54 protein-coding genes and 1 other annotated feature (1 of these 55 running past the window's edge) are annotated in these 57,671 nt (G+C 37.5%); of the genes, 37 read left to right on the top strand and 17 right to left on the bottom strand.

What is annotated here, in order from left to right:
- The 6 genes from addB to BFM98_RS01005 all read left to right on the top strand — a co-directional run.
- Positions 1-3,015, top strand: partial view of a helicase-exonuclease AddAB subunit AddB gene (addB, locus tag BFM98_RS01030; protein WP_066036280.1) — the 3' portion only. 495 nt of this gene lie to the left of the window's left edge; only the last 3,015 of its 3,510 coding nucleotides appear in the window; the start codon falls outside the window, past its left edge; its stop codon occupies positions 3,013-3,015.
- Position 3,016: 1 nt separating this feature from the next.
- Positions 3,017-6,733 (top strand): helicase-exonuclease AddAB subunit AddA, encoded by a 3,717-nt coding sequence (gene addA, locus BFM98_RS01025; RefSeq protein ID WP_066036279.1) that lies wholly within the window; start codon positions 3,017-3,019, stop codon positions 6,731-6,733.
- Positions 6,734-6,815: 82 nt separating this feature from the next.
- Positions 6,816-7,982 carry a DUF418 domain-containing protein gene (locus tag BFM98_RS01020; protein WP_054549780.1) on the top strand — a complete coding sequence of 389 codons (1,167 nt, stop codon included), beginning with the start codon at positions 6,816-6,818 and terminating at the stop codon, positions 7,980-7,982.
- A gap of 124 nt (positions 7,983-8,106) precedes the next feature.
- Positions 8,107-9,009, top strand: a complete 903-nt coding sequence (locus BFM98_RS01015) for a fumarylacetoacetate hydrolase family protein (RefSeq protein ID WP_066036278.1) — start codon at positions 8,107-8,109, stop codon at positions 9,007-9,009.
- A gap of 200 nt (positions 9,010-9,209) precedes the next feature.
- Positions 9,210-9,578: a YisL family protein gene (locus BFM98_RS01010; RefSeq protein ID WP_004227486.1), complete on the top strand. Its 369-nt coding sequence runs from the start codon at positions 9,210-9,212 to the stop codon at positions 9,576-9,578.
- A 184-nt stretch (positions 9,579-9,762) separates the two neighbouring features.
- The gene (locus tag BFM98_RS01005; protein WP_066036277.1) at positions 9,763-11,229 is read left to right on the top strand and encodes an alpha-amylase family glycosyl hydrolase; all 1,467 of its coding nucleotides are present in this window, start codon (positions 9,763-9,765) and stop codon (positions 11,227-11,229) included.
- Positions 11,230-11,279: 50 nt separating this feature from the next.
- On the opposite strand, the gene BFM98_RS01000 is transcribed toward BFM98_RS01005, so the two are convergent.
- Both BFM98_RS01000 and BFM98_RS00995 read right to left on the bottom strand, forming a co-directional pair.
- Positions 11,280-12,137: a DegV family protein gene (locus BFM98_RS01000; RefSeq protein WP_036076685.1), complete on the bottom strand. Its 858-nt coding sequence runs from the start codon at positions 12,135-12,137 to the stop codon at positions 11,280-11,282.
- Between the two features lie 139 nt (positions 12,138-12,276).
- Positions 12,277-13,086 carry a Cof-type HAD-IIB family hydrolase gene (locus BFM98_RS00995; protein ID WP_066036276.1) on the bottom strand — a complete coding sequence of 270 codons (810 nt, stop codon included), beginning with the start codon at positions 13,084-13,086 and terminating at the stop codon, positions 12,277-12,279.
- Between the two features lie 121 nt (positions 13,087-13,207).
- On the opposite strand from BFM98_RS00995, the gene BFM98_RS00990 reads away from it, so the two are divergent.
- Positions 13,208-13,972, top strand: a complete 765-nt coding sequence (locus tag BFM98_RS00990) for a prolyl oligopeptidase family serine peptidase (protein WP_066036275.1) — start codon at positions 13,208-13,210, stop codon at positions 13,970-13,972.
- A 53-nt stretch (positions 13,973-14,025) separates the two neighbouring features.
- Positions 14,026-14,334, top strand: coding sequence for a metal-sulfur cluster assembly factor (locus BFM98_RS00985; protein WP_004227477.1), 309 nt, complete (start codon positions 14,026-14,028; stop codon positions 14,332-14,334).
- Between the two features lie 60 nt (positions 14,335-14,394).
- Here BFM98_RS00985 and BFM98_RS00980 read toward each other — a convergent pair whose 3' ends face one another.
- Positions 14,395-15,081: a Crp/Fnr family transcriptional regulator gene (locus tag BFM98_RS00980; RefSeq protein ID WP_066036274.1), complete on the bottom strand. Its 687-nt coding sequence runs from the start codon at positions 15,079-15,081 to the stop codon at positions 14,395-14,397.
- Between the two features lie 266 nt (positions 15,082-15,347).
- Between BFM98_RS00980 and BFM98_RS00975 the strand changes: the two genes are divergently transcribed.
- A complete protein-coding gene (locus BFM98_RS00975; RefSeq protein ID WP_083225187.1) occupies positions 15,348-17,474 on the top strand; it encodes an ATP-dependent Clp protease ATP-binding subunit in 2,127 nt (708 codons plus the stop codon).
- 49 nt (positions 17,475-17,523) lie between these two features.
- Here BFM98_RS00975 and BFM98_RS00970 read toward each other — a convergent pair whose 3' ends face one another.
- Positions 17,524-17,718, bottom strand: a complete 195-nt coding sequence (locus tag BFM98_RS00970) for a YjzD family protein (protein ID WP_004227469.1) — start codon at positions 17,716-17,718, stop codon at positions 17,524-17,526.
- A 465-nt stretch (positions 17,719-18,183) separates the two neighbouring features.
- Here BFM98_RS00970 and BFM98_RS00965 point away from each other — a divergent pair, with 465 nt between their 5' ends.
- The 3 genes from BFM98_RS00965 (at position 18,184) to BFM98_RS00955 (ending at position 20,722) form a co-directional block, all read left to right on the top strand.
- Entirely contained in the window at positions 18,184-19,122 is a 939-nt protein-coding gene (locus tag BFM98_RS00965) for a beta-ketoacyl-ACP synthase III (protein WP_048392032.1), read from the top strand.
- A gap of 30 nt (positions 19,123-19,152) precedes the next feature.
- Complete coding sequence (gene fabF, locus BFM98_RS00960; protein ID WP_048392031.1) at positions 19,153-20,394, top strand: beta-ketoacyl-ACP synthase II; 1,242 nt, start codon at positions 19,153-19,155, stop codon at positions 20,392-20,394.
- A gap of 106 nt (positions 20,395-20,500) precedes the next feature.
- Entirely contained in the window at positions 20,501-20,722 is a 222-nt protein-coding gene (locus BFM98_RS00955; protein WP_016994330.1) for a YuzI family membrane protein, read from the top strand.
- A 2-nt stretch (positions 20,723-20,724) separates the two neighbouring features.
- Here BFM98_RS00955 and trpS read toward each other — a convergent pair whose 3' ends face one another.
- Positions 20,725-21,714 carry a tryptophan--tRNA ligase gene (trpS, locus tag BFM98_RS00950; protein ID WP_066036273.1) on the bottom strand — a complete coding sequence of 330 codons (990 nt, stop codon included), beginning with the start codon at positions 21,712-21,714 and terminating at the stop codon, positions 20,725-20,727.
- 116 nt (positions 21,715-21,830) lie between these two features.
- Positions 21,831-22,053, bottom strand: a binding site (T-box leader).
- Between the two features lie 491 nt (positions 22,054-22,544).
- On the opposite strand from trpS, the gene spxA reads away from it, so the two are divergent.
- The 4 genes from spxA to pepF all read left to right on the top strand — a co-directional run bounded on the left by spxA (position 22,545) and on the right by pepF (position 27,223).
- Complete coding sequence (gene spxA, locus BFM98_RS00945; RefSeq protein ID WP_025116803.1) at positions 22,545-22,940, top strand: transcriptional regulator SpxA; 396 nt, start codon at positions 22,545-22,547, stop codon at positions 22,938-22,940.
- Between the two features lie 433 nt (positions 22,941-23,373).
- Positions 23,374-24,042 (top strand): adaptor protein MecA, encoded by a 669-nt coding sequence (gene mecA, locus BFM98_RS00940; protein WP_004227456.1) that lies wholly within the window; start codon positions 23,374-23,376, stop codon positions 24,040-24,042.
- Between the two features lie 193 nt (positions 24,043-24,235).
- Positions 24,236-25,354 (top strand): competence protein CoiA, encoded by a 1,119-nt coding sequence (locus BFM98_RS00935; protein WP_066036272.1) that lies wholly within the window; start codon positions 24,236-24,238, stop codon positions 25,352-25,354.
- 51 nt (positions 25,355-25,405) lie between these two features.
- Positions 25,406-27,223 carry an oligoendopeptidase F gene (pepF, locus tag BFM98_RS00930; RefSeq protein WP_066036271.1) on the top strand — a complete coding sequence of 606 codons (1,818 nt, stop codon included), beginning with the start codon at positions 25,406-25,408 and terminating at the stop codon, positions 27,221-27,223.
- 391 nt (positions 27,224-27,614) lie between these two features.
- Here the strand turns inward: pepF and BFM98_RS00925 are convergent, their stop codons facing one another.
- The 4 genes from BFM98_RS00925 to BFM98_RS00910 form a co-directional block, all read right to left on the bottom strand.
- Positions 27,615-28,424, bottom strand: a complete 810-nt coding sequence (locus BFM98_RS00925; protein WP_004227450.1) for a DsbA family protein — start codon at positions 28,422-28,424, stop codon at positions 27,615-27,617.
- Entirely contained in the window at positions 28,417-28,824 is a 408-nt protein-coding gene (locus BFM98_RS00920) for a globin domain-containing protein (protein ID WP_066036270.1), read from the bottom strand. Before BFM98_RS00920 ends, BFM98_RS00925 begins: the two co-directional genes overlap by 8 nt.
- Positions 28,825-29,044: 220 nt before the next feature.
- The gene (locus BFM98_RS24490) at positions 29,045-29,803 is read right to left on the bottom strand and encodes a lytic transglycosylase domain-containing protein (RefSeq protein ID WP_048392027.1); all 759 of its coding nucleotides are present in this window, start codon (positions 29,801-29,803) and stop codon (positions 29,045-29,047) included.
- A gap of 29 nt (positions 29,804-29,832) precedes the next feature.
- Entirely contained in the window at positions 29,833-30,420 is a 588-nt protein-coding gene (locus BFM98_RS00910; RefSeq protein WP_066036269.1) for a CYTH domain-containing protein, read from the bottom strand.
- Positions 30,421-30,546: 126 nt separating this feature from the next.
- On the opposite strand from BFM98_RS00910, the gene BFM98_RS00905 reads away from it, so the two are divergent.
- The 6 genes from BFM98_RS00905 to BFM98_RS00880 all read left to right on the top strand — a co-directional run bounded on the left by BFM98_RS00905 (position 30,547) and on the right by BFM98_RS00880 (position 35,603).
- Complete coding sequence (locus BFM98_RS00905) at positions 30,547-30,930, top strand: UPF0738 family protein (protein ID WP_004227440.1); 384 nt, start codon at positions 30,547-30,549, stop codon at positions 30,928-30,930.
- Between the two features lie 56 nt (positions 30,931-30,986).
- Positions 30,987-31,658: a GTP diphosphokinase gene (gene yjbM, locus BFM98_RS00900; protein WP_004227437.1), complete on the top strand. Its 672-nt coding sequence runs from the start codon at positions 30,987-30,989 to the stop codon at positions 31,656-31,658.
- Entirely contained in the window at positions 31,655-32,449 is a 795-nt protein-coding gene (locus BFM98_RS00895) for an NAD kinase (RefSeq protein ID WP_004227435.1), read from the top strand. Before yjbM ends, BFM98_RS00895 begins: the two co-directional genes overlap by 4 nt.
- Positions 32,442-33,359, top strand: coding sequence for an RluA family pseudouridine synthase (locus BFM98_RS00890; RefSeq protein ID WP_305193105.1), 918 nt, complete (start codon positions 32,442-32,444; stop codon positions 33,357-33,359). The genes BFM98_RS00895 and BFM98_RS00890 overlap by 8 nt, the downstream gene beginning before the upstream one ends.
- Before the next feature lie 412 nt (positions 33,360-33,771).
- Positions 33,772-35,148 (top strand): magnesium transporter, encoded by a 1,377-nt coding sequence (gene mgtE, locus BFM98_RS00885; protein WP_048392024.1) that lies wholly within the window; start codon positions 33,772-33,774, stop codon positions 35,146-35,148.
- 53 nt (positions 35,149-35,201) lie between these two features.
- Complete coding sequence (locus tag BFM98_RS00880; protein WP_231595610.1) at positions 35,202-35,603, top strand: hypothetical protein; 402 nt, start codon at positions 35,202-35,204, stop codon at positions 35,601-35,603.
- Between the two features lie 63 nt (positions 35,604-35,666).
- Here BFM98_RS00880 and BFM98_RS00875 read toward each other — a convergent pair whose 3' ends face one another.
- A complete protein-coding gene (locus BFM98_RS00875; RefSeq protein ID WP_004230953.1) occupies positions 35,667-36,191 on the bottom strand; it encodes a CotY/CotZ family spore coat protein in 525 nt (174 codons plus the stop codon).
- Between the two features lie 133 nt (positions 36,192-36,324).
- Here BFM98_RS00875 and BFM98_RS00870 point away from each other — a divergent pair, with 133 nt between their 5' ends.
- The 6 genes from BFM98_RS00870 (at position 36,325) to BFM98_RS00850 (ending at position 39,165) form a co-directional block, all read left to right on the top strand.
- A complete protein-coding gene (locus BFM98_RS00870; RefSeq protein WP_225340734.1) occupies positions 36,325-36,729 on the top strand; it encodes a YhcN/YlaJ family sporulation lipoprotein in 405 nt (134 codons plus the stop codon).
- Entirely contained in the window at positions 36,730-37,185 is a 456-nt protein-coding gene (gene spoVAC, locus BFM98_RS00865) for a stage V sporulation protein AC (protein ID WP_004230957.1), read from the top strand.
- Entirely contained in the window at positions 37,179-38,174 is a 996-nt protein-coding gene (locus BFM98_RS00860) for a stage V sporulation protein AD (protein ID WP_054549787.1), read from the top strand. Before spoVAC ends, BFM98_RS00860 begins: the two co-directional genes overlap by 7 nt.
- A gap of 16 nt (positions 38,175-38,190) precedes the next feature.
- Entirely contained in the window at positions 38,191-38,550 is a 360-nt protein-coding gene (gene spoVAE / locus BFM98_RS00855; RefSeq protein ID WP_483306192.1) for a stage V sporulation protein AE, read from the top strand.
- A gap of 65 nt (positions 38,551-38,615) precedes the next feature.
- Positions 38,616-38,786, top strand: a complete 171-nt coding sequence (locus BFM98_RS23225; RefSeq protein WP_009374137.1) for a YjcZ family sporulation protein — start codon at positions 38,616-38,618, stop codon at positions 38,784-38,786.
- 130 nt (positions 38,787-38,916) lie between these two features.
- On the top strand, positions 38,917-39,165 hold the full coding sequence (locus BFM98_RS00850) for a stage VI sporulation protein F (protein ID WP_004230969.1): 249 nt from the start codon (positions 38,917-38,919) through the stop codon (positions 39,163-39,165).
- Positions 39,166-39,285: 120 nt separating this feature from the next.
- Here the strand turns inward: BFM98_RS00850 and BFM98_RS00845 are convergent, their stop codons facing one another.
- From BFM98_RS00845 to BFM98_RS00835, 3 genes are all read right to left on the bottom strand, one after another.
- Positions 39,286-39,714 carry a GNAT family N-acetyltransferase gene (locus BFM98_RS00845; protein WP_026023480.1) on the bottom strand — a complete coding sequence of 143 codons (429 nt, stop codon included), beginning with the start codon at positions 39,712-39,714 and terminating at the stop codon, positions 39,286-39,288.
- Between the two features lie 3 nt (positions 39,715-39,717).
- Positions 39,718-40,233: a YjcG family protein gene (locus tag BFM98_RS00840; protein WP_048392020.1), complete on the bottom strand. Its 516-nt coding sequence runs from the start codon at positions 40,231-40,233 to the stop codon at positions 39,718-39,720.
- An 83-nt stretch (positions 40,234-40,316) separates the two neighbouring features.
- Positions 40,317-41,036: an alpha/beta hydrolase gene (locus BFM98_RS00835; RefSeq protein ID WP_054549789.1), complete on the bottom strand. Its 720-nt coding sequence runs from the start codon at positions 41,034-41,036 to the stop codon at positions 40,317-40,319.
- 113 nt (positions 41,037-41,149) lie between these two features.
- Between BFM98_RS00835 and BFM98_RS00830 the strand changes: the two genes are divergently transcribed.
- Positions 41,150-41,731: a phosphatidylglycerophosphatase A family protein gene (locus tag BFM98_RS00830; protein WP_054549790.1), complete on the top strand. Its 582-nt coding sequence runs from the start codon at positions 41,150-41,152 to the stop codon at positions 41,729-41,731.
- A gap of 60 nt (positions 41,732-41,791) precedes the next feature.
- Here the strand turns inward: BFM98_RS00830 and BFM98_RS00825 are convergent, their stop codons facing one another.
- From BFM98_RS00825 to BFM98_RS00815, 3 genes are read right to left on the bottom strand one after another with little or no spacing between them, the layout of a single operon-like run.
- The gene (locus BFM98_RS00825) at positions 41,792-43,603 is read right to left on the bottom strand and encodes an ABC transporter substrate-binding protein (RefSeq protein WP_054549791.1); all 1,812 of its coding nucleotides are present in this window, start codon (positions 43,601-43,603) and stop codon (positions 41,792-41,794) included.
- A gap of 12 nt (positions 43,604-43,615) precedes the next feature.
- On the bottom strand, positions 43,616-45,112 hold the full coding sequence (locus BFM98_RS00820) for an ABC transporter permease (protein ID WP_048392016.1): 1,497 nt from the start codon (positions 45,110-45,112) through the stop codon (positions 43,616-43,618).
- A gap of 13 nt (positions 45,113-45,125) precedes the next feature.
- Entirely contained in the window at positions 45,126-46,556 is a 1,431-nt protein-coding gene (locus tag BFM98_RS00815; protein ID WP_054549793.1) for an ABC transporter permease, read from the bottom strand.
- 121 nt (positions 46,557-46,677) lie between these two features.
- Between BFM98_RS00815 and BFM98_RS00810 the strand changes: the two genes are divergently transcribed.
- Both BFM98_RS00810 and BFM98_RS00805 read left to right on the top strand, forming a co-directional pair.
- Positions 46,678-48,417 carry an ABC transporter ATP-binding protein gene (locus tag BFM98_RS00810; protein WP_054549794.1) on the top strand — a complete coding sequence of 580 codons (1,740 nt, stop codon included), beginning with the start codon at positions 46,678-46,680 and terminating at the stop codon, positions 48,415-48,417.
- Between the two features lie 133 nt (positions 48,418-48,550).
- Positions 48,551-49,171, top strand: coding sequence for a thermonuclease family protein (locus tag BFM98_RS00805; RefSeq protein ID WP_066036266.1), 621 nt, complete (start codon positions 48,551-48,553; stop codon positions 49,169-49,171).
- A gap of 556 nt (positions 49,172-49,727) precedes the next feature.
- On the opposite strand, the gene BFM98_RS00800 is transcribed toward BFM98_RS00805, so the two are convergent.
- On the bottom strand, positions 49,728-50,603 hold the full coding sequence (locus tag BFM98_RS00800) for a glycine betaine ABC transporter substrate-binding protein (RefSeq protein ID WP_054549796.1): 876 nt from the start codon (positions 50,601-50,603) through the stop codon (positions 49,728-49,730).
- Between the two features lie 219 nt (positions 50,604-50,822).
- Here BFM98_RS00800 and BFM98_RS00795 point away from each other — a divergent pair, with 219 nt between their 5' ends.
- From BFM98_RS00795 to BFM98_RS00770, 6 genes are all read left to right on the top strand, one after another.
- Entirely contained in the window at positions 50,823-51,395 is a 573-nt protein-coding gene (locus BFM98_RS00795) for a manganese efflux pump (RefSeq protein ID WP_048392011.1), read from the top strand.
- 311 nt (positions 51,396-51,706) lie between these two features.
- Positions 51,707-52,234, top strand: coding sequence for a YceI family protein (locus tag BFM98_RS00790; RefSeq protein WP_004224534.1), 528 nt, complete (start codon positions 51,707-51,709; stop codon positions 52,232-52,234).
- 186 nt (positions 52,235-52,420) lie between these two features.
- Positions 52,421-53,362 (top strand): NAD-dependent epimerase/dehydratase family protein, encoded by a 942-nt coding sequence (locus tag BFM98_RS00785; RefSeq protein WP_048392010.1) that lies wholly within the window; start codon positions 52,421-52,423, stop codon positions 53,360-53,362.
- Between the two features lie 94 nt (positions 53,363-53,456).
- Complete coding sequence (locus tag BFM98_RS00780; RefSeq protein ID WP_066036265.1) at positions 53,457-54,734, top strand: AAA family ATPase; 1,278 nt, start codon at positions 53,457-53,459, stop codon at positions 54,732-54,734.
- Complete coding sequence (locus tag BFM98_RS00775; protein WP_048392008.1) at positions 54,731-55,306, top strand: RloB family protein; 576 nt, start codon at positions 54,731-54,733, stop codon at positions 55,304-55,306. The genes BFM98_RS00780 and BFM98_RS00775 overlap by 4 nt, the downstream gene beginning before the upstream one ends.
- Before the next feature lie 126 nt (positions 55,307-55,432).
- Positions 55,433-57,514, top strand: a complete 2,082-nt coding sequence (locus BFM98_RS00770; RefSeq protein WP_054549798.1) for a catalase — start codon at positions 55,433-55,435, stop codon at positions 57,512-57,514.
- The last annotated feature ends 157 nt before the right edge of the window (positions 57,515-57,671 follow it).

The raw sequence follows: 57,671 nt of genomic DNA, 5'->3' as shown, positions 1-57,671 counted from the left end.
GTTTTGCAGGCATTGGAGGAACGACTTGGTACGACCTATGTTGACAGCGAGGGCTATTATCCGATTTTAACGGAGCAACTGAAGTATGCAGAAACGATGAAGCAAGCGACCATCTATATTGATGGTTTCACCGCCTTCACTGTGCGAGAGTTAGAACTGGTTCGTGAATTGTTAAAGGTAACGAAGCAAGTAACTGTCGTCCTTCCCTTTGATCATATGGATGAAGCCTTTGATGAACAAGCTTTATTCCATGAAGCAGCGTTAACGAATCAACGTCTTCATGATATAGCAAAAGAAGAGGGCATTGATGTTGAATTACCATTACATTTTTATAAGACTCAAAGATTTCATTCTAAAGATTTACAGCATGTGGAGGCAAAGTTTGCTGATTTGGAGCCTCAAACGATAAAAACTTCAGGAGATGTAACCGTGCTTGAAGCATCAAATCGTCGAGCAGAGATACATGCGATTGCCCGGGAAATAACAAAACTGACAAGAGAAGACGGTTTTCGCTATCAGGATATCGTACTTTTGTATAGACAAGCAGATCTCTACGATCCACTTATTACAAGTATTTTCCAACAATATGAAATTCCTATTTTTACAAATACAAAAAAGACAATGCTACATCATCCATTAATAGAGCTAAGTCGTTCAGCCTTGGAGGTTATGACCTCGAATTGGAAATATGAGCCAGTTTTTCGTAGTGTCAAAACCGATTTGTTTTTCCCATTACAAGCTGAGCTAACAATTTGGCGTGAGCGAGCAGATCGATTAGAAAATTATTGCTTGGCACAAGGCATCTATGGTGAACGATGGTTTGAGGAGGCACGTTGGTTTTATAAAAAATATCGAGGTCTAGAATTCCATTCGCGTGTACAAACAGATGAAGAGCGTGCAATGCAGGCAGAAATCGAGGCCATTCGAGATGAAATACGCCAACCTCTAAAACTTTTACAAGACAAGCTTGATAGCGCCAAAAATGGCAGAGATATTGCGACTGCTTTATTTGAACTTATAGAGTCATTACAGGTATATGATAAACTGCAAGCCATGAAAGATCGTGAGCTAGAGCGAGGTGACGCATTAGCTGCAAGTGAACATGAACAAGCTTGGAATGAATGGATTGCTGTTCTTGACCAATTCGTTTATATGTTTGGAGAGCAGGAGATGTCTGTAGAGCAAGCAGCCAAAATTCTTGATGAAGGCTTTGATACATTAGAATTTTCAAGAATTCCGCCAACCCTTGATGAAGTAATGGTGGCTACTGTTGATTTAGCTCGTTTATCCAATATCAAAGTCGCTTTTGTAATAGGAATGAATGATGGTGTTTATCCAACTCGGATGGAGTATGAGGGCTTGTTGTCAGATATCGAACGTGAATGGTTTAGTCAAATTGGCTATGAGCTTGCTCCTACCTCTACTAATCGTTTATTACAGGAAAATTTCTTGTTCTATCGCGCTATTACAACGCCATCTAACAAATTGTATATGACCTATCCTACGGCGGATGAGGAAGGCAAGGCACTTCTAGCCTCACTTTATATTAAGAAAATAATAGGAAATGACAAAAAGGCTGGCTTATTAAGTGGTGTTTCGATAGAACGAGTGGTAGTCGATCCAATAGAATTACTAGATGGGGATGTTTTACCATATTTACGCCATCCAAGGACTGCATTGGCACATCTAATGGTACAGCTACGTCAAGCTGAACATAGCCGTGAACTAGCGCCAGAATGGCTAGCTTTACAAAGATTTTATACACAAGATCCGTATTGGGCACTCATTTTCGACCGCGTACTTTATCCAATTACCCATAAAAATGAGGCTGAGCCACTTGAAACCTATATTACACAGGAATTATATGGTCAGAAGCTAACATCCAGTGTGTCGCGAATTGAGAAATACTTCAGATGTCCTTTTTCTCATTTCACTACGTATGGTCTACGTCTTGAAGAACGAGCTGAGTATCGGCTAGAAACGTTTGCAATGGGTGATTTATTCCATGAGGCATTAAAGTGGATTACAGAGGAAACACATCGTCAGCAATTATCTTGGATTCGTTTAACAACAAAGCAAATTAAACAATTAGCACGTCAAGCAGTAGAACAAATTGTTCCAGTCTTTTCCCATCAAATCCTATTATCCAGTGCCCGCTATCGCTATATTCAGCGTAAGCTAATTCGAATTGTTGAGCGTACAATGACAGCACTGACACAGCATGCAAATGTATCACACTTCAAACCAATTGCAATTGAGGCATCGTTTGGTCCTGGACAACATGAACAGCTACCACCATTAGAGATTGATTTGACTGGTGGTAAGAAAATGTTTATGCGTGGACGTATTGATAGAGTGGATAGTGCAACGATAGATGACCGCTCTTATTTGCGGATTGTCGACTATAAATCCTCAGCTCGTGACCTTGATTTAAATGAGGTTTATTACGGATTATCCTTACAGGTCCTAACGTATTTAGATGTTGCAATGGAAAATAGTTCATACTGGCTATCAGGTGAAGCAGAGCCAGCAGGGGTACTGTATGTCCATGTCCATAATCCGATGCTGAAGCTGGATAAAGATTTGACGGACAGTGAAATAGAAGAGGATCGTTTAAAGCAGTATAAAATGAAAGGTTTGCTATCTGAAAATGCTGAAGCGATTTTATCAATGGACGAGCAATTAGAAGAAAGTAGTGGACATTCAAAAATCATTCCTGTCTATATGAAAAAAGATGGAACACCGTCAGAATCACAATCGCGTATAGTTCCTGTCAATGATATGAAAAAGTTGCAGCATTTTGTTCGTCGTAAACATCAGGAGGCAGGGAATGGTATCTTATCTGGTGATACGGCCATTAGCCCCTATAAATTAAAAGCTAAAACGGCATGTGATTATTGTCAATTTGCTGCGGTTTGCCAATTTGATCCATCAGATGGTAAACAAAGCTATCGTCAATTAATGCAAGCAAAGCCGAATGATATTGTCGATAAAATTCGGAAGGAGATAGAATAGCATGGTACAAACAATTCCTGTTAAGCCAGTAGATGTCACATGGACAGACGATCAGTGGAAGGCCATTTATGCTAGCGGTCAAGATACGCTTGTTTCGGCTGCAGCAGGGTCTGGGAAAACAGCGGTTCTGATCAATCGTATGATTGAAAAAGTCATTGCTACTGAAAACCCGATCAATGTAGATGAACTATTGGTAGTGACCTTTACAAATGCCTCAGCCGCTGAAATGCGCCATCGTATGTCTGAGGCATTAGAAAAGGCGATAGCAGAAAATCCAACATCTAATCATTTAAGACGGCAGCTAAGTCTTGTGAATAAAGCACAAATTTCTACGCTACATTCATTCTGTTTAGCAATTGTGAAGCAATATGCGTACTTACTTGATATAGACCCAGGCTTCCGTATTGCCAATGAAGCAGAAATAGCATTATTGCGAGATGATGTTTTAGCAGAAGTTTTAGAAGATGCCTACGATGCGGAGGATGAGGCTCACGTACAAGCCATCTATCGTCTTGTCGATAGCTTTACCTCAGATCGTGATGATCAAGCCATCGAAACGCTGATTAGTAAACTTTATGATACGTCTCGTGTCCATGCTGAGCCTCAAAAATGGCTTTGGAGCCTGCCGAAAGCTTATGAATTAGCTGAGGAAGTGACAATCGATGATTTAGAGCTATCTCAATACGTCAAATTAACCGTACGTCATAGCCTGGAAGAGGCGTTTATGTTAATTTCTGAAATGCGCACAATTACATTACAGCCAGATGGACCTGCACCCTATGCAGAAACGGCAGAGGTAGATTTTGCTATGATTCAGGAAGGGATACGCATTAGTCAAAGTGGGACATGGCAGGAGCTATTTGATTATTTTGCAACGGTTAAATGGTCTACCTTAAAGCGGGTATCGAAGGATGCACTAGTTAATGTAGAGCTACAGGAGCTCGCGAAGAAAAAACGAGAAGCAGCCAAAAAAATGATGAATAAAATCAAGGAGACATATTTTGTTCGTACGCCTGCACGGCTACTTGAGGAAATAAGGTTAATGGCACCGACCATTACTACGCTAGTTGAATTGACCACTACATTTAGTGAACAATTTCGACTAGCCAAGTTAGAACGGGGAATCATTGACTTTTCAGATTTAGAGCATTATGCACTTCAAATTTTAACGGTAGAGATAGATGGTGCACTTCATCCATCACCGGTTGCACTAGATATGAAAAAGCGATTTAAAGAAGTACTTGTGGATGAATATCAGGATACCAATATGCTACAGGAAACCATCTTACAGCTTGTCAAAACGGGTGAAGAACAAGACGGCAACCTTTTTATGGTTGGGGATGTTAAACAAAGTATATACCGTTTCCGATTAGCTGAGCCAAAGCTTTTTATGAAAAAATATAGTGAATATTTGGAGTCACCTGATGTAACGGGGATGCGAATTGATTTAAACGCTAACTTCCGAAGTCGAAAAGAAGTATTAAATGCTACAAACTATGTTTTTGCACAAATTATGAGTGAGCGTGTCGGTGAGATTTCGTATGATGACAATGCGTCACTAAAGCCTGCTGCGCCCTATGATGATAAAGAAATACCTGTTGAGCTGGTCGTATTGCATCCACCACAGGAAGAGGAAACACCAGAAGAACTGGAAGAACTAAGCAATGAGGCAACGGAGCTAGAGGAATTAAAAAAATCACAATACGAGGCACGATTTATTATCGATCGTATACGTCAAATGATGGAAGATGGAACAACCGTATACGATACGAAAACAAAAACAAAGCGACCATTAAAGTATAGTGATATTGTGATTTTAATGCGCTCGATGACATGGTCAACAGACTTAGTAGAGGAATTTAAGCTGGCAGGGATTCCACTCTATGCAGAATCATCTAAAGGCTATTTTGACGCACTCGAAGTAATGATTATGTTAAATGTCCTGAAGGTAGTCGATAATCCCTATCAGGATATCCCCTTAGCCTCTGTACTGCGCGCACCGTTTGTTGGTTTAACGGAAAATGAGCTGGCGAAAATTCGTTTAGCCGATCAAAAGGTACCTTTTTATGATGCTTTACGACAATTTATTCGTAGTGAAGGACATGGTGTGCAAACCACTACATTTGAGAAGTTGCAACGCTTTATGCTAGCCTTTGAAAATTGGCGTGATTTAGCACGTCGTGGATCATTATCAGATTTAATTTGGAAAATTTATTTAGATACACATTATTATGAAATGGTTGGGGCAATGCCGAATGGCAAACAGCGTCAAGCAAATCTACGCGTATTACATGATCGTGCATTAATGTATGAAAAAACAGCATTTCGTGGGCTATTCCGTTTTTTACGCTTTATTGATCGTATGCGTACGCGTGGCGATGATTTAGGTACGGCCAAATCAATTGGCGAAAAGGATGATGTAGTACGTCTGGTGACAATACACTCTTCCAAGGGGTTAGAATATCCAGTCGTCTTTGTTGCAGGAATGGGACGTCCGTTTAATAAAATGGATTTTCATCAACCCTATTTGTTTGATCAAGATTTTGGACTAGCTGTTAAGGCCATTGATCCCGAAAATCGTATCACCTATACATCGTTACCGTTTTTAGCATTGAAGGAGAAAAAAGAACTGGAGATGCGTGCAGAAGAAATGCGTGTCTTATATGTTGCGATGACTCGTGCGAAGGAGCGTTTGATTTTAGTAGGCTCAGTGAAGAACTGGGAGAAAACACGCGACAACTGGCAGGACGCACAAAGTTTACCAATGGATGCACCGCTTCAAGAATATTTACGTGCAAGAGCTAATAGCTATTTGGACTGGGTTGGCCCAGCAGTAGCAAGACATGCAGATTTTGCAGTAGTAGCAAGCACATCTTATAAAGAAGTGGAGGATCAATCACATTGGTGGGTTCAAGCCATCGATACAAAGCATTATTCATATGAGATAGAGGCGATGGGCGATGAAGTACAGCAAGTGCTTGCGATGCAAGAGGATGAGGACTTGCTGGCTGAAATCACTACCCGCTTTCAAGCGCAGTATGTCTATCAAAAATCTACAAGAAAGCGCTCCAAAACATCTGTTAGTGAAATAAAGCGATTAGAAAATTTACAGCGCCAGGAGGAACCTGAATTTTATTTTGCCTCTCCTATCACGCAAAAGGCTTCGTCCATTGCACCTCGACCCGCTTTTTTACAGGAGCAACAGCTAACTGGTGCTGAAATTGGTACAGCTGTGCACACAGTGATGCAGCATGTTCCTCAATATGGCTTTAGTCATATCGATGCTGTAAGGGACTTTGTGGAGGATTTAGTGGCAAGACAGCTTTTAACAGAGGCGGAGGGCAAAGTAGTTCCGCAAGCGAAAATTTATCGTTTTTTTGAGACAGAAATAGGGCAACGCTTTCAACGCGCAAGGCAGATACGTAGAGAAATGCCGTTTACAATTAGTAGAATCGATGAAGATGGTGATGCTCAAATTGTGCAAGGGATCATTGACTGCCTATTTGAGGATGAATACGGTAATTGGGTCTTGTTGGATTATAAAACGGATCGTATACAATCTCATTTTGCGCAGGAGCCAGCCTTGTCAAAGGAAATACTAGGTCGTTATGCCGTACAGCTTCGTGTTTATAGCGAAGCTATTGAATCCATCTTACACATCAAGGTGAACGATAAAGTATTATTTTTATTCGATAATGAACAGACCATACACGCATAAAGAACTTGTTACGGGCAAAGTGGGGCAAAGTTTTTTCTTGCCCTGCTTTCACCATAGCTGCTAGTAAAGAGGAGGCTATTTTGTGGAGTTAAAACCAACAATGTTGCAGGAACGAATAGCAACATTAGATATTTTACGAGGTATTAGTTTAGTAGGTATCTTACTTGTAAATATGTATACCTTTTATTTGCCAATGCCGCATATTGATTTGGCATCATGGTTTACAACCCCATCAGATATTGTTTGGCAGAAAAATATAGATATTTATGTGCAAGGCAGCTTTTACCCGCTTTTTGCCATGCTATTTGGTTATGGGCTAGCCATGCAGTGGCAAAAGGCTCAAAGTCGTCAACAAAACTTTTATACGCTGGGGCTTCGTAGACTGTCCATCCTGTTTGCTTTTGGTTTTATCCATGCTGTGCTAATTTGGTGGGGCGACATATTAATGATGTATGCATTTTGTGGCGTTTTCTTAGTGCTTTTACTACGATTGAGTCCCATCTGGCTATTAGCGAGTGCTTTGATTATTAATGGCTTGATGCAAGCTTTTATGCTCTTTGTAGTAGGGATTGTAAATTTTAATACAAAAGTAGATGATTACTTAGATATCGTTTCAGTAGAGAAGGCCATCACGGCTTATGGGACAGGAAACTGGGTAGATGCCTTTTTGCAACGCTTAACAGATTTATCGACGCAGGCAGGCATCGAGATGTGGTTTGTCGCACTGTTCACGATTTTACCGTATATGTTAATAGGTGCCGCTGCCTCTAAATGGCGTTTAGTAGAACGGGCTAAAGAATTGAAGTGGCTCTGGCTGACGTTTGCAATTGCTGGATTGGTCATCGGTATTGGTATAAAAAGCTTATCTATTATGTTTACAAGAACATATTTACTAGATTATTTAAAGGTATACATAGGGGGCCCAGTTCTATCGGTGGGCTATATTGGGGTTATTGTGTTACTTTGCTTAGTGCCAATAATGCCAAAACTACTTAGTCCTTTTGCTAAAATCGGACGCATGTCATTAACGATGTATATTCTTCAATCTATTATAGGTACTTGTTTATTCTACCAATTTGGCTTTGGCTGGTATGGTAAAGTAAGTGTAGAAACAGGGGTATTAATTGCTGTTGGCATTATTGTTGTGCAAATGATCATAGCAGAAATCTGGTTATCTAAGTGGAAACAAGGACCGTTAGAAACAATATGGCGTAAATTAACATATAAGCAAAAAGTAGAAGTGCGTTAATATATTCCTCTTCACATGCATATTTTATGAAGATATAACAACTTATAAAAATGTTGTCGCAAAAATGAGGTAATTTCTATCATATTGTTGTATTATGTAGAAAAAAGAAGGAGCTCTTTCAATCATGAAAATTTTATCATTCAAATTAGGTGGACATGTAAGCTTTGGACCAAAAGTAAAAAAAGAAGAAGCGGTATGGGATGTACTCGCTATTCAAAGTGAACTTCAAGTTCTCCCTTCTTTTTCAAGTTCAATCGTGGATGGCATTGCTTTAGGCTTTGATTTTGTGGAACAGATTCGTAAATTAGTAGAAGCAGCAGAAAAATCAGATAATGCTAATAGTTTTAAACGTGAATTTACTGAGATCGAATGGCTTTCACCAATTCCACGTACACCTAAAAATATTATGTGTATTGGTAAAAACTATGATGAACATGCAAAGGAAATGGGTGCAGAGGCAGCACCAACGGATTTAATGGTATTCACAAAATCACCAACTGCAATTGCTGCAGATGGACAAACAATTTCCATACATGCAGATCTTTCTTCAAAAATGGATTATGAAGGTGAGCTAGCTATCGTTATTGGTAAACGTGGCAAAAACATTCCTAAAAACTTAGCGTTTGATTATGTATTTGGTTATACTATTGCCAATGATGTAACAGCTCGTGATTTACAAGAGAAACATAAACAATTCTTCTTGGGTAAAAGCTTGGACGGTACTTGCCCTCTTGGACCATACCTTGTGACAAAGGATGAGATCCCAAATCCACAAGACTTAACAGTAGTCACAAAGGTCAATGATGAAGTACGTCAAAATGGCTCTACGAAAGATATGATGTTCTCTGTTGAAACGTTAGTATCCATCCTATCTCAGCATGTAACATTAGAGCCAGGAGATGTGATTTTAACAGGTACGCCAGCTGGTGTTGGCAAAGGGATGAAGCCGCCACAATTCTTAAAAGCTGGAGATACAGTAAAAGTGTCTATTCAAGGAATTGGTACTTTAGTCAACCATTTTGAATAATGATGATATCAATCCGCGTGAGTCTATACTCCGCGGATTTTTTACTGCTTTAAGGCATAGTAACAGATGTAAAAACTATGAAATGCAAGGATTCCAAGTTTTAAATGATGTAAATTATGTGAACACTATTGTAATATTTGAAACCCTTTCCATCGCATGGTAGGATAGAGTTTGATAGAAAAAGAATGAGGGGGAAAAACATGAGTTTTTTAACTAGCCAAACGCATTTGCATATTACTACGTGGGTAGTAGGTATTGTCATCTTTTTAATTGCGGCACTAATGGGCAAGCAATCAAAAGGCTTACATATGACATTACGTCTGTTTTATGTACTAATAATCATCACAGGTGGGGCATTATTTATCGAGGCAATGGACTATGGTAAAGGTATGCTTTACGGATTTAAGTTCTTAGGTGGCATACTTGTAATTGGCATGATGGAAATGGTATTAGTACGTCAAAAGAAAAATAAACCAACAGCTATGTTTTGGATTTTATTTGCAGTATTCCTATTAATCACTTTGTTCCTAGGATTTAAACTGCCAATGGGTCAAGATTTCTTAGCATAATGATTTAAAAGTCGTGAAGTAGTTGCTTCACGACTTTTATTTTGTAAACGAAAACGGAAGACGGAATTGACACCTTTTTGTCGTAATTCATTTCGCTTTTACGCAAAATCTTTGGAAAAGATAGCGACGTGACAGAGTTATTTGGTAAAATGACGTTGATTGGTTTGAAAGAGAGGGAATAACAGTGAAATTTAAGAAGTGGATATGTGCGACGGCTGCATCACTTTTATTAGCAACTTCATTAGTAAGTACTATACCAGTAGCACATGCGGATGAATCAGCGACTAGAACAATAGCAGAAGAAAGCATCTATGATTTACTCGTTGACCGTTTCTTTAATGGCTCGGGCACAAACGATTTTGATACAAATACGCAGGACCCTTCGAAATTTGCGGGGGGCGATTTTACAGGTTTACAGGATAAACTGAAATTTATCGGTGAGATGGGCTATACAATTGTTTCCATTGGGCCTATTTTTTCTACAGAGAAGTATGATGGATCAATGCCCACAAGCTATACTACAATAGAACGTCATTTTGGAACAACGGAAGAATTCCAAAGTACTGTAGAGGCCTACAAAGCTAAAAATATGTCCATTATGGTGGATTTTCCACTTACAAATGTGAGTCCAAATCATGAGTGGGCAAAGGATGCATCGAAAGCGGATTGGATTGCATCTACCAATAATGGACAAGTACAGTGGGATTTATCGAATAAGGATGTGCAAGAAGCACTTATTCAAGCAGTAACTGAATTTGTTTCTACATATGACATCGGTGGTATTCGTTTAACAAATATCGCAGGGGCTGATACAGCGTTTATCAATGCAGTAATAGCTGCATTAAAAGAGACAAAAACATCACTTTATGTGATAGCAAATGAAGAAAGCGATGCTGACTTTGATGCAACTTTCTCACCTGTAACGGCAGATATCTATCGTAATATATTTAAAAACGTGGATATGGATTCTTCTAAATTAATGGAACCCTTCGCAGGAGAAAAACCGACACAAATTATGGTGGATTCACTTGAAACTCATCGTTTTACATTTGACTCTGCTAATGAAAATATGTTCCCACCTACCCGCTTAAAAATGGCGATGGGTGCTTTATTTATGCTACCAGGAATTCCTGTCGTACAATACGGGACAGAAATTGCTATGAATGGGGAAGCAAAACCAGATACACACCAGCTTTATAACTTTAAAACAGACGAGGAACTGATAGATTATATTAAAAATGTTCAATCTTTACGTAATCAATCAGCTACTTTACGTAATGGTGATTTTGAAGTCATTACAAATGAAAATGGCCTTCTTGTCTTTACACGTTCTTCTGACGAAGAAAAGTGGGTAATCATGGTTAATAATACTGGTAAAACACAACGCGTCGACTTAACACCTGAACAACTTGGTGAAGGGAAAATGCTGAACGGTATTTTACATGAGGAAAAAGTTCGCATAAATGAAAAAGAAGTCTATCCTGTTATTTTAGACCGAGAAATGGTTGAAATTTATCAAGTTCGCAATGATGAGGGCTTAAACACTCCTTATATGGTGGCTCTTGGCTTAGTATGGTTGATCTTTATTGGCTTTGTTGTCATCATCATTAAACGAGGGAAAGTTCGTCGTCAGGAGCAAGACGTCCAATAATAATAACACGACAAAAAAGCATGCCAGGAGCCATCCTAGCATGCTTTTTATTAGCCTTCAAAGCTTTTGTTTGTGAAGAAAATTGCAATAGTCCCAGGTCCGACATGTGAGCCGATCGCGGAACCTATCATGGTAATTTGCACAGCTTGAGGTGAAAAACGCTCCTGGATAGAGGCTTTTGCTTCATTCGCAAAGGCAGCGTCGTCACTATGGCTAATACCTACGATTTTATTTGTAAAGCTGCCACCACGCTCCTGCATTAAATCTAACATACGATTAAGTGCTTTTTTTCGACCGCGTGACTTTTCAATCGGTACAAGTTTGCCATCTTCTACATTTAAAATAGGCTTAATACTAAGAAGGCCACCTAAAAATGCACTAGCTTTTGATACACGACCACCTTTTGCAAGGTAATCTAAGTCTTCTACAGTAAATAAATGCTCGACCTGAGGTGCAAGGGTGTTTATTTTAGAGGCCATGTCTTCTAAGGATACTCCTATATTTCGCAGTCGTACAGCTTCTTCAACGACAAGGCCATGTCCTAGTGATGCGCATTTAGAGTCGATAATGACTAGTTTTAAGGAAGGATACTGCTCAAGTACCTGATTGCGAATCATTTGAGCAGTGCTATATGTGCCTGATAATTCTGATGAAAACGCGATATAAATACCTTCTTCATCATTTTTAGCTAGCTCCTCAAAATGCTTCAAAAAGAGCTCAGGTGACACTTGTGATGTTTTTGGCTGAGCACCTTGGCGTATTGCATCATAGATCTCTTTGGAATCAATTGAAATCACATCTTCATATTCTTTGTTGTTCAATTGCACTCGTAAAGGGAGTAGCACGACATCATTTTCTTCATAGTAAGATTTTGGTAGATCACATCCACTATCCGTAAAAATCTTCATTCTCTTGTCCCCCTAATTTCAACTTACTTTTGCTTTTTAACTTTATTCAGTAGATACTCACTTTAGATAAATGGAAGGGGTACCACTGAATAAAGTTAAACTGGTAAAAATGGAATGTTAACTTGAACTTACTACTTAACTATGATAATTTCAAGCGTTCAATGAGTATTTTTGCAATTCCATCATCATTATTCGTTGTCGTAATTTCATTGGCAATGTTTTTAAGACTTGAAATACCGTTCCCCATCGCTACACCAAGTCCAGCATATTCGATCATTTCTAAATCATTGTCTTCATCACCAAATGCGATGATGCGCTCACGAGGAATACCTAAATCTTTTGCCACATGTGCAATACCCACAGCTTTATTTAAGCCGCGACGCACAATTTCAATAATATGAAGTGGCGCGCCCCATCGACGATGTTCAATGACTTCTGCGTGCACAGCCTGCAAATGATCACGTATAATAACTGAATTCGCTTCATTTGCCTGAATTAATAAACTTGTGGGATTATCCAGGAGGTGTGTGTATAAATCCCCAAGTGTAATTTTTGGATTACCCATATTAAAAATATTTAAAATACGATCGTCTTCTGTGTGGACATAAATATCATCTTTTACCTCAGCGATAATATTTTCGTATTCATAACTGTTAATAGAATCAACGACATCATGTACGACACTTAAATCAATTGGTGTGTGCATATGTTGCCAAGAGACATTTTTAGGATGATGCACATATGCGCCATTAAAATTAACAATGGGTGTAGTGAGCCCAAGTTCATGATAATAAAGATCGCTTGCACGGTATGGACGTCCCGTCGCAATCATCACTTGATGCCCTTGTTCCTTAGCCTGCAATAATGTTTTTTTCGTTTTTGCAGAAATTTGCTGTTGATCTGTTAATAAAGTTCCATCTAAGTCTAATACGATTAAATGCGGTTTCATAGCTCGTTGCCCCTTTCCTATAGTTTGAATAGTATCTCTTTGTCTTACATTCGTCAAAATTTTGTCACAGTGAAAAAAGTTTGCTAACATAAAGATGAGAGAATAGTTGGGAGTGACAATAATGTTTGTAGAAAAAGAAGTGTGGGGAAATATTCCTTTATTACATATACATACAGACAATATGAATGAAGAAACCCCGGTAGTCATTTTTTTGCATGGTTTTATGAGTGCAAAAGAACATAACTTACACTATGCATACCAATTGGTGCATAAAGGGGTGCGTGTCCTATTGCCAGATGCAAAATTTCATGGTGAGCGTAGCGAAGGCCTAACAGAAATGCAAATGAATTTAAATTTTTGGGACATTGTTTTAAATTCTATTCATGAAGTTCAACAATTATATGATGAATTAAAGAATAAAAATTTATTAGCTAGTCATAAAATTGGCATAGGAGGCACTTCAATGGGTGGCATCGTGACATCAGGCTGTCTGAAACTTTATGATTGGATACAAACAGCTGCAATATGCATGGGTGCACCTGGTTTTATAAAATTGGGTGAATACCAATTGCAACAATTTGCTAAAAGCGGAGTTAACTGGCCGATGTCAGAGGAAGACGTAGAAAAAATTAATGAAGCCCTTGCTAAATATGATGTCAGTTTAACACCAGAAAAATTCGCGGGTCGCCCTGTATTCTTTTGGCATGGAGAATTAGATAAAACAGTTCCTTTTCACGAAACGTATAAATTTTATGAAACATTACGGGAATACTATGAAGCAAACCCTGAATATTTAAAGTTCATGGTTAACAAAAGGGCTGGACATGCTGTACCACGTGACGGTATGCTAGCAGCTACTGCATGGCTTGCACAGCATTTGGCATAACAGGGTGCATCTGCTATGATAAGGTTAACACTATGATGGAAGGAGAAATACGAATGGATCAGGATATGAAAGATAGCATGTTAGGTGCTTTAGAAAACGTAATTGATCCTGAGCTTGGCATTGATATTGTCAACTTAGGTTTAGTATATGATGTGGAATTAGATGATGAAGGTGTTGCAACTGTTACGATGACACTAACATCTATGGGCTGTCCACTTGGTCCAGTCATTGTGGATCAAGTGAATACGGCGTTAGGTGAACTTCCAGAAGTGAAAAGTACAAATGTTAATATTGTATGGAATCCGCCTTGGTCGAAAGATAAAATGTCACGCTATGCCAAAATGGCATTGGGCGTACGTTAAAATGGATTATTTAAAACCCTGCTTATTTTTCAATAAGCAGGGTTTTTGCTTGTAACGAAACTAATCGATACGGCATATTTGTAATGGACAATTTTCACAGGCAATTTCATTTTTTAAAAATTGTAAATCATGAATGGTAATAAATCCTTTATCAAAAGTGATAATCTCATGTTTTTTTAAATCATTCAGCATACGATTAATCATTTCCCGACTTGTCGCACACAGATTTGCAATTTCTGTATTTGTTAGCTGAAAATCAATAAAAATCGAGTCATTTTCTACAGGTTTACCATACGTATTGGACAGCCGAATGAGCGTTGAAAATAGAGCACCTTTTTTACCGTTTAACACTAAATCGCGCAAACGACTCTGATGCTTTAAGTTTTCTGTTTGTAGCCACTTCATGTATTCCACCATAACTGTCGGCTGCTCTTCTAGTAAATGCTCCAAAGATTTACGACTCAAAACATACAACGTAGAGGGTTCTAAAACTTTGGCAGTCATTGAATTATAGACGAGATTACAAAATAACGAACCTTCTCCTATTATGCTGTCAGGGCCACAAATACGAATGGTTAATTCCTTACCCGTCTCGGATTCTTGGCTAATCGAAATAACACCTGATTGGATGTAATAAATTTCTTTTGCCCGTTCACCCTCTAGAAAAATTTTATTTCCTTTATTCACTTTGATAAAAACACCGTTGTTTTGAAAAAGATCTTTAATTTTTTCAAACATATTATCCATTAAAACCATATCTCCAACACATCGCTTTCTTTTTGTAATAAATGGCGATTATTACAAAAGGATAGTGGATTTCGATACTAAAACATAGAAACATACCATTATTATAACGTAAACTTCCATAATAAGTGAAAAAATTTTAGGGCGATTTCTTTGCTAAGCATTGTCTAGTGATGTAAAATAAAGTTAGTCAAAAAAGGTCAAACTTTTTTAATGAATAAGAATGGGTATATAAATAATGAGAAATATGAAAAAAAGGAGTGCTAGCTATGCAATTTCAACAAACAGACAATAAAAAACCATTAGAACAATTTGGGCGCAATTTAATTGAAGAAGTAAAAAACGGCAAGATGGATCCTGTTATCGGGCGTGATGAAGAAATTCGAAATGTAATTCGTATTCTAACACGTAAAACGAAAAATAATCCTGTATTAATCGGTGAACCAGGAGTTGGTAAAACGGCAATTGTGGAAGGTTTAGCACAGCGTATTGTTAAAGGTGATGTACCAGAAGGCTTGAAAGAATGTGTGCTATATGAACTGGATATGAGTGCGTTAATCGCTGGTGCAAGTTATCGTGGACAATTTGAAGAACGCTTAAAAGGTGTGCTAAAAGAAGTAAAAGAATCAGAAGGACAAATCATTCTATTTATTGATGAAATTCATACGATCGTAGGTGCAGGAAAAACAGATGGCGCTATGGATGCAGGAAATATGCTAAAACCTATGCTAGCACGTGGTGAATTACACTGTATTGGTGCTACTACCTTAGACGAATATCGTATGTACATTGAAAAGGATCCTGCCTTAGAACGTCGATTCCAGCAAGTACTAGTGCGTGAGCCATCTATAGAGGATACGGTATCCATTTTACGTGGTTTAAAGGAACGCTTTGAATTACATCACGCAGTACGTATTCATGACAGAGCAATTGTTGCGGCAGCAGAACTATCCAATCGCTATATTACAGAACGATTTTTACCTGATAAGGCCATTGATTTAATTGATGAGGCTTGTGCAATGATTCGTACAGAAATTGATTCAATGCCACAGGAATTAGACGCAGTCACACGTCGTATTATGCAGCTTGAAATTGAGGAACAGGCATTGCGTAAGGAAAAGGACGAGGCAAGTAAAAAACGTCTGGAGCAATTACGCGAAGAATTAACAAAGTTAAAAGAGTCATCTAAGGGCATGCGACAACAATGGGAAGCAGAAAAAGAAAAACTACACGATATTCAGAAAAAACGTGAAACATTGGATAAATATCGTCGTGATCTAGATGAGGCAGAAAGTAAATATGATTTAAATAAAGCTGCTGAATTACGTCATGGTAAAATTCCGACACTTGAAAAAGACATTCAGGTACTTGAAAAGGAATTAGAGAACGGTGCAGAATCTCGTATTTTACGTGAAGAGGTAACAGCAGATGAAATCGCAGCAATTGTTTCACGTTGGACAGGAATCCCTGTAACAAAATTAGTAGAGGGTGAGCGTGAAAAATTATTACGTTTAAAGGATACATTACATGAACGTGTGGTTGGACAAGATACAGCAGTTCAATTAGTGACAGAAGCGGTATGGCGTGCACGTGCAGGTATCAAAGATCCACACCGACCTATTGGTAGCTTTTTATTTTTAGGTCCAACTGGTGTAGGTAAAACAGAACTTGCCAAGGCACTTGCTGCACAGTTATTTGATTCAGAAGATCACTTTATTCGGATTGATATGAGTGAATACATGGAGAAACATAGTGTGTCTCGACTTGTTGGGGCTCCTCCAGGCTATGTGGGCTATGAGGAAGGTGGACAACTAACGGAAGCAGTTCGCCGAAATCCTTATTCTGTGGTGCTACTAGACGAGATTGAAAAAGCTCATCCTGATGTGGCGAACATTTTATTGCAAATTTTAGATGATGGGCGCATTACAGATAGTCAGGGACGAATGGTGAATTTTACAAATACAGTAGTCATTTTAACTTCGAATATCGGATCAAGTTATTTAATGGAGGCAAAGGAAAATGATGCGGCTGTGGAGGACTTAGTCATGTCAGCCCTACGACAACATTTTAAACCTGAGCTATTAAACAGAATGGATGATATCATCTTCTTCCATGCATTATCTACTAAACATTTAACTGCGATTGCCTGGAAGTATGTGGAGCAATTGATTAAACGTGTCGCAGAGCAAGAAATTACTTTATCTGTGGAGCAAGAAGTCATTGATTGGGTAGTAGAGCAAGGTGCAGATGCCCAATTTGGAGCAAGACCACTAAAACGCTTTGTACAGCGACATATCGAAACAGCCGTTGCTAAAGAACTATTACGCGGAGAAGTTTTACCGGGGGAGACGTTGCATGTGAAAATGCATGAGGGTCAATGTGTTGTGGAAAAATAACAGAAAAAACCTGTTCGGCATGAAGCTGAACAGGTTTTTTCTAGCTGAATTAATGATGGTCTGCAGCTTCTGGTGTAGGGTCGTTTGGAATGATTGCTCCAATAATAAAGATAAGGATGGAGAATACAACAGAAACGATTGCCCCAGTTTTGAAATCAAATGGTACACCAAGTACAGAGCTGACTACGTAGTTTAACATAGAAACTAGTAGGAATGACCATATGAACGTTACGATATATTGCATTAATTTCACCTCAACCGAACTTTTTTCATCATAAGGTTTTACTCATATTCATTATCATATCATAACATAAATCAAAAAAAAATGAACCATTTATGTGAAACATGGCGATTTTGTCACAACAAATATGAGATTTAGTATTTTATGTTTAGTAATGTAAAGTATTTAGGAACAGCTCTGAAATAGGGGAATGCGCTCCTAAGCGGGTGAAAAGTGCTCCAAAAGGGAAGAACACCGCTCATACATGATGCAAGGTGCTTTGAAAAATAATGAACAAGCTCAACAAAGTACGATAGATAAAGCTCTAAACAGAATAACCTCATTCCATAAAATTCTTCACTTCTATATTCAAAGAACACTACCCTCCGCCGCATAAATTTTAAATCATCTTGCGTCATTCCTTTTATATGCGTTATAATTATGACCAGTTACTAATAATTGATAGTAAGAAAGCTGAGGGGTTGCTATATGAACGCTGGTATTATAGGAATAGGCAAATATGTTCCTGAGAAGGTCGTTACAAATTTTGATTTGGAAAAAATCATGGATACTTCTGATGAATGGATTCGTACTCGAACAGGCATTGAAGAACGTCATTTTGCGGCAGATGATCAGGAAACTTCAGATTTGGCAGTAGCTGCTGCAAAAGAAGCTATTGCAAATGCGGGTATTACGCCTGAGGAAATTGGTTTAATTCTTGTAGCAACTGTCACACAGGATCAAACTTTTCCAAGTGTAGCTTGTATGATTCAGGAACAAATCGGAGCAGTAAATGCTGCAGCAATGGATCAAGCAGCAGCATGTGCAGGATTTATATATAGTTTAGTGACAGCAAAGCACTTTGTTGAGGCAAATGCTTATAAATATGTCTTAGTAGTAGGTGTTGAAAAGCTGTCTAAAGTCGTTGATTGGGAAGATCGCAATACAGCTGTATTATTTGGCGATGGTGCCAGTGCAGCTATCATTGGGCAAGTCTCTGAAGGTAGAGGTATTCTATCCTTTGAACTTGGTGCAGATGGTACAGGCGGAAAGAATCTTTATTTAACGAAGCAAGATACAATTGCGATGAATGGTCGTGAAGTGTTTAAATTTGCTGTTCGACAAATGGGTGAATCGGCTGTTAATGTATTAGAGAAAGCGGGATTAACAAAAGAAGACGTTGATTTCCTAGTGCCACATCAGGCAAATATACGTATTATGGAATCTGCACGTGAGCGTTTAGAGCTACCACCAGAAAAAATGTCAAAAACGATTCATAAATACGGAAATACTTCAGCAGCATCTATTGGTATTTCCTTGGTAGATGAGCTCGAAGCAGGTAAGATTAAAGAGGATGATTTATTAGTCCTTGTAGGTTTTGGTGGCGGCTTAACATGGGGTGCCGTAGCCATGAGATGGGGAAAATAAGTAGGAAAAATGCTTGAGGGGAGTAAGACAATGAGTAAAAGACGAGTAGTAATTACAGGAATTGGCGCAGTTACACCACTAGGAAATAGCATCGAAGAAACATGGGCAAACATTAAAGCTGGTAAATCTGGCATTGGTGAGCTGACACGTTTAAATAAAGATCTTTTTGCCGCAAAAATCGCCGCAGAAGTAAAGGACTTTGATATTGAAAAATACATTGATCGTAAGGAAGCACGTAAAATGGATCGCTTCACACAATACGCATTAGCGGCTTCTATTATGGCAATGGAAGATGCACAGCTAACAATTGATGAAGAGCTAGCTCCACGTGCAGGTGTATGGATTGGTTCTGGTATCGGTGGAATGGAAACATATGAACAACAATTTTTAACATTCCAAGAGCGTGGCGCAAGACGTGTTAGTCCTTTCTTTATCCCAATGATGATTCCTGATATGGCATCGGGCCAAGTCTCTATTCACTTTGGGGCAAAGGGGATTAATTCTTGTTCTGTAACGGCATGTGCTTCAGGCACAAACTCTATTGGTGATGCCTTTAAAGTAATTGAGCGTGGAGATGCTGATGTTATGATTTCTGGTGGTGCTGAATCACCAATCGTAACAATGGCGGTTGCAGGTTTTTGTGCCAATACAGCACTATCATTAAATCAAGATCCACAAGCAGCATGTCGCCCATTCGATAAAAACCGAGATGGCTTTATTATCGGAGAAGGAGCGGGTATTGTCATTTTAGAAGAATATGAACATGCAAAAGCTCGTGGTGCCAAAATCTATGCTGAAGTTTTAGGTTATGGTGCAACTGGGGATGCGCATCACATTACGGCTCCAGCTCCAGAGGGTGAAGGTGCAGCACGTGCGATGACGCAAGCATTAACAGATGGTGGCGTAGAGCCATCACAAGTTGATTATATTAATGCCCATGGTACAAGTACGCCATATAACGATTTATTCGAAACACAAGCTGTGAAAACTGCTTTTGGTGATCATGCGTATAACCTTGCAATGAGCTCAACAAAATCTATGACGGGTCACTTATTAGGAGCAGCAGGTGGTGTGGAAGCTATTTTCACAGCATTAGCCCTTAAAGAAGGGATTTTACCACCTACAATCAATTTAAAAGATCCTGATCCTGAATGTGATTTAGATTATGTTCCAAACGAAGCAAGAGAAGCAAATATTCAATATGCAATGAGTAATTCTCTTGGTTTTGGTGGTCATAATGCAAGTCTCCTATTCAAAAAATATGAAGCATAATAGATAAACATAAAAAAACGTCAGCCAAATTTAAATGGCTGACGTCTTTTTTTATAGTTTTGTGAATAAATGATAAGTAAGAAGAAATAGAAAGGATGCCCTTACTATGTTTCGTCTCTTTTTATTTTTAGTAAGTTATGGCTTAATGATCCTCTCTGTAGGGAATCTCATATTGTATTTAAATTACCGCACACTAGGTTATTCATGGAAGGTTGTTTTCAAATTTATTTTTCAAACAACAGAATTTTATATGGCGGTAGGAGCCTGTATCATCATCTGCGCAGTTGTGCTTGATTTGGGCTTTGATCGATCCTCAGACAAGCCGTAAGTTTAGCGACGTGCGCGACCAAGACCCATAGCATCTTCCATACGTTTTAATGTAGCACTAGCAATCGCATTCGCCTTTTCAGCACCTTCATCTAGAATGACATCTAATTCTGATGATTCTACTAGATGATAGAATTTCTCTTGAATAGGTGTTAGGTGTTCAATTACTGCTGTTGCTACACCCTGCTTGAATCCACCATAACCAATTCCCTCATATTTTTTGACTAAATCTTCAACGGCTACCCCTGAAATAGCTGATTCGATTGTCAATAAATTTGAAACACCTGGTTTATTTTCCACATCAAATGCAACGATGCCGTCAGAGTCAGTTACAGCTGATTTAATTTTTTTCTCAATGTCTTTCGCAGTATCTAATAAGCGAATTGTCGCTTTCGTATTTGGATCTGATTTACTCATTTTCTTTGTTGGCTCTTGTAAGGATTTAATGCGTGCGCCAGCTTTAGGTAATTGAATTTCTGGAATTGTTAAAACCTCGCCAAAGCGTTTGTTAAAGCGTTCTGCAAGGTCACGAGTTAGCTCAATATGCTGCTTCTGATCATCGCCGACAGGTACAATATTTGTGTTATAAAGTAGAATGTCTGCAGCCATTAGCGGTGGATATGTTAAAAGAGCAGCAGATACGCTTTCCTTACCATGTGATTTATCTTTGAATTGTGTCATACGTTCTAGCTCACCGATAGACGCAACACATTGTAACATCCATCCTGCCTGAGCATGCGCTGGCACCTCTGATTGAATAAATAATGTCGATTTTTTAGGGTCAATGCCAGTAGCAATGTAGGTAGCAGCAAGCTTACGAATACTTTCTCGTAATTCTTTAGGATCTTGTGCAACAGTGATGGCATGTTGATCAACGATACAATAAATAGTGTTTCCTTCATCTTGTAGTGCCGGGAACTGCTTGAATGCTCCTAAATAGTTCCCTAATGTTACGATACCTGTAGGCTGTACGCCAGAAAAAATAGTTGTCATTAAAAAATTCCTCCTCGAATTCAATTGCTGTAACTTGTGTCACAGTGTTGTCTTCACCTTTCAGCTTGGTGATGAAGACAAAAAAACATCATGCGTCCTCATTAGATCTTTTCTAATGAAGGGACGAATGATGTTTGAATCCGCGGTACCACCCAGCTTGCCTAAAAAGGCCACTCAGCTTCGTAACGTGAAGGGACGAGCTTTGCTAATAGCTTCAAGTAGCCGTTCACAAAGCTAACTCGGAAGTCCATTCCACATGCATCCACGATCTGTTTACAGCAACCACAGACTCTCTATACGTGAATTAGCATATGTACTACTCTTCGTCAGCGTTTTTCTCAATTTAAATTGTTCAAATTGATTTGATTGCAAAGAATTATATTATAAAGATTCCTTTGTGTAAAGTCAGACTTTTGACGGTGTTTTTTTTCTAGAAAAAATTATATGCTTTTTTTGTTATGTAATTTTGTTATAAATTTATAATTTTTTATTAAAAAATTGTTTAGATGTACACGTGGGATTGACAATTTTCTCGATTATTTTTCTTAAATGAGAACAACTGAGATATCTGTTTAGATGTTTAAAATGCTTTAAAAATGGGAATGGTAGTAGTAGCACATAAGTTTGAAGAAAATACATCATATTTGAAAGCTGTATGAATAGACAGAATATTTATGGATAGGTTCAGATTTTTTTTATTGGAACTATATTCAAATACAGCTGAGTACTGTATAATGGTACTGTGTATTTTACATTACATTAATTCTAATTTAACACATTGGTTCTGGTTTATAGATAATGATTTTTAAATGAAAGGATGTGTCAGAATGATCGTAACCCTATTTACATCACCAAGTTGTACCTCTTGTCGTAAAGCAAAAGCTTGGTTAGAGGAGCACGAAATTCCATATACAGAACGTAATATATTTTCTGAACCGCTTAGCATAAGTGAAATAAAAAAAATTTTACGTATGACAGAAGATGGGACTGATGAAATCATTTCCACTCGTTCTAAAATATTCCAAAAATTAAATGTGGACGTTGAAAGCTTACCATTACAACGTTTATATGAATTAATTCAGGAATATCCTGGCTTACTACGTAGACCAATCATTTTAGACGAAAAACGTCTGCAGGTTGGCTACAATGAAGATGAAATTCGTCGTTTCTTACCTCGAAAAGTTCGAGCATATCAATTACAAGAAGCGCAACGAATGGTGAATTAAACCTTTCTATTCTGAATAATATATGTAATAGATGTTACAGATGTGGAATACATGTTGTGACATCTTTTTTTTATGTTTTACTTCTGTAAAACCTTCTATATGAAGTATAATAATTAATAGGGAAAAGTCATATATTTCCGTAAAAGTATGTTAAACTTGATTTAAGTTAAATAGTTTACTACAATTTCAATAATTCAAATATCTTCTGTGAAACGGTGTATATCCTTTTCATTTTATGACAGAACAGCATACAATAGAGTTAGAGACAACTGTGAACACAAAAATTCATGTTTACGGTTACTCGATGGTTTTACTGTAGTGTGGTCAAAGGTTGAAAAACAAATGCAGTATGAAGGTTAAAAACAAAGAATAAAAGCATACTAATGAAACAAACTGTTTTTCGACATATGACAGTGAAGGGAGATGAGGTCTAGTGGACATCGAACGTGTAAATGAAAATACACTCAAGCTCTTTATTACGTACAATGATATAGAGGATCGCGGCTATAGTCGTGAAGAAATTTGGTACAATCGAGCAAAGGGTGAACAACTTTTTTGGGATATGATTGATGAAGTAAACACGGAGGATTATTTTGATGTAGAGGGTCCGATTTGGATTCATATCAATGCATCTGAAGTAGGCTTAGAAATCATTGTCACACGTGCACATATTTTAAAAGACGGTGAAACATTAGATGGTCATTCGAATTTTGATGAACACAAAGATATGTTTGCACCATTCGATGAAGTTGGAGAGGATCTTCTTAGCCAACTAACTCAATTTGGTGACATGGATGAGTCAGAATTATTTATGGATACAGACATTTATGTTTATAAATTTAAAGATATTGATGAGTTAATCCCTGTCGCAAAACGAATGACAGACGAATTAGTGGATTCCTCATTATTCAAATATGAAAATTGGTACTATCTAGTTGTTGATTTCGGAAACGCAGATGAGGATTTAAATCGTCATGATAGAAATGCAGTTATCAAGGAATTTTTAACACCATCCAATTTTACAATTCATCGTCTAGAGGAGTACGGTGAAAAGATTATGGAATTCAATTGCTTTGAAACAGTTCGAAAATACTTTGCATAGGCAATGAAACACTAATTATTTTAGACTGTAGTGAAACTCGTAAATGAATCGAGTTTCGCTACAGTCCTTTTTTATGTTTTCAGCATCAAAGAGCTTGAATAAGAGCTCATTTTTAAAATTTCAAGAAAAAGGTGCTTTATTTTTGTTAGTGAAAATCCATTCTATTATAGTTGGCTAAAAAGGAGCTGATACTATGCTGATTGCCTATAACAATCAACAGCAACTATTTCTCCCATATCAATATACGAGGAAAGCTTTACAGCGATATAGGCGGCAAATGAAATTTTATTGCCCTCAATGTTTAGAACAAGTTCAATTGAAAATAGGTAACTATAATATTCCCCACTTTGCTCACTTCACAAAAAATCAATGTTCACAGCTGTTCGCAGAAGGTGAATCTAAAATACATTTACAAGGTAAAGTGCAATTATATGAGTGGCTCCAAAAGCATGGACATCAGGTGAAACTAGAACCATATTTAAAGGAGCTTTCTCAGCGCCCAGATTTGCTTGTTACACTCGATAAGGAGCAGTTTGCAGTTGAATTTCAATGTAGTACTATCTCTCATGAAAAATGGCACCAACGAACAATGGGCTATGAAAGAAACGATATACAAGCAATTTGGCTTTTTCAAACTCCGCAAGGCAAAGAAGCTGTCAACGGCATCAGAAAAATTAGAATCTCTCCACTCTTGCAAAAAGCGTTTATAACGACAACGGATTTACCATATTTATTGACGTACAACCCGGTGACAGCCCAGTTTGTTTATTGGACGAATCTTCTTCATGTTCATGGGCATACTTTCATAGGTAAAGTACAGAAAATTTCGGTCGATCTACAACATTTCCCTTTTTATAGACCTCAACGTATTACCCCAGAAGAATTTCAACGCTATTGGCAGCTCTATAAACAGACTTGTAGGCAATTTGCGCATAGTCGTCTTTTACATAGCAAGAAGGGGGCACAAGATCCATTTTTACGTAATTGCTATGAATTAAATCTTTCTCTTACTGCTCTGCCACCATACATTGGTATTCCAGTGAAAGAAGGAGCAGCTATCCCTTTGTTTACGAGCGAGTGGCAAATAATGCTGTTTTATTTTAGTAAACAATTAGGACGTCTTCCATTTGAATTAACAAAGGGGCAGATGGAAAACTTTTTATGTAAGCATCAGCTCGAAGTAACCGAACAAGCACTCAGGGCTATTCAAAATTATGGGTATCTTCTTAAGCGTATGTATCATGAAAATGGTTTACTAGATAATTGTGAGCAAGTCTATGTACATTTATTTGCAATTGCCACAATATACTGAGAAAATATGAGAGTAAAAGGAAAAAAGCACATATAAAGGGGGCTGGCATATATGGCTAGTAATAGTAATCAGGTTTTGGTTCGAAAAGAAGTACCAGAAGAATTAACATGGCGCTTAGAAGACATCTTTGTAACAGATGCAGCTTGGGAAGAGGAATTGAAGGAGGTTGCAGAGCTTGCTAAACAAGCACCTAGCTATGCAGGTACTTTAAATAATGGGGCAGAGGCATTATTAGCAGCTTTACAGTATCATGATCATATATATGAACGTGCAATGAAGCTCTACACATATGCTCATATGCGCTATGATCAAGATACTACAAATAGCTTTTATCAAGATATGAACAGCCGTATTCAAACATTGGCAACGAGTATCTCAGCTGGCCTTTCCTATTTAACGCCAGAAATTCTGTCATTAAGTGAAGAAACGATTGAACGCTACTTAACAGAAAATCAAGACCTACAACAATATAAGCAATCTTTAAAAGAAATTACAATGGCACGTCCACATGTATTACCAGCAGAACAGGAGGCATTGCTAGCGCAAATGTCTGAGGTGACAGGTACAGCTTCGAATACATTCAGCATGTTAAACAATGCCGATATGGTATTCCCTCATGTGAAAAATGAAGAGGGAGAAGAAGTACAACTTACGCATGGTAATTATATCAAGTTTTTAGAGAGCAAGGATCGCTCTGTACGTGAAGGCGCATTTAAGGCTATGTACGAAACATATGGCAAGTTTAAAAATACGTTCTCAGCTACGCTAACTGGTAATGTAAAGAAGCATAATGTAAGTGCTCGAATTCGTCATTATGAATCTGCACGCCACGCTGCCATGTCTAATAACTTCATTCCCGAAAATGTCTATGATCAGCTGGTGGAAACAATTCATAAGCATTTACCAGCTATGCAACGTTATATTTTGTTGCGTAAGAAATTATTGGGTGTAGACGAATTGCATATGTGGGATTTATTTGCGCCACTAGTTAAAGAGGTGGAAATGAAGGTCTCTTATGATGAAGCGAAAGATATTTTAGTAAAGGCTTTAGCTCCATTAGGGGAGGAATATCAAAGCATCGTTCAAAATGGACTGGATAACCGCTGGGTCGATGTTTTAGAGAATAAAGGGAAGCGTAGTGGAGCCTATTCTTCAGGCGCTTATGGTACGAATCCGTATATTTTAATGAATTGGCAGGATAATGTGAACAATCTATTTACATTAGCACATGAATTTGGCCATAGTGTTCATAGTTATTATTCACGCAACAACCAGCCATTTGTTTATGGAGACTACTCTATTTTTGTGGCAGAGGTCGCTTCTACTTGCAATGAAGAGTTATTAAATGACTATTTACTGAAAACAATTGATGATCCACAACAAAAAATATACTTATTAAACCATTGGCTAGATGGCTTCAGAAGTACGGTATTCAGACAAACAATGTTTGCAGAGTTCGAACACCTTATTCATCAGATGGATAAGAACGGTGAATCCTTGACAGCAGATCGTTTAACAGAAGTTTACTATGAATTAAACAAAAAGTACTTCGGTGATGATATGGTGGTAGATGAGGAAATAGGCTTAGAATGGGCTCGTATTCCACACTTCTACTATAATTACTATGTTTATCAGTATGCGACTGGTAAATCAGCCGCTACAGCATTGAGTAAACAAATTTTAGAGGAGGGTGCACCAGCTGTAGAACGTTATATTAATAACTTCTTAAAAGCGGGATGCTCTGATTTCCCTATTGAGGTATTAAAGGCAGCAGGCGTTGATATGAACGTAGCTAAGCCAATTGAAGATGCATGTAAAGTATTTGAAGAACGTTTAAATGAATTAGAAAAATTATTGTTAAATAACTAATTAATTAGGCTATAGGAATGTTCCTATAGCCTAATTCTTTTTATTAACAGCATAAATTAAAAGGAAAGAATAATGTTTTTTTTTGATTTCTAAATAGTTTAAAAGTGTGCATCTTGGAAAAATACTGTTTGTAATCGCTTTCTATTTGACAAATTTGTGAATCTAGTATTGGTTTCATTGCTAAATATATTATTCCATGATAGAGTAATTCTTGTGAAATAAATCACAAAACAAACATACACCCCTTTGTTTGAACGTGAACATTTCTCCCATCCCCTTTGTGAAAAAGAAGCGTCTCTATCGGTCGAGGATAGAGGCGCTTCTTTGTATTTTGCGTTATCTTGAAAAAGGGACTCCATCATGATGATTGGAGTCCCTTTTGTTTATTTTATTATTTAAGACGCCATAACGTAGCGTGAGTAGTCTGGATTCGTTCGATCTTTTGTTGCAGCATGCGTTTCTTTAGTTCACGCTCTGCTGCTTGCTCTGTTAATGAATAGATAAAAGCTATTTCATTTGTAGAAAGAGTATGGAATTTAGAAAATAAGTCCTCTATTGATGGTAAAGGCTGACGGACAAGCTGTTCGTTCAGCATTTCTTGTAAAATATGTTCATAAACTTCATAGGAATAGCTACCACTAACTTTTAGTCCCTCATCTTCAATACATTCATTGAAAAATACGATACTTGGTACTTCATCTACTTCCATTTCGCGTTTAATATATAAATCGCATTGGAAAGCACGTGCTGCCTCTTTTGAACCAAAGTCAACAGTAAACTCATTCATATCGAGTTGAACATCCTCAGCTATTTTTAAAAGCGTTGCATAGGAGTTTACATCTTGATGACTTAATAATACGTATTCTTGTAGTTTCGACAAATAACGCGCACCTGCACGTTTCCCCTGTAATTCAGCTGCTTTAATAGCGATAGAAGGTAAAACAGGGTGATTAATATCAAGTTCGATTCCTGAAATACAGCCTTTGACACGTTTACTTAAGCAATTTAAAGAAGTAAGTTCTGTACTTAAAACAAAGCGCCATGTGAAGTAATGGTTGTATTCAAGCTGTAATTTACGAAGAGTTGCTTGCATACTGAAAGCTTCAGGGCAAAGTGGATCTACGAAAATATACAATTCAATTGGCTTGTTTGCAGTAGAAATCGTTGGCGTTGGCTCTTGCAACATTTGAATATTATTCACGTAACAATTCCCCCTCATCGTCATTTGGCGTATTAACCATGTGATGAGCTGTTAATACTAAACGTTGATAATAAGTCTCACGGAACTTCCCTTCCAAACCTACCTCATCCATTGCTTCTGACATACACTCTAGCCAAGCTTGAGCGCGGTCAGGTGTAATAGGAAAATTCATGTGACGTGCACGCATCATCGGATGACCATGCTCCTCAGTAAAAAGATTTGGCCCTCCTAAATACTGTGTTTGAAATTGAATTTGTTTACGGGCTGTTTCTGTTAAATCCTTTGGAAAGATTGGAATAAGATCAGGATGCTGAGCAACTCTTTTATAGAACGCATGAATGAGTTCTGACAGTCTTTCAGCTCCCAGCTCCTCATAAGGAACAGTGTATTTTCGACTCATAAGTTATATGCTCCTTTAATTCTTTATATCGTAAAGTACCATATTGTATACTTCATCCTCATCAAATTGTGAAATTCTTGTGACTACCTTCATTCTATCAACGTCTTTTCGTTAACACAAACAAAGAGCTCTTTCGAATTGCTGTTCGCTACAAAAGCACAAATTTCACCACTATGGGTGAAATTTGTTGGAAATGACATAGATAACAGGAAAGATGCGATTACACTGTAAAGTAATTCATCACTTTTTTGACATAATTCTGTGTTTCTTTGAAAGGAGGGATTCCTCCATATTTCGTAACACGAGATGCGCCAGCATTATAAGCTGCTAATGCTAGTGAAGGGTCATTATTAAACTTATCTAGCATTTGACGCAAATATTTTGCACCAGCCATAATATTCTGCTCTGGATCAAAAGCGTTAGTCACACCCAAATATTGTGCTGTTTTGGGCATGAGTTGCATTAAACCTTGCGCACCCGCATGGCTTACTACAGTTGGATTAAAATTAGATTCTTGTTTAATAACCGCTGCAATAAGCTTCGCGGGTATCTGATAAGTAGCGGCTGCTTTTTCAATAATGGCAGTATACTCATTTGATCCTGCTAGTGAATTAGCATATGCTGTAGAGCCTATTACATCGTCTGAAACATAGGAATCAAGTTTGTTATTAGCATATGTGTTTGCTAAAGCTTGTTTGACTGATTCAGGTATAAACACAGCATTAGACCCTTTGTAAAGTAATGATTCTAATGGACTTTGCTCCAAAGTAGCTAATTCTTTGACGAAATTTGAATTATTTGCTGTTCCTGTAGCAAGCAAGCTTGATAATTTAGCATTACTTGCTGTCGAAGTTTCTCCTAATAATTCGTTAATCATATCAGAAAAAATAGACTCATTGTCTGTGGGTGAACTTTCGCTTGATCCAAGTGTTTGCAAAGCCCGAATTTCTAGTAAAGATTTGAATGATTGAATATCCAAGGAGTCAGACACCTTCCTTTTTTCTACTTTTATAAATTTTGTGCTTTTAGTGCCTTCATAAAACGAGCAATTTTTTTATCAGTTGGTTGCTTATCAATACCATATTGTTGTAAAAATTCGTCGAAAATTATATTTCCTTTTATTGCATCTTTTGCTTCATATTCTACCTCATAATCGTCACGCTGCAAATAGAAAGAATGATCAAAAACGAGAAGTCCCTCTTTGTAGGGAATTTCGACACGATCTGTAGTGAGAGAACCAAATACATGCAATTGTTCTAAAGGAATGTGATGAAGAGCTAATCTTTTAGCTACCTCTTGAGCATAAAATCCTTTGCCATCTAACATTTGTTGCGCCTCTATTGCTGTTATTTCATCCGTCGTTTCAAGGTGAGCATGCTCGGCGTTTTTTTCTTTGAGCGTACATTCGAAATAATCACCAATTTGTCTAATACGAAGACCACTTTGTAGGTTGCGAATTGCTTGATTAGGTGTGTCAAAATAATGATTTGTTTGACGATGAATAGCATTTTGGCTAATGTGGAACTCTTGTAATAATTGTTCGTATTGTTGTTTTGTTAATAGATTTTTAAATTCAATTTCAATTTCTTGTGTCATTTATAGTCACCTATTTATTTTTTATTTTTCATCCGTTGTTTCGCTCGAATTAATATTTACACACTGCAACTATTTACCCTGTGTGCTAAAATAAGAGGAAGAGTACAACGAAAAGGGGAACCGCATGTGCGTAAAATTTATACAATAGATACATCGAATTTTGAACAAGATCAACTTCATTTTAGTTTAAACGACAATGAAGTAAATTTACAGTTAAAACCTGCTGGACAACTCATTGCAGATTCAGATGATTTTGCATTCATTTATTTACTTGATGCAGGTGAAGACTATCATTACTTGCGTTTTCCACCGAGTAGTTGGGAGAATCTTGTACATATTTTACAAAAAGGGAAAAATCCATTGCTACGAATAGGTGAAGAAGTGATTGAGCTGACAAATTTCTACGAGGAATTGGAAATGCTCGTGTATAATATTGAAGGAAATTACAATTATGGGGCAGAATTTGTCCAGGCAGTGGAACAACACTTCAAGGCTATTCTTGCTGAATAGAAAGACAAAACGAACAGACGGTGGTGTTCGATACCGATTGTCGGGAGGTTTTTACAATGGGACAATGGGAAATTTTTTTAAGTCCTTATAAACAAGCAGTAGACGAATTAAAAGTAAAATTAAAGGGCATGCGTTCGCAATTTGGTATTGTTAATGCAAATTCACCAATTGAATTTGTTACAGGACGTGTCAAGCCTTTAGCAAGTATATATGACAAAACGTTAGAAAAAGGACTAGCTTTTGAGCCTTCTAAACAACTTGGTGATGAACTTGGTGATATTGCTGGCCTTCGGATTATGTGTCAATTTGTTGATGATATTTCAACGGTAACTGAGCTAATTCGTCAGCGAAAAGATATGCGTGTAGTGGAAGAACGCGATTATATTACACATAATAAGCCTAGTGGTTATCGCTCCTACCATATGATAGTGGAGTATCCTGTTGAAACAATTCAAGGAAAAAAAGTAGTATTAGCAGAAATACAAATCCGTACACTAGCCATGAATTTCTGGGCTTCAATAGAGCATTCTTTAAATTATAAATATAAGGGCATGTTCCCAGAAGAAATTAAGAATCGCTTGCAAAGTGCTGCCGAGGCAGCATTTCGGTTGGATGAAGAAATGTCATCCATTCGTAGTGAAATTCAAGAGGCACAGGCCTACTTTAGCGAATATAAAGAAGCATCGAATCCTAATTTACTAACGGAGAAGGAGCGTGACGCGCAATGAAATTTTCGATTCAATCACGTAGAGATGCACAATCTAACGAGCTGATGGAACTTGCTAAAACCTATTTACAGGATTTTGGCTTGACCTATGATGAAGAGACGCCAGAAATTGTTGTTTCGATTGGAGGAGATGGCACACTATTGCATGCCTTTCATCGATATTCCCATTTATTAGATCAGGTAGCCTTCGTTGGTATCCATACAGGGCATTTAGGATTTTATGCGGATTGGAAACCATCTGAATTAGAAAAATTAGTTTTGTCCATTGCTAAGAAGGATTTTAATGTTGTGGAATATCCACTGCTGGAAGTAAGGGTAGAGCATCATAATGCCGAATCAAATACGTATCTTGCTTTAAACGAAGCAACCGTCAAATCGCCAGATGTTACACTTGTGATGGATGTAGAGTTAAATGGCAATCAATTTGAGCGTTTCCGTGGTGATGGTCTTTGTGTATCCACTCCCTCGGGTAGTACGGCTTATAATAAAGCTCTAGGTGGAGCCATCATACATCCTACACTAGCGGCACTCCAAGTCACTGAAATTGCCTCAATTAATAACCGCGTTTTCAGGACAGTAGGATCGCCATTAATCTTACCAGCACACCATCATTGTGTATTGCGTCCTGTAAATGAACAAAATTTTAATATGACTGTTGATCACTTGCAAATTACTCAAGGTGATGTCAAAGCCATAGCGTTTAATGTAGCAAATGAAAGAGTACGTTTTGCCCGTTTCCGACCATTCCCATTTTGGGAGCGAGTGCATGAATCATTTGTTGCAAATGAATAACGTGGATACAAGATTTACATTACAATTTGAGGCAAAGAAAAATGGCCAATTATTACGAGAGGCTCTTCAAGAGTGGCGTATTTCTAAGCGAGCTCTAACAGCTATTAAGTTTGATGGTGGCATGTTGACTGTGAATGATGTCGAACGTAATGTGAGACATATCCTGCAAGTTGGAGATTGTGTGAAAGTAACGTTTCCTCCTGAAGAAAAAAGTGAAGGGCTTGCTATCGAGCATGGAGATTTGTCCATTGTATACGAAGATGATGCCATCTTAGTGCTCAACAAACCAGCTCATCAAAGTACGATACCCTCACGAGAGCATCCAACAAACAGCATTGCAAATTTAGTTTGTGGCTATTTTCAGCAACAAGGATTGGCCTCTACGGCTCATATTGTTACAAGGCTAGACCGAGATACATCAGGTTTACTATGCATAGCTAAGCATGCTCATATTCATCATTTAACAGGGCTTGCTCAGCGTAAGAGAGAGATTTCAAGACAATATGAAGCCATTGTACATGGGCATGTCGAACAAAACTTTCAATCGATTATAGCTCCGATTGGTCGTAAAGAAGCTAGTATTATTGAAAGAGAAGTACGAGAAGATGGACAATATGCACATACGGATGTAAAGGTTCTGAAGCGTTTTTCACTGGGTGCTGAACCAATGACACATGTACGACTTCAATTGCATACAGGGCGTACACATCAAATTCGCGTGCACATGTCACATCTTGGACACCCACTTGTGGGGGATGACCTTTATGGTGGTAGTCGTCTTCAGATTGATCGACAAGCATTACATTGTGTATCTTTAAGTATGGAGCATCCTTTAACAAGTGTGCCATTACACTTTACAAGTATGCTAAATGAAGACATGCAAAGATTACTGAAGGAATCTTCAGCATAAATTTTTGATAAAAGGAGGTGTTCGCGCAAACGAGCATCTCCTTATCATTTTTTGAATTAGGTTAAACTGTGTATTTCTTCACGAGGGAGATTCTTAATATCACAGGTCGTATGGTAGGTGAAAATTGGATGTATTGTTTATCTGCGCGTCAACAACAACTATCCTGGAGTTTAGAGAATTAGATTATTTTACACCTTATTCATAACAAAGTGACAAAGGTAAGGTATAGTAAAATAGAATCGCCATGATTTTAGGCGTAATATTGAATTTTATAAAAATCTGCCCAATTGCTCATAAATATAACTTAAAAAAGAGTTTGCAGAAAAGGTACATTACACTCTATTATATAGAAGGTAGATTTACGGCAGCATTGCCCGTAAAATGATTGAAAGCTCGGAAGGAGGGGACAAGCATGATAGAGGAAAGAAATGAAAAGGATGATGTGCAATTTGATGAGGCACATCTACGAGAAATGCTGGAAGCACATAATATTGACGCATTCCGTGATGAGTTTTTAGAACTTCATCCATATGATCAGGCAACGTTTTATGAAAAGGTGGAACCTGATATAAGGAAAATCATCTATTCGTTCTTGTCTCCGACAGAAATGGCTGATATTTTTGAGGCAATCGATATTGAAGATGATGAGTATAAAGCATATCTTGCTGAAATGGATCCATCATACGGTGCAGAAATGCTATCTCATATGTATGCGGATGATGCGGCAGATGTCTTAAATGAACTGGATACAGCACAGCGCGAAAGCTATTTAGAAATGATGGATGAAGAAGCGGCAGAAGATATTAATGAGCTATTAAGCTACGATGAATATACTGCTGGTTCTATCATGACCACTGAATATGTCGCTATACCAGAAAATTCAACAGTTCGTTCAGCTATGGCCATTTTGCGTAAAGAGGCACCAGATGCAGAGACCGTTTATTATATTTTTGTTGTGGATGAAGAACATCGTCTAACGGGTGTTATTTCGTTACGTGATTTAATCATTGCTGACGAGGATACACTTATTCGTTCCATTATGAATGAACGTGTCGTGATGGTACATGTAGGCGATGACCAAGAAGAAGTCGCGCAAATTATGAAGGATTATAATTTTTTAGCGACACCTGTTATTGATGATAAAGGAGAATTACTTGGTATTATCACGGTTGACGATATTATTGATGTTATTGATGAAGAGGCTTCTGAGGATTACTCTAAATTAGCTGGTATTTCGGATATGGATAAATTTGATGTAACACCATTCCAAGCAGCTAAAAAACGTTTGCCATGGCTAGTAGTTCTACTGTTTCTAGGTATGTTAACAGCTAACCTAATGGGGCAATTTGAGGATACTTTAGATAAGGTTGCCTTACTAGCGGTCTTTATTCCATTAATTTCAGGAACTTCAGGTAATAGTGGAACACAGGCATTGGCCGTGGCCATTCGAGGGATTGCAACAGGTGATGTAGAAGAACATAGTAAATTGAAGTTACTATTACGTGAAGCAGGTACTGGCTTAATGTCAGGCATTGTTTGTGGATTAATTGTTATTGGGATCGTTTATTTTTGGAAACATGAACTTGTCCTAGGTATGTTAGTAGGGGCAGCGCTTTGTGGTTCTATTTTAGTGGCAACATTAGCTGGTTCATTTATTCCATTGTTAATGCATCGACTAAAAATTGACCCTGCTGTTGCATCAGGACCCTTTATTACTACATTAAATGATATTACAAGTATTTTAATTTATTTGGGCTTAGCGACAGTTTTCTTAAGCCAAATAGGCTAAGAACCAATTTGCTTACTTTCGCATATTGTATGGAAAAAAGGGAAGTGAGTAAAGTGGATCAAGAACCACGCTTGTTTATAAAATCACCATCATATTTTTTAAATATTTCTAAGGTGTTACATGAACTTGATTTGGATGAAAGTACATCTGTCTATGTAAAGGACACTATGTTCGATGAGCAAATAGTTGAAGAAAAAAATGAGACAGTGGATGAAGTACAAATAGATCCTTATTTACTGAAACAGCTCCAGTTTTTAGAAAAACCATTTCGTCAGAGAGCCTATCAGCCATTATTAGTTTGTTTAAAGGATGGTAGAAAATTAACTGGGACAGCTTCAGATGTACAGAATGATTCTTTAATGCTCACATCATTAGAATTAAAAATACAGGAAATCATTCATTTTGAAGATATACAGCAAATACTTTGGCGAGGAAGAAAATTGCCAACTTTATAAAAAAAGTGTACAGCAGAGGATGCTGTACACTTTTTTTATGTGTGTGTGTCAAAGGTGAAAGAATTAGTCACAAATCCCTAAGTCAACATCAGCGATACATTGTACAGCGCAGAAGCAAGATAAATCCACAGTAATACAGCTATCTGTTGAGCTCCAGTCATCTACTTTACAGATTTTCTTCATGTTGATACAACAACCATCTTTGCTTAGTAAGTCTACTGTACTTTCACTAGAGTCAAATGTACATAATGGCTCTAAAACACGTAAAGTAGCACAGCATTCATCAAACATATCTTCTACGCGGAAGAATACGGATGTACAAATACAAGGATCTGCTGTTGGAGAGTTAAAGAATGCTTTGAAAGGAGTACCATCTTTTGTAATTAACATGAAAACACGTGTATCTGCTTGTGAGCGTGCAGGACTAACAATCCCGCCTAGTGGCTCTAAGAAACAGTTTGCTGTACATGGAGAACACTCATCTCGCACCGCTTGATTTTGAATATCTAAAATAGCGCGAACTACGTCACAAACGCAGCCTGCTGAATGGATTGGTCCAATAGGATTTGTTGGCTTACCACAACCCATATTGTCACCCCCTTTCCTTGTTACTACTTCTACAATATGTACTTTTGAAAACTGGACTCGGGCTTTTGTGTATTTCTTTGAATGAATAGTTTTTTTATGTGTGGAGAAACTGTAAAGAAAAGGAGGGTAAAACTTGAGGCTACTAGGAATGACGTTACCTCTCTTAGTTGTTTTATCGCTGTTAAATGGTTGTGCTGAAAAGGAAAAATTTATCGTCTATGGGTCTCCACAAAATGAAAGTGAAGTCGAAACCCTTATTAAAGAAGAAGACTATGTTGATCGCTCAACGGTTATTCAATATGACGATAGTATGCTTATCGCAGTACAAATTAAACCATGGGAAAAGTGGAAAAAAACTAAGTTAGAGAAAAAATTGCAAAAGAAATTTGAAGAGAAATATCCAAACAAAGAAGTGTTTGTCTCCGCTGATTACAAAATTTTTTATGAAGCCAATAAAATAAAAAAGGATCAGATGGAAGATAATAAATTAAGCGATAAAATTACAGAACTAAAAGAGCTTGCAAAGGAGGAGACATAAATGGAAAAAGAGCAGTATCAACAGTTAGAGCAAAATGTTACACCAAAGCCCCCTTATTTAAAGAATGTAGCAAAAGCCTTTTTCGTTGGCGGTTTTATTTGTGCAATCGGTCAAGCTGTGTCTCTTTTTTATATTATTTTCTTCAATTTTACAGAAGCAACAGCAGGAAATCCTACGGTTGCAACGATGGTATTTTTCGCAATGATATTAACAGGTCTTGGCCTTTATAAAAGAATTGGTCAATTTGCTGGGGCTGGATCAGCAGTTCCAGTAACAGGCTTTGGTAATGCTGTTATTTCGGCAGCAATCGAGCATCGTTCTGAAGGGCTAGTATTGGGAGTCGGAGGAAATTTATTTAAATTAGCAGGATCAGTTGTTTTATTTGGTGTAGTGTCAGCATTTTTTGTAGCGCTCATTAAATATATCCTCGTAACGATAGGAGTGGTTTCATGGTAATTGTATTTCAATCGAAGCCCTCTCTTTTAGCAGGTGGTGTGGTAGCAGGTCCATTAGAAAATAGGAGTATTTTTAGTCAATATTTTGACTCTGTGTATGATGATGAACGTTGGCAAATGAAAACAAACGAACAGGGACATCGTAAAATGATCGAAGAGGCCTGTGAATTTGCTATGAAAAAAATGGGCGTACAAAAAGGTGATATCAATTATTTAATGGGTGGAGATTTAGTCAACCAAATGACACCAACTAATTTTGCCGCTAGGGATTTAGAAATCCCTTTTATTGGACTCTTTTCGGCATGTGCCACATCTGTATCTTCAGTCATTATTGCATGCCTGTTAACCGAGTTAGGTGCTGCTAATTTTTCATTAGCAGGTGCCTCTAGTCAACATAATGCAATTGAACGCCAGTTTCGTTACCCCATCAATTATGGAGCACAAAAACCACAAACAGCTCAGTGGACTGTAACTGCTGCTGGTTATGCGTTAATTGGCAAGCATCGCGAGGAATATCCTTCTATAGAAGCGGCAACAATTGGCAAATCCGTTGACTATGGTATGGATGATCCTTTCCATATGGGTGCAGCAATGGCACCTGCTGCATTTCAGACGATTCAATCTCATTTACAACAGAGAAATCAAAAAATTTATCATTACGATTTAATTTTAACAGGCGATTTGGGCCAGCTTGGCTTAAAGCTATTGAAAGGAATGCTTGTGGAAAATGGCGTGAAAAATGAAGAGCTCACGTTATTACGTGATGCAGGTGCTGAATTTTATGGACAGGATGAAGCATTCCAATCTGGTGCAAGTGGTGCAGGTTGTTCGGCAGCTGTTTTTTTTAGTTATGTTATTCAACAAATGCGTGCAGGGAGCTATAAGCGAGTATTACTAGTAGCAACGGGTGCGTTATTATCTCCGCTATCCTATCAGCAAGGCGAGACGATTCCATGTACGGCACATGCGATAGAAATTACGATGAAATGAGGCAAAAAACATGGTTATGACTTTTGTATTTGCATTTATTGTTGGAGGCATTATTTGCGTCATTGGCCAATTATTAATGGATGTTGGCAATTTAACACCGGGCCATACACTAAGTACGTTAGTGGTTGTAGGCGCGATTTTGGATGGTATGGGCTTATATGAGCCATTAATTAATTTTGCTGGAGCAGGGGCGACAGTGCCCATTACATCCTTCGGGAATTCATTAACACATGGTGCTCTGGGGGAGGCAGAAAAACATGGACTTGTTGGCGTATTAACAGGCATGTTCGAAGTAACAAGCTCAGGAATCAGTGCTGCTATTGTGTTCGGCTTTATTGGTGCCTTAATATTTAGACCAAAAGGAAATATTGACTAGACGAATACCCCTCCCATTTTTACGACCGAAACATATTATAGGTTGTAGAAGGGAGGGGTGCTTTTATGGGATACCAAGGCTGGGGCTCACAACCGTACGGAAATAACGTTGGTGGGTGGAACAATAGCTACTGCGGAGGATACTCTGGAGGCAACAACTATGGTTATGGTTCTACATTTGTTCTAATTGTTGTACTATTCATTCTATTAATTATTGTTGGCGCTACTTACATCTAATTTGATGAACATAATAAAGGCTTTAGCTTTTATTTAGGAAATTCTAAATAAAGTTAAGGCCTCCACCATTTGCGAAATGTTTCGTGCAAGAAGCAAGGTCATATTGAGTTTTAATGATAGGAGGGAAAACATGCATCGCTCGTTTTTTAATTCGATTGAGCAAAAAACAGGTGTATCGATGGATGAAATCTTCGCATTAGCCAATGCCATTCAACATGCGGATTTTACCAGTGAAAAACAAGTAAGAAAAATTGTACGACGTGTTGCTAAAATATCTAACAGATCAATTACGCAAGAGTTAGAAGATAAATTAGTACAATCTATTATTCAAGATGGCGCATCACTAGATTTTGATAAAATCACTAGAATGATGAAGTAGCGCATGGCATATCTACTTGGCAATGCAGCTTGTTACGATAGAGTAGATAAATGGTGGCAAGCGAATTCGTCTCATAAAAAAGGGGTGTTACGACATTATAAATATCGTAACACCCTTTCATTAAATGTTCTTCTCCATAGCACGGTGTGGAATACCTGCATCCATAAACTCGGGTGAGGTAACTGTAAAGCCTAGCTTTTCGTAGAAGGGAATAGCATAGCTTTGTGCATGAAGTTTTAAGGTTTTTTTATTAATGGAAATAGCGTGCTTCTCCATTTCCTTCATGATTAATGCGCCTAACTTTTTGCCACGTTGGGATTGTAAAATACAAACACGCTCAATTTTAGCTGTATTGTTGTCAATACTGCGTAAACGTGCTGCTCCAACAGGCTCATCGTTATCATACATAATAAAATGTGTTGCAGTTGCATCTTCAGCATCACATTCTAGATGAAGCGGAACACCTTGCTCTTCAACAAATACTTTTTTGCGAATGGCAAAGGCATCATCGTGCTCTTGCTTTGTTTCAACAATTTTAACGGTATACAACAATCACTCAGCTCCAGACAAACGGAATGTTTCGTATGTTGTCCATGAACCATCTTCTAATTGATATAAAAGATGAATGCGATCAATTGTATCTTTTTCATCAACGCCCGTCATGCGTAATTGACCAAAAATGTCATCATGCTCTGAATCTGACATTTTTTGAGCGATTGTAATGTGTGGTACAAATACATGCTTCATTTCCCCATAAGGGATTTTTTCTTGAAGTTCATGTTGGAATGCTGCTAATTGTTCTGTTGGTTCAATGCGGAAGTAAATCGCATTTGTTGTAGGGAAAAACGAACTAATGCGAGATGCATGAATGTTTAAAGGTGCATATTTAGCAGCAAGTTCATCTAATTGCTTGACGATGGTTTGAATCTGTTCTTCAGACGCATCGAAGCTGTCCTTTAATGTCATATGCGGTGTAATCTTTGCATAATGAGGATCGTATCGTTTGCGATAAGTATTCGCTAAATCTTGCAATTTTTTTGATGGAAATGCCACAATACCGTACTTCATAGTCCATTACCTCCCGAAAATAAACAATTTTTCTAATTAAGTATAACAGAAATTTCAGTTTTCGTAATTTGAATCGCTTCATATTAATTGAAATTTTCAATTAATGCACGTCGAAGGTCTGGTTTCCAATATTTCCATGTATGATTGCCATCAAACTCGTCATAAAATGTAGTAAACCCTTTATTTATCATGAGATCATGCAATTGACGATTAGGTGTTAAAAAATCTTTGATGGTTTTATCCATTGTCACAACTTGATCTTCGCCTTTGCCGACGATATGGTAGATAGAAATAGATCCTGGATCTTTAAAATTTTCCACAGCCTTTAATACATCAGCATCTACATAAGGTGATTGTAGGATGACTTTGCCAAAGATGCTTGGATACTTTAAAGCAGCCATTAAGGAAGCAGTGGCAGCCATAGAGTCACCAATCACTCCACGACTCATACCCATTTGGTAAGTGGCATACTCCTGATCTAAATAAGGCACTAGCTCATGTGCTAAAAAGCGAAGATAGGCTTCATGTTGCTCACCGCTCGGGATATATTTATGACGTCGATCTTTTATGTCTTTGTAAGGAACAAATGCAATAATTAAATTTTCGATTTCATAGTCATCAATCAGTTCATCAGCTAGCTTTGTAATACCACCAAGTTGGAAATAATCTTTACCGTCTGATGCGATTAAAATGTTGTATTTATATAGTGGAGAATAATTTGCAGGAACATAAATATAGAGCTGTAATTCTTCCTGTAATGACTCACTGTAAAATGTTAAATCCTGTACTGTTCCCTTATCCAATGATGACACTCCTTCTTGTGTTTGTAACAAAATTGTACCATATTACGTAAGTAAAGGTATAATAGGTTGGGCTAGCATTATACTAGCAATAAAAATCGAAATGAGGGTTAAATATGCATAATAAAAGTATTCGTGTGCACTCTGACGAAGTAGCAAAGGCAGCTCAAGCCGCGTTAATTCGTAGAGGTGTAGCGATAGAGGATATCGCGCAAATTGTTTACGAAATGCAAAAAACCTATAATGAAGGTTTAACACTAGAGCATTGTGTTCATTCTGTTGAACGTGTATTACGTAAGCGAGAAGTGCAACATGCTTTATTAGTAGGGATTGAATTAGATGAATTAGCAGAGAAAAAATTATTATCTTCACCACTACAACAAATTATCGAATCAGATGAAGGTCTATTTGGTGTAGACGAAACAATTGCACTAGGATCTGTATTTACATATGGCAGCATTGCCGTTACTACTTTTGGTCATTTAGACAAGCAGAAAATAGGGATTATTAAAAAACTGGATACAGAACCCGGACATCATGTCAACACGTTCTTAGATGATTTGGTTGGTAGTATAGCAGCGTCAGCAGCTTCCCGTATTGCACATCGTATGCGTGACCTAGAAGAAGAAGGCGAAACATTCGCTGATATCGAACCTGAAGAGCTAGGACCAAAACCAAAATCACATAATGAAATTTAAAATGAGTTTCTTCTATATAAAAATGAGCCTTCTCAAATTTTGAGAAGGCTCTAATTTGTATTACTTTTTATCGTTATATGCTTTTACCAATTCTTTTACTTTTTCGCTATCTGCTTCAAGTTTTAAACCAGTATCAATTAATGGAGAGACTGTGGATACAGCTGGTTTTTTATTGCCTTGATAATAGCTAATGAATTCATCTTGGTTAATAGAGTATAGAATTGCTTTACGTAAATCTGCTGAATCAGAAACCGCACGGCCAGATGTATTCATTTGTAGGTAAGACACAGCATTACTATCTGCCGTATTTAATGTTAATTTAGCATCTGATTTGACAATATCCAGTTTCGTTTCTGGTACTGTTTGCAGAACATGAATTTCACCATTACGTAATGCAGATAGGGCACTATCAACATCAGAGATAAAACGGACATTGATTTTAGCAATTTTTGGCTCATATTCGCTACCAGCTCGATAAGCAGGATTTTTCACAAACTGTGCTTCATAATCATTTTTCTTCACTAAAATGTAAGGACCACTTGCATATAACTGGTTATTGAATGTAGCTGAACCTTCCGTTACAGTAGCTTGATCACCATAGGCAATGTCCTTGTCAGGGTTGTAGTTAGCCACATCATACGTATTAACACTTGTTACTTGTTTTTCAGATACGATACCACCAGATTGGTGTGCTAAATAGTTTAATACTTGTGGGAAAGGTGTAGGTGTTGTAATTTTAACAACTTGGTATGCACCTGCTGCATTATTAACAGCACCTTTATCTTTTGCTAATTGCGCTACAGAAGCAGGTAGGTTTTGTGATAATGCTTCTAAAACGGATTGCTCAGAGCCTGCTACTTTTTTATTTTGTAATTCAGTTAAATCAGAAACGATTTCGACTGTTTCAATGTTTTCATGAATGCTGTAAGTACGATGATCTGGTACTGAATTAGCGTCTTTCGCACGGTTTAATGAAAAGACTACATCTTCAGCTGACACTAATTCACCTGAATCAACAGCTGCACCATCTTTCACTGCTGCAAAATTGATATCATCTCGTAAAATGAAGTAATATTCTTGATTCCCTTCAGCCATTACATGGTTGTAAGATAATGAACCATCTGACACAACTTCATCTGTGTCTGTTAAGTTAACAAGACGAACATACATATTCGTGTTTAATGTGTTGATTGAACCATCATTCCCTTTGATTGGGTCTAGTGAAGTAAGAGAATTGATTGTTTGGTGTAAAATTAAAGGTTCTGTTGTATTTTTAGATGTATCATTAAATTCTATTTTTTCCCAAACTTGTGCTCGAGATTTTGGTAAAAGTACTGTTTTAGGGTTTACAAGTTCAGAGTAGATACCTTGATACTTATTGGAAATATATAAAGGCGCAATATAAGCTTCATCGAATACTAATAATTGTTCTAAATCTTTATATTTAGCTGCTGCTTCTTCACCAGTCAATGTACTCGCTTCATCAATCAATGCATCTAGTTTTGAATCTGCCACCACACTGTAGTCACCGCCAGTTTTAAATAAACCACGAACAGCATAGTCTGGGTTCCCTGTAACTGTCGTCCAGCTTGAAAGAGCAAGATCATAATTACCTGCTTCTTTTTGAGCAGAGAAAGAACCGTAATCAGGTTGAATATTTAGCTTTACATCAAAACCATTTTTCACTAATTGGTCACGCACAATATTCATATCTTCTTCAGAAGCTGCCATCCCTAATACTTCAATGGCAACCTTGCCATTGCTCTTGTCACTATCTTTTGAATCTTTACTGCCTTCTACGTCAGTTTTTGTTTGTACACAGCCAGCCAAAGCTAGTACTGCAACGAATAAAAATACAAGTAATTTCTTCATAGTTACCTCCGATTAATTTGTTTTTGGATCTAAAGCATCTCGTAAACCATCTCCTAAGAAGTTAAAGGAGAGGACAAGAAGCATAATACAAAGACCTGGGAAAATCGCGACATATGAATGTGTTTCCAGGTACGTACTACCAACTTTTAAAATATTGCCCCATTCAGGAATGTGTGGCTCAATACCTAGCCCTAAAAAACTTAAACTACTTGTGGAAATAACAGCTCCACCAATCGTTAATGTTGCTTTCACAATCATTGGTGCTAAAGAATTGGGGACAATGTGCTTGAAAATAATAGCTGCATCAGATGCACCTAAAGCTCTAGCCGATTCTACAAACTCATAATTAGCAAGCTGCATAACATTTGCCCGCATTGTACGGGCATAGGTTGGAATTGCTCCAACACTAAGTGCAATAATAAGATTCACAGTATTAGCACCAAATGCGGCGATAATAGCAATGGCTAACAATATCCCAGGAATGGCATATAAAATATCGAGACTTCGCATGATGATATTATCAGTGGATTTACCATAATAGCCTGAAAATGCTCCTAATGCGCCACCAATAACTGCGGGGATAATCGTGGAGAAAAATCCGACGATTAATGATATTTGTGCCCCAAACACAATACGAGAAAATAAATCTCGACCATAATTATCTGTACCTAGTGGATATTCTAATGTCGGTGTTTGTAGCAATGCTCCATAATTATTTTCAGTAGCGAAATCATAGTCGAAAGTCCAAGAACTTGTAACGGATAACGAGAACATGAAAATAATGAAGAATAAGCCGAATACAGCCATTGTATTGCGTAAAATCTTCTCCCATATTTTTTGCCATTTCTCAATAGAAGATGGATTTGCCCTTCGAGCCTTTTGGATAAGGCTATATCCTAGTAAAGTCGCAAATAGATTACCAGTGAAAGTCGCCAATAATAGGACAATACCTGGAATGAGCATCCATTTAGGTGCCTCAGTTGCTGTGACATATTTCGTACATAAAATGGCCATCACGATATAGAGAAGCGAGAGTACTAAGAAAACGCCCATTGCCAGTACAAAGGTATCTGTGACATATGGCTTAAATAAATTCAATGCTGCAATACCTAAGATGAATAGCTGTGTTATAAAGGCATAGGCAGCAAAAGTATATTCAGCAGTCTTTCTTTTTGACACAAGCATAAATGCAAAGGATGTCGAAAAAATATTGCCTGACAGTATCGTTATTAAAAGAGGATAGCCAAACATTCGAGTATTTTTTTGAATGTCACCATACGTTGCTAAATCCTTTTTAATTCGTAAATTGACGAAGGCAACATATGCCGTAGTGATGACATAAATAACAAAAAGAAGCAGAACCACTGGTCGCCAGCTATTGCTGGAAAAATTATAGCTATAGGCTAGAAATAGTAAAGAAAACAGTAAGGAAAAGACAAAAGTAAAATGAGAATTGACATATTCCTGTGTAATCTTCAAGAGTAGTTTGACATGTAAGATGTTTTTCACAGGTGATCCTCCTTTAAGACTTCTTCATTTTCGAGCGAATGCGTGGATCAAAAAAGGCATACATGATATCAATGAATAAATTGACAATCGAAATGGTGATGGCAATATAAACAACGCCCCCAAGAATTGCCGGAATATCAGGGATAAATTGTTTATCGACGATATAGCTACCTATACCACTAATGTTGAATACCTTTTCTGTTACAGATGCGCCTCCCAACATACCTCCAAAAAGAAGTCCAATCACCGTAATAATCGGAATCATAGCATTGCGAATGGCATGTTTTGAAATCACTTTGAATTCATTTAAGCCCTTAGCTTTTGCTGTAATAATGTAATCCTCATGAATCACCTCAAGCATACTTGACCTTGTCATCCTAGCAATAGAAGCCGTAATGGATGTTCCTAAGACGACAATTGGCATGATAAGCGAGAGCCAATTATGAGGGTTATAGGTAGCTGGAAACCATTGTAGCTTTAGAGCAAATGTCAAAATAAAAATTAAACCTTGCCAAAAGCTTGGGATGGATAGACCAATTAAAGCAATGAACATAAATGTATAATCCAAATATGAATTTGGACGAACAGCTGAAATAATTCCAACTGGTATGGCAATAGCAATAGCCATTAGCAACGACAATACGGCAATTTCAAGAGTGACAGGAAATTTTGTAGCAATGCTATGTGTGATATCTTCTTTACCTGCAAAGGATGTACCTAAATCAAATGTAAATAGACCAGATAATGCGTTCCATAGCTGTGATAAATAAGGTTGATCCAAACCATGAATGCGATTAAAGTTTTCTATTTGCACAGGTGTTGCTTCAACTCCGAGTAGGTTTCTTGCTGGATCAAAAGGTGATAAATATAAAATGGTAAACACTAATGTAGCCACTCCAACAATCACAATGAAGCTTTGTAAAATACGTTCAATGATAAATTGCAGAAATGGATTCGCAAATAAGATAAGTACTACATAAAATAAAACAGCTGGTAGAAAGGTAAGAGCCACAAAACGTTTGTTAGTTAGTTGCTGATTAAAAAATTGGGCATAGGATAGTTGTTGTATGTCCTCTTTTTGTAAATCCTGATCCACTTGCTGTTGAAGCTTCCTTTGAGCTAAGTGCTTGGCTGTGAACTGAATTTGTGACTCCAATACAGCCTCTTTAAAAAATGTAGCTTTTGCTATTTCTTGTTGCTCAAATTCCTTTTGCCACTGGGCAACCAATCCATGCTCTATATAGTACTGACTACGCAATGCAAAAGCCTGATCATAAGTGTTTGAAAGTTTCCTTTTCCGATAGATAAAGTATGTAAAAGGGTGAACTAAAATACTAAAAAGAAAAAGAAGTAGATGATAAGGCTTTTGATGCATTAGTTTTTGATAAACCGTAGAAAAGAAAATAAATTTCTCTGGTTTTAAATGATTTTTTGAAGTAACCATGCATTTCCTCCAAACGTAAATAAAATATTCAGTATTATATTGTATAATTCCTATCAGTATTGTAAAGTATGGATTATACTTGAAAGTAAGTCAATCACAAATTTTAAAAAGGATGGGTCGAATGAGTGAAAAGCTTTTAGAAATCAATAATCTTCGCGTATCCTTTATCACAGGGGAGACAGAATTTGAAGCCGTTAAGGACGTTAACTTCCATCTAAATAAAGGTGAAACACTAGGAATTGTGGGAGAGTCTGGGAGCGGGAAAAGTGTAACGGCTCGCTCCATTATGCGTTTATTACCATCGCCACCTTCATTTTTGAAATCTGGCTCAATTGTGTTTAAAGGGCAAGAACTCACTGAATTTAGTGAAAAACAAATGGAAGGGATACGTGGACAAGATATTAGTATGATTTTCCAAGATCCGATGACATCCACAAACCCTACTATTCGAATAGGTGATCAAGTGGCTGAAAGTTTAATCAAGCATCAGTCAATGTCAAAAAACGAAGCCTATCAACAAACAATAGAATTATTAAAACTGGTTGGTATTAGAGACGCAGAAGAACGGTATCGACAATACCCTCATGAATTTTCAGGTGGTATGCGTCAACGGGTAATGATTGCTATGGCGCTTGCTTGTAATCCCTCACTGCTTATTGCAGATGAGCCAACAACAGCACTGGACGTTACTATTCAAGCTCAAATCCTAAAATTGATGCGCGATATGCAAAAGAAAATGGGAACGTCTATTATTTTAATTACACACGATTTAGGCGTTGTTGCAGGTATGTGTGATCGCATCATAGTGATGAAAGAAGGAGAAATAGTTGAACAGGGCACAACAGAAGAAATTTTTGCAAATGCCCAGCATCCGTATACCCAGAAATTATTGAATGCCTTACCAAAACTGCATGAGAAAAAGCAGCCAAAAGAGATTGCTACTATTCAGCCAGGTATCGATCGACATAAACCGTTAATCGAAGTGACCCATCTATCCAAAGAATTTCCATTAGGTCGTGGTCAAACGTTGAAAGCAGTGAATGATTTATCGTTCTATATATATCCTGGTGAAACATTGGGCTTGGTTGGTGAATCTGGTTCAGGTAAATCGACTACAGGTAGGACGATTCTTCAACTTCATCAGCCTACAAATGGAGAGGTTCTATATCAAGGAATACCTGTAACGAGGCTATCGAAAAAACAGCTAAAGGCAATGCGTCGCCATATGCAAATTATTTTCCAAGACCCCTATTCATCGTTAAATCCTCGCAGAAAAATCTTAGATATTATTGGCGAGGCTCTTGATATTCATGGTCTGGTGAAGACACATGTGGAGAGGCGACAACGGGTAGAGGAATTGCTTGAACTTGTTGGTTTGAAAAAAGAGCATGCCATGCGTTATCCTCATGAATTTTCGGGAGGTCAGCGTCAACGAATTGGTATTGCGAGAGCATTAGCGGTTGAGCCAAACTTTATTGTTTGTGATGAACCCTTATCGGCACTGGATGTTTCCATTCAAAGGCAGATTGTTGATTTATTAAAAGAATTACAACAAAAGCTTGGGCTGACGTATTTATTTATTGCCCATGATTTATCCATGGTGAAGCACATCAGTGATCGTGTAGCTGTCATGTATGGTGGAAAGATTGTAGAACTGGCAGAAAGTGAAGAGCTATACGCTAACCCACAACATCCATATACACGTGCATTACTACGTTCTATTCCTATTCCAGATCCTGCAATTGAGAAGCAGAAATATACTGATGCTGATCATGCAGAAGACGTGAAAATACGTTATGAGGTAGAAAATAGTCAGTTAGTAGAGGTTTTACCAAATCACTGGGTAGCAGTGACAATATGATAGCTTGAATGTAGTAGCTTGATATTTTACAATAGAAACATCGTGAAACTTGTTGTCTTTCTGATGATGAGGTGCACAACTTATACGAATCGTAAGTATAAGCAATGATGATTAGTTGTGAGGGGCCTACTACATGAAAATGCAAGATATAAAAACATTAATAACAAGTGGTACGATTATTTTGGCTGTAGCATTGTACATGATATTTGGCAGATCACCTGCGGAAGATCAAAGTACTAAATCAGTTACAGATCAGCAAGGTACTATTACCATTGAACAAGTGGAAGGAAAAACAGGTAATAAACGCTTTGAGATAGACTATATTAAAGCATATGATGGGGATACGATTCAGGCGACAATTAATGGTGAGAAACGAAAAATTCGTCTATTAATGGTGGATACTCCTGAAATGAATTACAATAAAGGTGGCGCTCAGCCATATGCGGAAGAAGCAAAAGAGTATACGATCAATTTATTGGAAAAGGCTAAGAAAATTGAAGCGGTCTATGATGTTGGACCAGAAACAGACAATTATGATCGCCTTCTAGCCTACGTGTTTGTAGATAATGTCTTATTGCAGGAATCTTTATTAAACGAAGGGCTTGCAGTTGTACGTTATATTCATAAACCAAACAATACATTTGAAGATGCATTTAGAGCTATTCAACAAAAAGCTCAGGATGCAAAATTAAATATTTGGTCACATGAGGATTACTTCCAAAAAGATGGTTTTCACCCTGAAGTAGTTCAATAATCTATAAATCCATTACTATACGCTTTTAAGTTTAATTTTAGCTAGGAAGCTGCTTCCAGTATCTTACTGGTAGCAGCTTCCTATTTTAAATTCCCTTTGCAAAAGCTTTTGGCATGAGAGGGTGATTCCCTTTTCTAGGGTCGTCTCTCTGTATATAATGCACTCATGATATTGGTCGTAAAAATCTACTGTAGAGGTTCAGCACACGGTAGCGGAAAGCGATTGCACAAAGGAAAGCAAGATACCAGCAACGTTTTGTTTACTTAACAGTGGAAGACGGCTACTGATAAATGAAAAAATCATTTTTATTAATGTTGACAATCAATATGATAATGATTATCATTATCATACAAAGAATATTCCTTGTTCTACAATACAGTGTAGAGAGGATGAACTTTAGCTACTTTTCTCCAGAAGTTTGCTAGTTCATGATTACGCTCCTGAAACCCCCCTCATTTTTGGGAACGTTAAAAATTGTAGACGGCTCATTCTATTATAGAATGAGCCGTCTACAGTCTGAATCTATTTACTAATGAGTAGTAAATGGGTTCTCTTTTTATGCTTGTACATCTTTCGTCCATTCGGCTACTTTATCTTGATTATTGGCAATCCATTTTTTCGCAGCATCTGTGGCACTCATGCCTTCCATTATATCAAACATTACACTTTCTATATCTTCAGCACTCCAGTTGAAACGGTCAAGGACGCTATAGGCTTCAGGGGCATCCTCTTTTAAACCATTCCGCGCAAAAGTGCCAATATATTCTTCGTCTCCATATAAACCTTTGGGGTCATCTAAGTACTTTAAATCATAGGCATTAAAGATCCAGTGTGGTGACCAGCCTGTGATGATGATTTCTTCATTATTAGAGATAGCTTGACTGAGGGCTGCGGTCATTGCACCAGCAGACGAGGTCAATACATTCCAACCTTCCAGATTCTTATATTCCTTATAGGCATTTTCTGTCGTAGCCATCATATTAGCTCCTGGTTCAATGCCTGTAATGGTTTGATTAGCTTGGTTTGTTAAATCTTCAATAGAATCGACATCCATATAACTTGGTACAACCAAACCAATCTTAGCACCAGTTAGGTTTTCTCCTAAGTTCTCTATCTTATTGTTGTATTTTTCTACTTGTGGAGCATGTGTTTGTGGCAACCAAGCAGATACCATACCATCGACCTCTCCGTTTGCAAGTGCTTCCCACATGATCCCATTGTCTAAAGGTGTCACTGTTACCTTATATCCTAAATCTTCTAGTACTTGTCCTACTACATGTGTAGATGCAACTTCAGTATCCCATTCAACATATGCTAAATTGATTTCACCTTTATCAGTATTCTTTGTGTCCTCATTTTCTGAACCACATGCAGTTAACACAATAAGGCATATAAATGCTATTCCTATTTTCAATAACTTGATGAGTTTCATATTACATCTCCTTTCTATTATTTCTTACATAAAAATAAAAATATTAACAAGTAACAACTTAATTTTATAAACAAGTTGTTACTTTTGTCAAATTGATGGTTTAGTCACACCGTGCTAAAAAGATGAAACATAATCAACTAACTTATTTGAGCCCATTAATTTTTTTATTGTTGTCATACGATAGGTGAAAATGGAGACGGAGATTTGAGGAGGCTTAGTATGCATTGGATTACAATTATTCTAATAGGAATCGCTGCGAATTTAGATAACTTGGGGATTGGTCTAGCCTATGGAGTTAAACAAGTTAAAATTCCAATTTTATCAAATGCTGTGATTGCTGTTATGTCGATGATTGTCACATATGTCGCAGTAACAGCTGGTAGCACAGTTGTTGAGTATATTTCACCGCATACTGCCAATTTACTAGGGAGTTTACTACTGTGTGTGATTGGTATATGGACTTTGATGTCCAATAATTTTTCTAATCAGCGGATAGCAGGAAATCCCGAATTATTTGATGAAGATAAAAATCTAGTAATCTCAACAAGAGAAGCAATGGCACTTGGCTTTGTCTTGTCAGCAAACTGTTTAGCAGGAGGGATTGCAATAGGCGCAAATGGCATCTCAGCCCTTTGGACAGTCATTTCCATAGGCGTATTTTCCTTTATCACAGTTGGAGTAGGAAGTAGATGTGGCTCTTTACTAGCAAAAACGTTTATTGGCAAGCATTCTACAGCAATCTCAGGATGGCTACTTATCATGATTGGTATTTTTGAGGTTTTTGCAAAATAATATATTGCTGCGGCTAAATATCACCAAATATTGGTGATATTCTTTTTATTACATAGAGAGGGATGTACCGATGACTCGACTTTTTTTATGTTTTAAAAATTTATTTTTAATTACTTGACGTAACTAAATTATTAATATATAGTAGGTTACAGAAAGTAATTAAAAACTTTTCATAAGCTAAGATGTAAACACATAAGTAACTACAAATGTTTATCCTATCCAATTTTGGGTAACATAAAAGATGTAGTTGCTTCATATTTTAAAATATATCTCGAAATCGAGATAAAATCAACCAATTGGAGGAATTTATAATGGCAAAATGGAACATTGATTTAGGACACTCAGCAATTAACTTTCAAGTAAAACACATGATGGTATCAAAAGTTAAGGGTGTATTTGACAGTTACTCAGCTGATATTGAGGCAGCAGATCTTGCAGATTTAACAACTGCTAACATTAGTTTTACAATCGATCCAGCAAGTATTAATACACGTAGCGAAGATCGCGATAATCATTTAAAAGCAGCAGATTTCTTTGATGCCGAAAAATATCCAACGATTACGTTTAAATCTACAAATATTGCTAAAAAAGCAGGCGATGAATATGCAGTAACTGGTGATTTAACAATCAAAGACGTTACAAAATCAGTAACATTTGATACAGAATTTAATGGAAAAGGCACAAATCCATGGGGTCAAGAAGTATACGGCTTTGAAGCTGAAACAACAATTAATCGTGAAGACTTTGGTCTAACTTGGAATGCGGCATTAGAAACTGGTGGGGTCCTTGTTGGGAAAGATATTAAAGTAACGGTTGAATTAGAAATTAATCCAGCTTAAAAATAGATAGCTAGGGCATGTTTGAAGTAATCTTCAAACATGCTTTTTATATAGCTCAAAATAGATACTTGTGAATGAAGAAATCTAGTAAAAAGAATTTGAGAAAAATTTCCAGTAAATAAGTTTCTTGCATATTTTTAGTAATTACTGCATATAAATCATCATATTGTTTTTGGGGGCGATAGGATGAATGTATTAGTGACAGGTGGCTATGGTTTTATTGGCAGTGCAGTAGGTAGGCGCTTTTTTGAAGAAGGTGCAACGGTTTATATTATTGATAATTTAAGTACGGGGCATTTACGGAATGTTGACTTCGAGCATAAATCCTATCTTTTAAATGTTGAGGATGAGGTTTGCGAGCATCTCTTTAAGGAAATAAACTTTGATGTGGTCGTCCATTGTGCAGCGCAAACGAGCGTGCAGCAATCTATCCAGGAGCCAGTAAAGGATATTTTGACAAATATAGTTGGGCTTAGCCAAATGCTTTTTTTATCATCCAAGTATAAGGTACAGCACTTTGTCTTTGCCTCCTCAGCAGCTGTTTACGGGGATAGTCACTATCCTCCATTAGAGGAATCAGATGTCTGTGAACCAATATCTATGTACGGATTAAACAAGAGCATTGGCGAAACCTACTGTGAGAAATGGCAAAAAGATTATCGTTTGCCCGTTCTTATCTATAGATTTGCCAATGTTTTCGGGCCAAGACAGCAAATGCAAGGTGAAGCAGCTGTGATTCCAAGTATGTTAAAAAGCAGTATGGCAGGTAAACCATTTACAATTTATGGTGATGGTGAACAAACACGTGATTTTATTTATGTAGACGATATTGCTGATGCTATTTACGCAGGTGTATCTGCACGTTTACAAGGCACGTATAATGTATCCACTAATGAGGCTTGGTCAATTCACCAGGTCATCTTACTGCTCCAACACTTAAACCATCCACTTGAAATTCAATATGCCCCAGCACGAGAAGGAGATATTGAGCATTCATTTTTAAATAATGATAAATTAGCCAATGCAATTGGTTGGAAGCCTAAAATATCTTTTGCAGAAGGCATTGAACGTACATTGCATGCGCTACAAAATGAATCATTAGCAGAAATTCAACAAAAAAGTGGATAAAGTAAAAAGACATATTACATTGAGTAATATGTCTTTTTCTATGTCTATAGTATAATAATTCATTAAAGAAATGGTTGTGGACGGAGGTTTACATATGCTTGTAGATTTTAGAGTAAAGAATTGTTTAAGTTATAAAGATGATACGTTGTTTTCAATGGTAGCTGGAAGTCGCCTACGAAAATGGAAGGATACCCATACAATTCAGTTTGATACACTTCGTCTTGTAAAAAGCGCATTTATTTTTGGTCCAAATGGAAGCGGAAAATCTAATCTGTTTACGGCTATTAAAGTATTACGTTCCTTGCTTTTTAATTTTGAAAACTTAAATAATGTAAAGCAGTTACGTCTACCCTATCAACCGTTTAAGTTAGGAAGTCAGCAAGACAAACCAACAGAGTTTATGATATCGCTTTTTTTGGACGGAGCTTTATATGATTATGAAATACAGTATAATGCTTCTCAAGTTCTTTATGAACGTCTTGTGAAAACGAACAAGTCACTGAAGGAAGAACTATTTGTCAGACAATGGGATGGTACAGAATATTCTTATGAGACATTTCAAACAGCTTCACAGGAATTGACAAAATATACTCGTAATAATACAGCCTTTCTATCCGTATTACATGTTTTTAATGATCCAGACGCTTTAAAGATATTCGATTGGTTTTTACATAAAATTCTTTTCCTAGATGAAGCAAATCGGTTATCAAGTCATCCTCTTATTCGTAAACTTGAAGAGGAGCCCTTTAAAAAGGAAGTGATCAAACTGCTAAAAATTGCAGACCTCTCCATTCAAGATGTCACGGCTAGACGTGTGGAACGCAGAGAGAAAAATACAATTGGCTATGAGTTTGATTCGCCTGAGGTGATTCAAGAAGTAGATATTGATCTACATTATTTATCATTTGATGAAGCAGGTGCACCGATAGGGACAAAAACAATTAATTGGACAATGGATTCTAAGGGCACAGTGCGAATGCTACATTTAGCCTGTGTGATGGTGGATGCTTATAATAAAGGAAAAACCATTTTTATAGACGAATTCGACACAGCCTTCCATGTATCGATTTGTGAGTTTTTAATGGCTATTATGAATAGCAAACGCAATAGCAGTAATCAATTTGTCGTGACAAGTCATGAAATAGAATTACTTGATCAGCCACTACGCGCCGATCAAATTTGGTTTGTTAATAAAAGCTTTAAAAATGAATCGGAACTATACTCCTTATTTGATTTTGCAGATTTACAAAGGAAACGTGGAGATCTTTCTTATGCGAAACGCTATATGAAAGGGGAATTTGGTGCAACGCCTGTCATTAATGAGTATTTATCTGAACAATACTTAGAAGAAGCGGAGGTATCTGAGCAGTGAGAGTACGTCAACAAGGGAGCCGAACACTGCGTAAAACTATTTTAATTTATTGTGAAGGTGAAACAGAACGCATCTATTTTGAACAAATGCGTATTTTAAAGCGCTCTAAGATGGTTAGCGTCAAGATAAAAAACGTTAAACGTTCAGCGATTAAGCTTGCCCAACATGCTTATCGAGATTCCAGCTACCAATACTTTGATGAAGTTTGGATTGTTTTTGATAAGGATGATCTAACCGAAAAGCAACTAGAGGAAGTAAATCAATTTTGTGAGGAAAAAAATATTCATATTGCCTATACAAATGAAGCATTTGAATTGTGGTTACTCTTGCATTTTGAGGAAGTTGATAGTACAGAAAAGTACCCTCGTGCTGTCCTTAATGACAAAATGGAACAGCACCTTGGTGTGAGTCGTTATTTCCGACATAAGGCTGATGAATCCCTCATAGCCCCCATTGCATTACGACATGAGTTAGCGATTAAAAATTGCACAGATATGATGGCACTTCGAGAGACAGAGAGCCGTGACAACCCATACTGTAACATACATGAAATGATACGATACATATTTTAAGATTGAGCAGGTTTTCTATTAACAAATAGAAGCCTGTTTTTTATCTTTACATAATGCTTTGTCGGAATGAAGGTATGTTTCTTTTTCCGAAACATATAGTGTATATGGAGCGAAATTAGTACATGTATGAAAGGGGATTGTGTGGATAACTCAAAGTCGAATCAATCCAAAAATGGAGAAGGAAACCCAAAGGATCATCAATTAGAGCCGTTTCGTGTCGAAAATGAGGGTACGAAAATGACAACGAATCAGGGACTAAGGGTGTCCAATGATGAGGATTCGTTAAAGGCAGGTGTTCGTGGTCCGACAATTATGGAGGATTTTCATCTTAGAGAAAAAATTACCCATTTTGATCATGAACGCATTCCAGAGCGTGTTGTACATGCCAGAGGTTTTGCAGCACATGGCGAGTTTGAATTATATGAATCCATGTCGGAATATACGAAGGCAAAATTTTTGCAGGATCCGAAAAAGAAGACACCTGTGTTTGTCAGATTTTCGACAGTGGTAGGGAGCTTAGGTTCAATGGACACAGCTCGTGATGTACGTGGGTTTGCAACAAAATTTTATACGGATGAGGGGAATTATGATTTAGTTGGTAATAACATCCCTGTATTTTTTATTCAGGATGCCATTAAGTTTCCCGATTTAATTCATGCCGTAAAGCCTGAGCCTCATAATGAAATGCCACAAGCAGCCTCTGCACACGATACTTTTTGGGATTTTGTAGCCAGTAATCAGGAAATTGCACATATGGTAATGTGGGTAATGTCTGACCGTGCCATTCCACGAAGCTTTCGTATGATGGAAGGTTTCGGTGTGCATACATTCCGTTTCGTCAATGACAAGGGAAGATCAAGATTTGTGAAATTCCACTGGAAGCCTGTGCTAGGAGTGCATTCTCTTGTTTGGGATGAAGCACAAATAATTGCAGGGAAGGATCCAGATTTTCAACGGAGAGATTTATGGGAAGCCATCGAAATTGGAGATTATCCAGAGTTTGAGTTAGGCATACAGATACTAGAACCTGAGGATGAATTTAAATTTGATTTTGATATTTTAGATGCGACAAAGCTTTGGCCAGAGGAATTAGTACCTGTGAAGAAAATTGGAAAGATGACCTTAAATCGCAATGTAGATAATGTCTTTGCTGAAACAGAGCAAGTTGCCTTTCATCCAGGTAATGTTGTACCTGGCATAGATTTTACGAATGATCCTCTACTACAAGGTCGATTGTTTTCCTATTTAGATACACAATTGATTCGATTAGGTGGACCAAATTTTGCAGAAATCCCTATTAATCGCCCGATTTGCCCAGTGCATAACAATCAACGTAATGGCTTTAGTCGACAGACCATTAATTTAGGCAGGGTAAGCTATCATAAAAATTCATTAGCAAATAATACACCAGCTACCTCTACTGCAAGAGAAGGCGGATATGTTCATTATGAAGAAAAGGTTGAAGGAAGAATCACGAGAGCGCGTAGTAAATCCTTTAACGATCACTTTTCACAAGCAAGGCTATTTTGGAACAGCATGTCTCCACCTGAAAAACAACACATTATCGATGCCTTTAGCTTCGAAGTAGGAAAAGTGAAAAGTAAATCTGTTCGACAGCAAGTAGTGGATATGTTTGTTCATGTGGATAAAGAAATGGCTACCACAGTGGCAGACAACGTTGGTGTTAATCGACCTAATGGCGAGCAGTCTAAAGTAACGGCCTCTTCACCTGCACTGAGTCAAGCCAATACCGTTAAATTACCCTATACGTTGAAAGTAGGCGTCTTAATTGGTGATGGCTTTGATGCAAATGAAGTCGGGGAAGTATTGAAATATTTAACAAGACAAGGTGTGCGCTATAGCATAATCTCTGATCGACTAGGTGTGGTAATAGGGAATAATGGTGTGCAATTAACGGCTACTGACACATTTATTACAACCGATGCTGTATTATTTGACTCATTATATGTTGTTGGAGTAAAGGCAAGTAATCAGGCGAAATTCAATACTTATATCGTCAATTATATAAATGAAGCATATCGCCACTTTAAGCCTATAGGATTTGCTGCAACTGGCACAACCTTCTTCAATATGTCGAATGCCAATGTAGGGCCAGGAATCGTTTTAGCTACAGGTAATAAAGATTTTCCGAAAAAGTTTGTAGCTGCCATTGCCCAGCAACGATTTTGGCAACGAAATATTTATTAAAAAGATCAATGAGCGTCGAATACTCATGAAAGAGAAGCAAATACCCGCGGAGAGAAAGCCTTATACCTGCGAAAGAGAAACGAATGCTCATAAACGTATATAAATAAGTCAAAAGGCCTTTCATTGTAATGAAAGGCTCAGACTGTAGACAAACTCA

Origin of the sequence: Lysinibacillus sp. AR18-8, assembly GCF_001705465.1 — a bacterium.
Classification (GTDB): Bacteria; Bacillota; Bacilli; order Bacillales_A; family Planococcaceae; genus Lysinibacillus; species Lysinibacillus capsici.
Note: the sequence above shows the minus strand (reverse complement) of the source record. Positions and strands in the feature narration are given on the sequence as shown.

Excerpts from the sequence above, each read along its gene's own strand:
- addA (WP_066036279.1), top strand. The coding sequence starts at position 3,017 with ATGGTACAAACAATTCCTGTTAAGCCAGTAGATGTCACATGGACAGAC.
- BFM98_RS01015 (WP_066036278.1), top strand. The coding sequence starts at position 8,107 with ATGAAAATTTTATCATTCAAATTAGGTGGACATGTAAGCTTTGGACCA.
- BFM98_RS01010 (WP_004227486.1), top strand. The coding sequence starts at position 9,210 with ATGAGTTTTTTAACTAGCCAAACGCATTTGCATATTACTACGTGGGTA.
- BFM98_RS01000 (WP_036076685.1), bottom strand. The coding sequence starts at position 12,137 with ATGAAGATTTTTACGGATAGTGGATGTGATCTACCAAAATCTTACTAT.
- BFM98_RS00995 (WP_066036276.1), bottom strand. The coding sequence starts at position 13,086 with ATGAAACCGCATTTAATCGTATTAGACTTAGATGGAACTTTATTAACA.
- BFM98_RS00990 (WP_066036275.1), top strand. The coding sequence starts at position 13,208 with ATGTTTGTAGAAAAAGAAGTGTGGGGAAATATTCCTTTATTACATATA.
- BFM98_RS00985 (WP_004227477.1), top strand. The coding sequence starts at position 14,026 with ATGGATCAGGATATGAAAGATAGCATGTTAGGTGCTTTAGAAAACGTA.
- BFM98_RS00980 (WP_066036274.1), bottom strand. The coding sequence starts at position 15,081 with ATGGATAATATGTTTGAAAAAATTAAAGATCTTTTTCAAAACAACGGT.
- BFM98_RS00975 (WP_083225187.1), top strand. The coding sequence starts at position 15,348 with ATGCAATTTCAACAAACAGACAATAAAAAACCATTAGAACAATTTGGG.
- BFM98_RS00970 (WP_004227469.1), bottom strand. The coding sequence starts at position 17,718 with ATGCAATATATCGTAACGTTCATATGGTCATTCCTACTAGTTTCTATG.
- BFM98_RS00965 (WP_048392032.1), top strand. The coding sequence starts at position 18,184 with ATGAACGCTGGTATTATAGGAATAGGCAAATATGTTCCTGAGAAGGTC.
- fabF (WP_048392031.1), top strand. The coding sequence starts at position 19,153 with ATGAGTAAAAGACGAGTAGTAATTACAGGAATTGGCGCAGTTACACCA.
- BFM98_RS00955 (WP_016994330.1), top strand. The coding sequence starts at position 20,501 with ATGTTTCGTCTCTTTTTATTTTTAGTAAGTTATGGCTTAATGATCCTC.
- trpS (WP_066036273.1), bottom strand. The coding sequence starts at position 21,714 with ATGACAACTATTTTTTCTGGCGTACAGCCTACAGGTATCGTAACATTA.
- BFM98_RS00935 (WP_066036272.1), top strand. The coding sequence starts at position 24,236 with ATGCTGATTGCCTATAACAATCAACAGCAACTATTTCTCCCATATCAA.
- pepF (WP_066036271.1), top strand. The coding sequence starts at position 25,406 with ATGGCTAGTAATAGTAATCAGGTTTTGGTTCGAAAAGAAGTACCAGAA.
- BFM98_RS00920 (WP_066036270.1), bottom strand. The coding sequence starts at position 28,824 with ATGAGTCGAAAATACACTGTTCCTTATGAGGAGCTGGGAGCTGAAAGA.
- BFM98_RS00910 (WP_066036269.1), bottom strand. The coding sequence starts at position 30,420 with ATGACACAAGAAATTGAAATTGAATTTAAAAATCTATTAACAAAACAA.
- yjbM (WP_004227437.1), top strand. The coding sequence starts at position 30,987 with ATGGGACAATGGGAAATTTTTTTAAGTCCTTATAAACAAGCAGTAGAC.
- BFM98_RS00895 (WP_004227435.1), top strand. The coding sequence starts at position 31,655 with ATGAAATTTTCGATTCAATCACGTAGAGATGCACAATCTAACGAGCTG.
- BFM98_RS00890 (WP_305193105.1), top strand. The coding sequence starts at position 32,442 with ATGAATAACGTGGATACAAGATTTACATTACAATTTGAGGCAAAGAAA.
- mgtE (WP_048392024.1), top strand. The coding sequence starts at position 33,772 with ATGATAGAGGAAAGAAATGAAAAGGATGATGTGCAATTTGATGAGGCA.
- BFM98_RS00875 (WP_004230953.1), bottom strand. The coding sequence starts at position 36,191 with ATGGGTTGTGGTAAGCCAACAAATCCTATTGGACCAATCCATTCAGCA.
- spoVAC (WP_004230957.1), top strand. The coding sequence starts at position 36,730 with ATGGAAAAAGAGCAGTATCAACAGTTAGAGCAAAATGTTACACCAAAG.
- BFM98_RS00860 (WP_054549787.1), top strand. The coding sequence starts at position 37,179 with ATGGTAATTGTATTTCAATCGAAGCCCTCTCTTTTAGCAGGTGGTGTG.
- spoVAE (WP_483306192.1), top strand. The coding sequence starts at position 38,191 with ATGACTTTTGTATTTGCATTTATTGTTGGAGGCATTATTTGCGTCATT.
- BFM98_RS23225 (WP_009374137.1), top strand. The coding sequence starts at position 38,616 with ATGGGATACCAAGGCTGGGGCTCACAACCGTACGGAAATAACGTTGGT.
- BFM98_RS00850 (WP_004230969.1), top strand. The coding sequence starts at position 38,917 with ATGCATCGCTCGTTTTTTAATTCGATTGAGCAAAAAACAGGTGTATCG.
- BFM98_RS00840 (WP_048392020.1), bottom strand. The coding sequence starts at position 40,233 with ATGAAGTACGGTATTGTGGCATTTCCATCAAAAAAATTGCAAGATTTA.
- BFM98_RS00830 (WP_054549790.1), top strand. The coding sequence starts at position 41,150 with ATGCATAATAAAAGTATTCGTGTGCACTCTGACGAAGTAGCAAAGGCA.
- BFM98_RS00825 (WP_054549791.1), bottom strand. The coding sequence starts at position 43,603 with ATGAAGAAATTACTTGTATTTTTATTCGTTGCAGTACTAGCTTTGGCT.
- BFM98_RS00815 (WP_054549793.1), bottom strand. The coding sequence starts at position 46,556 with ATGGTTACTTCAAAAAATCATTTAAAACCAGAGAAATTTATTTTCTTT.
- BFM98_RS00810 (WP_054549794.1), top strand. The coding sequence starts at position 46,678 with ATGAGTGAAAAGCTTTTAGAAATCAATAATCTTCGCGTATCCTTTATC.
- BFM98_RS00805 (WP_066036266.1), top strand. The coding sequence starts at position 48,551 with ATGAAAATGCAAGATATAAAAACATTAATAACAAGTGGTACGATTATT.
- BFM98_RS00800 (WP_054549796.1), bottom strand. The coding sequence starts at position 50,603 with ATGAAACTCATCAAGTTATTGAAAATAGGAATAGCATTTATATGCCTT.
- BFM98_RS00795 (WP_048392011.1), top strand. The coding sequence starts at position 50,823 with ATGCATTGGATTACAATTATTCTAATAGGAATCGCTGCGAATTTAGAT.
- BFM98_RS00790 (WP_004224534.1), top strand. The coding sequence starts at position 51,707 with ATGGCAAAATGGAACATTGATTTAGGACACTCAGCAATTAACTTTCAA.
- BFM98_RS00785 (WP_048392010.1), top strand. The coding sequence starts at position 52,421 with ATGAATGTATTAGTGACAGGTGGCTATGGTTTTATTGGCAGTGCAGTA.
- BFM98_RS00780 (WP_066036265.1), top strand. The coding sequence starts at position 53,457 with ATGCTTGTAGATTTTAGAGTAAAGAATTGTTTAAGTTATAAAGATGAT.
- BFM98_RS00770 (WP_054549798.1), top strand. The coding sequence starts at position 55,433 with ATGAAAGGGGATTGTGTGGATAACTCAAAGTCGAATCAATCCAAAAAT.